Origin of the sequence: Sedimentibacter saalensis (assembly GCF_007830175.1) — a bacterium.
Lineage (GTDB): Bacteria > Bacillota > Clostridia > Tissierellales > Sedimentibacteraceae > Sedimentibacter > Sedimentibacter saalensis.
In genome coordinates this window covers 57,672-115,342 of sequence record NZ_VLKH01000012.1, presented here as the reverse complement: position 1 = coordinate 115,342, position 57,671 = coordinate 57,672, and the positions used below count along the sequence as shown (strand labels likewise).

Sequence of the window (57,671 nt, the reverse complement as noted above, 5' to 3'; positions counted from 1 at the left end):
CAGTAATCACAGAAAATGAAAGAGCAATAAATCTTTATAAGAAATGTGGCTTTGAAATTGAAGGTACGAGAAAGGCATCAACATTAAAAAATGGCAGGTATTACGATGAGTTTTATATGTCAAAAATTTTAGAAGGATAATGTTACATATGGTCAAGGAGAACCGTCCCCTGTGACCACCCAGTGACCTTTGGGAGGTTGATAAAGATGAAGTTCATTAAGGATTTATACGAAAGATTGTTATTCATGTTTGATTATCCATATATATCAAAGGAGCTTTTAGATGAAATAAAAGGTCCTATATTGCTTCACATAAGTGATACACCTGTAGATATTTATGGTTATATTTTTAGAATAATTGAAATTTTAAAGCCTCAATATATTGTACACACAGGGGATATGGCTGATAATATTAAGCTGGAGATCTATAAGTATAAAATGGACAGCTACTGTAAAGGTGTTGCAAAGCTTATAGACGGTGTTGAGAAGAATAAATTCTCAAAAATCTATTATGTATTGGGTAACCATGATGATTATGAAACCGTTAGCAATTTGACTGATAGAGGAATAATTCTCAATGATGGTATCTTGACTATAGAAGGTTACACCTTCTCTGTCAGTCATTATTATAAGGAAAATTTAAATGATGTGGATTTTAATCTTTACGGACACAGTTTTGAACCTAGTCATTATAAAAAAGGTGCAACTGTAGGTCTCAATGGATTATTGAACATCAATATAATCGATTTGTCTAATAAAAGGGTATTTCAGTTAGATTATCCTTCAGGTACAGATACATCAAGAGGAATGAAATTAAAAAGAATTGGTTTATAGCAGAAAGGGGAGATATTCATGCTGTTATTTAGGATGGGACCGCGTTATTTGTTTATTAGAACAGAAAATGTTGATGAAATCACAAGATTTTTAGAGTTAAAACTGAGTGGTGAAGAAACAGATTTCCAAAAAGGGTTTGAGAATGCAACCGAAAATTGTACTTTATGTTTCATAACAGATATAAATATTGAAAAAACCTGTATAGAGGATGCCAAAAAAATTGTGCTGATTCGCGATGTTGCTTCAGTAATATTATCTACAATTATTAACAGTCATGCATGTAATCTTTTACAAAGGGTGGACATGGGTCCTTCATCAATAGTTATGCGTATAGCAGGTAATGAACAAAAATTAATTGATCAGCTAAAGATTGTTTTTGATGGTAAGGAGGTTGATTGGATAGACGGCATTAGGATAGGAGAAAAAGATGATACTATCTTAGCTTTTACCAATAAGTCAATCAGCGATACAATTTCGTCATCTGATTTCCTTATTACAAAACTATTAATACCGCATCCGATCACTGAAGTTCATGGAAGACTTAGAGTAGAAGGACTGAGGTATATTACTCAAAACTTAAATGACAGTCAGTGGTATGAGCTTAGAATTAATATTTATGATTCTTATGGAAAATATAAGGAACATTATGACAGACTCATGTTTATAATGTCCAAACTGGAAATAGGGATGATTTTAGGAGAAAGCTGGACTAAGGATCATGCTGTGCTTCTGTACTCAGTCTTGACATATCAGGTGAGGTTGTTTACATTTTTAACCCCGCAGGAAATTAAAATGATTTTAATGGCGCTGGAATATTCAGTTGATGGTAAGAGGTTGGTTGATTTTGACGTATACTATAATAATCATAAATTATACTGGTATGATGTTATTAAAACTAAGGGAAGAAAAAGTAAGCCGGAAGAAGCGAAAGCATGCAGACAAAATTTGTATCAAAAGCTTAAGCCGGAGTATATTGAGACTTTAGAGCTTATGGAAAAATCCATTATTCAAAATTCAAAATAGTCAATGGGACGGTTCTCAATGGATAGGGAGAATTGTCCAAAATAATTAATTGAATATCCAAAAATGAGAAGAAAACAAATAGAAGCTTTTGATATAATCTATAGTTGTAAGGAGGTGAAGTTTTGTATTTTGAGTACGACAACAAAGAAATTGAATTCTTAAAAAGCCGCGACAAGCTGCTTGGGGAAGCAATTGATCATATTGGACATATATACAGAGCAGTTGACAATGACATGTTTTCGTCCATAGTCCATCACATTATCGGGCAACAAATATCCACCCGAGCTCAAGTTACAATATGGCAGAGGCTAATAGATAAAATTGGAGATATAAATGCTGACAATATATATTCTCTTGAATTAAATGAATTGCAAAAACTGGGTATGACATTCAAAAAAGCAGAGTATATCAAAGATTTTACAGATAAGGTAAGAAATAAAGAATTTGACATTAATATTCTCAATGATCTGTCAGATGAAGAGATTATCAAAAAACTTTCCTCTTTGAAAGGTATAGGTGTATGGACAGCAGAAATGATTATGATATTCTGTTTACAGCGACCTGATGTAGTAAGCTTTGGAGATTTGGCAATACATCGTGGCATGCGTATGCTATATCATCATAGAAATATCGATAGAAAAAAGTTTGAGAAATACAAAAAACGATATTCACCTTACGGTACGGTGGCAAGTCTGTATCTCTGGGCAATTGCAGGCGGTGCAATACCACAAATGCGGGATTATGCACCAAAAAAGAAAAAGGAGATGGCGAAATGACTAATGATGAAATGTGGAAAGCAGTATCTGAAAATGATGCGTCCTATGACGGTATCTTTTTTTACGCTGTAAAATCTACAGGAATTTATTGCCGTCCCTCCTGTAAATCAAAATTACCTAAACAAAATAATGTTTGTTTTTTTGATGCAGCAGAACAAGCACTAGCAGCTGGATTTCGTCCATGCAAGAGATGCAGAAGTGATATTTCAGACTATCAGCCGATGAAAGAAATTACAGGAAAGGCTAAACAGTTACTTGACGAATCTTTCTATAAAAGATGTGAACTAAATCATAAATTGCAGCAATTGGGAATATCTCACCACCGCATGGCTGAACTCTTTAAGGATGAATACGGTGTTACCATGTCTGAATATGTTGGTAATTTGCGCTTGGAGGAAGCAAAAAGACTGCTTTTACATACTGATGACGAAATCATTGAAATCTCATGTTCAGTAGGCTTTGACGGTTTGTCGTCGTTTTATCGCTTTTTCAAAAAAGGAACAGGAATATCACCTGCCAAGTACAGAAAGGAGCATCGAAAATGAACAAATACGCTTATTATTATTTTGAATTTGGAATTCTGAAAATCGGATATACTGATACTGAAATAATTTTTTTGAAGCGAGTGGATCAAATAGATGCTGACAATGTACCTTCAATTCTTTCTGACCTGGCTTTTAACCAGGTATGTGAGTATCTAAAGGGCAATCGTAAATCCTTTGATTTTCCGTATGAATTTCAAGGAACAGATTTTCAGAAAAAAGTTTGGCGTGCTCTTTGTGATATTCCGTATGGAGAAACCCGTTCATACAAACAGATTGCAGAAGCAGTGAACAGTCCAAAAGCTTGTCGTGCTGTAGGCATGGCTAACAATAAAAATCCAATTACAATTGCTGTTCCATGTCATCGTGTAATTGGAACAAACGGTAAACTAATCGGTTATGCAGGTGGTATTGACATGAAAAGGGCCTTGCTGGAACTGGAAAAAATAGAACTATGATAGGAGATTTTTATGAGCGATTTCACTAAAGAGGAGCTACAAAAAGCTATTCCAACAATTGCCTCTATGATAAGCAGGTCTGAGAAAGTACAGCCTAAATTTAAAGAAGGTACTCCTCAGGCAACACTTACCAGAAACAGGCTTAAGGCTCTCTACATATCAACATCATTAATAAAAAAGGAATTGAATAGCGATTTTTTATTTGAAAATATAACAAAAGAAGATTTAGAAAAAGCACTTCCGCCAATAACATCAACAATCAGCAAATGCGAAAAAGCACAGGAAAAGTTAAAAGAAGGAACTCCTCAATTGTCACTTACGAAGAATATGATAAAGTCACTGTATATATCATTATCATTGATAACAAAGGAATTGAATAAATTAGTAAGCGATTGACTCCAAGGTAATAGAATTATTGAAATCTAACGGATATGGAGTGCTGTTTTCAGCTAATAGTGATGAGGATGCGGTACGAGCTCATAGCAATAACCTTTAGAATATTTGTTGACTTAGATATTTTAAAGGTATATTGTTATGTTAGAAGTGAACTTACGTCATGCACTGACAAAAAGAATTTTCGAGATATATTCATTGCTTTGCAATCGTATGCATGAGTGTGCTGGATAATTTCAATTAACATTATAATGCAATTGTAAATAAAATTAAGGAGGAAGCAACGTTGAAGAAAATCCAGGAATGCTATAATAAAAAATATTATACGGAAAAAGTGTTACAATTTGGTGAAGGTAATTTTATACGTTCCTTTGTTGACTGGATGATCGATGAAATGAATAAGACAGAAAATTTCAACGGAAGTGCAGTTGTTATACAACCAAGAAATAATGACAGCATAAAGAAATTAAATGAACAAAACGGATTGTACACTTTATACTTAAATGGAATTAAAAACGGAGAAGCCATAAGTGAACATTCAATTATAAGTTCTATAAGCAGAGGAATAAATACATACAGCGACTATGACGAGTTTTTGAAAACAGCCGAAAACCCGGAATTAAGATTTGTTATTTCTAATACAACAGAAGCCGGAATTGCTTATGAAGAGAAGGACCATCTTGAAGACAGGCCACAAAGCAGCTTTCCAGGCAAGCTGACAGCACTTTTATATCATAGATACAAATTTTTTGGCGGAAATAAGAAGAGAGGATTTATTTTCCTTCCGTGCGAGCTAATAGACAAAAATGGTGAAAAGCTTAAGGAGATTATTCTGAAATTAGCGGGATTGTGGAATTTGGAAGAAGGATTCACTGAGTGGATCAATGAAAACAATACATTCTGCAATACTTTGGTTGACAGAATCGTGCCCGGATACCCAAAGGATAAAATAGAAAAAATCACTGAGGAATTAGGGTATGAAGATAATCTGTTGGTTGAAGGGGAACAATTCCATTTATGGGTTATTGAAGGACCACAATGGGTAAAGGAAGAATTTCCGGCTGATAAAGCAAGACTGAATGTGTTGTTTGTGGATGACCTTACACCTTACAGGACAAGAAAAGTTAGGATATTGAATGGAGCTCACACATCTATGATGCCTGTTGCTTATCTGTATGGAAAAGATACTGTAAGGGAAGCAGTGGAAGATAAAGTCACCGGCAAGTTTATTCATGATACAATCTATACTGAAATTATACCCACATTGGAACTGTCCGAGAAAGAGCTGAACGACTTTGCTCAGGCAGTGCTTGACAGATTTAAGAACCCATTTATAAATCATTATCTGATGAGTATATCCCTGAACTCCATGTCTAAATTTAAAACAAGAGTTTTGCCGTCTATTTTGCAATATCAAAAGACATATGACTGTCTTCCAAAGCGACTGGTATTTTCTCTTGCTGCGCTTATTTCCTTCTATAAAGGAGACAGAGATGGTGTCCAAATTGATTTGAAGGATGATGAGGAGACAATTGCTTTATTTAAAAGGCTGTGGGCAAATTATGATGGAACAAGACAAGGTCTGGAAAATCTGGTTGAAAAAGTATTGGGCTATGTGAAGAATTGGGAAATGGATTTAAACGAAGTAAACAATCTCAGTAGGCAAGTTACAGATTATTTAGAAGCAATATTGAAAAAAGGAATGCAGGAAGCAGTAAAAAATATCTGATTAACAATAAACCAATAATAAAATGAGGGGTAAAAGATGAAAAAATTTATGGATGAAAACTTTTTATTAGACAATGAAACTGCCATTAAGCTGTATCATGATTTTGCAAAAGAAATGCCAATTATCGATTATCATTGCCACTTAAGCTCCAAAGAGATTGCAGAAAACAAGCACTATAGAAATATTACGGAAATTTGGCTTGGGGGTGACCATTATAAATGGAAGGCCATGAGAAGCAACGGCATCGATGAAGAGTATATCACCGGTGGTGCTGAAGATAAGGATAAGTTTATGAAATGGGCAGAAACAGTTCCATACACTGTGGGAAATCCGCTGTATCATTGGACTCATCTTGAATTGCAAAGATATTTTGGAATAGATGAATTATTGAACAAAAAATCTGCAGAAAGCATCTGGGAGAAGTGTAATGAGAGGCTGCAAAAAGAAGAATTTACAGCACGAGAATTAATCAGAAGATCAAATGTAAAAGTGATTTGCACTACTGATGACCCTGCAGATACATTGGAATATCATAAAGCAATTGCAAAAGATAATACCTTTGATGTAAAAGTATTGCCCGCATTCAGACCTGACAAGGCAATAAATATTGAAAAGGATGGCTTTACAGCTTGGATAAATAATCTGGGAAATGTAGTCGGAAGAAAAATAGAGACGTTGGATGCTTTACTGGAATCATTAAAGGAACGTGTGTTATATTTTAATTCCATGGGCTGCAGAGCTTCTGACCATGCCTTGGATCCGGTTGTATTTGAAAATGGCAGCTATGAAGAAGTCAGCAATATCTTTGTTAAGGCATTAAACCAGAACAATCTGACTATATCAGATATACAAAAATATAAAACCTATGTATTGTTGTTCCTGGGAAGAGAATATGCAAGATTAGGCTGGGCTATGCAGCTTCATATTGGAGTAATTCGAAATGTCAACAGCAGGATGATGAGAAATCTTGGTCCTGATACAGGATTTGATACAATTGGAGACTATGCTTTTTCAGATGCTTTGGCCAAATTTTTAGATGCACTGGATACAACAAATGAGCTGCCAAAAACAATTCTTTATTGTGTAAATCCCAGAGATAATGAGGTCCTTGCCACAATGATAGGATCATTCCAGGGAGGGGGAATACCTGGAAAAATTCAATTTGGATCCGGCTGGTGGTTTAATGACCAAAAAGATGGCATGATTAGACAAATGACTGCCTTATCGAATATGGGGCTTTTAAGCAGATTTGTTGGAATGCTCACTGACTCAAGAAGCTTTTTATCCTATACAAGGCATGAGTATTTTAGAAGAATCTTATGTAATTTGTTGGGTGGATGGGTAGAAAAGGGAGAACTTCCAAACGATATGGATTTACTGGGTGGAATAGTAAGGGATATTTCTTATAACAACGCAAACAGATATTTTGAGTTTGATGTTCATTAATTTGGTAAAATTTAAAGATTGTCAGAAGGAGCACTATGAAAAAATTCATAAAAATCCATAATAAAGATAATGTGGCAGTTGCACTTACAGACTTAAAGGCCGGGGAAAAAATAAAAATCCATGAAAGGACCATACAGGTTAAGACTGATGTTCCCAAGGGACACAAACTGGCCATTCAAAAAATAAGTAAAGGTGAAGACGTAATTAAATATGGATTACCCATAGGATATGCATTTGTCCACATAGATGAAGGTGATTTTGTCCATGTGCATAATACTAAGACAAAATTGAGCAGAAAAATGGAATATATTTATAATCAGAAATTGGCTGACCTAGATATAATAAATGACAACTTGTCTTTCATGGGATATAAAAGAAAAAACGGCAGCGTTGGCATAAGAAATGAATTATGGATTATTCCTACGGTAGGATGTGTAAACGGCATTGGGCAAAAAATTGCAGACACATTTAAGACAACTTTAGATTCACGTTTGATTGACCATATTGAGGTCTACAAGCATAACTATGGCTGCTCACAATTAGGAGAAGATCATGAAAACACAAAGAGAATTTTAGGTGATTTAGTAAAGCATCCTAATTGTGGCGGAGCACTGGTGCTGGGACTTGGCTGTGAAAATAATCAGGTAGCAGCATTCAAGGAGCATCTTGGCAGCACAGATGAAAAAAGAGTTAAGTTCTTAGTGGCGCAAGAAGTGGAAGACGAGGTAGAAGAAGGAGTTCGTCTTTTAGGAGAAATATTTAAGACAATGAAGGATGATGTTCGCGAAGAGGTACCTTTTTCTGAACTAAAGGTTGGGTTAAAATGTGGAGGATCTGACGGTCTCTCGGGTATTACAGCAAATCCATTGGTGGGGAATTTTTCTGATTATTTAATTGCTCAGGGAGGAACAAGCGTACTAACGGAGGTTCCTGAAATGTTTGGAGCCGAAACCATATTGATGGAAAGGGCAATGAATGAAGAAGTTTTTGGAAAAATAGTACACTTAATTAATGAATTTAAAGAGTATTTTCTTGCCAATAACCAGCCTGTGTATGAGAATCCGTCTCCAGGAAATAAAAACGGCGGTATTACCACGTTAGAGGACAAATCGCTTGGTTGCACGCAGAAAGCAGGCCATTCTAAAGTTACAGATGTACTGAAGTATGGAGAGATAATTAGTGAAAAAGGATTGAACCTTCTGAGTGCTCCCGGCAATGATTTAGTAGCTTCAACGGCCTTAGCTGCATCAGGCTGCCATTTGGTTTTGTTTACAACGGGCAGAGGGACGCCATTTGGTACTTTGGTTCCAACCATAAAAATATCTTCAAATTCAGAAATTTATAACAGAAAGAAAAACTGGATAGATTTTAATGCAGGGGTACTTGTAGAAGACAAATCAATGGAAGAGGTACTGGAAGATTTTATCAGATATATCATTGACGTTGCCAGCGGCAAGCTTGTAAATAATGAAAAAAACCAGTTTAGAGAAATAGCAATTTTTAAAACAGGAGTAACATTATAATTTTTTATTTTAAATTCCATTGACATCTGAAATCTGATATAGTAGTATGGTAGTAATGAAATTATTGGTTTGGATGTGAGCATATGGAATTAGAAATAATAAAGCCAAAAGACGGTACATCAGTCGGTGACTATGTATATGAAATCATAAAGAGAAACATTATTAACCTTAACATGGCTCCTGGCAGTCGGGTCAGTGAAAAGGAGATTTCTGACATCCTGAATGTCAGCAGGACGCCAGTCAGAGAAGCTTTTATTAAATTAGGAAAAGAAGGTTTGCTTTACGCTCTTCCTCAGAGAGGAACCTATATATCCTATATTGATTTAAGTATTGTTGAAGATGCAAGATTTATAAGAGAAAGTATAGAGAAGTCAGTACTTAAGATTGCTGTAGAAAGTTTTCCGGAGGAGTTACTAAATGTCCTTCAGGATAATATCAACAAACAACAAAGACTGGTAGAGCAGAAATTATTCTATGAGTTTCTTATGACGGATGATAAGTTTCATAAAACAATATTTGCTGGTTGCAATAAGGAAAGAACATGGTCTTTCATAGAACATATAAATGCTGAATACAAGCGTGTTCGTATGCTTTCATTTATTGCTGATACTAATTGGAAAACAGTTATTGAACAGCATAAGCAAATAATGGAGAGCATCAGGAATCATGAGGATCAGACGGCACAGGATGTTATAAGCAATCATATAACAAAGCTGAAATTTGAACAGGTTGAATTAAAGAAAAAATATCCTCAATACTTTAAGGAGTAATTTTATCGGAGGTTCTTCAAATTAAATACATAAGGTATTGACATTATCTTAACTGGTATGGTAGTATATTTTATAGGAAAACCATTTCTAAAGACATTTTTATAGAAATTTCCTGAACATTGATACACTAGAGAAGTTTTAGGAATTTTCTAAAATGTAAATATAATATTGTGTAAAAAAATTGGAGGGTGAAAAATGAAAAAAGGTTTTAAAGTAGTAGTATTAAGCCTTGTGTTAGTATTATTTGCTGCAACGCTAGCTGGTTGCGGAATGAAATCACCAACACCAGCTGAACAGCCAGCACCTGCAGAAACACCGGCACCTGCAGAAGCACCGTCAAAAGACCCAGTGGTTACTCTTGTTTATGCAGAGGTTAATCCATTAGATACTATCGTTGGTAAAATGGCTACTTTCTACAAGGAAAAAGTTGAAGAACTTTCCGAAGGAACAATTGTCATTGATATTCAAGCCAGTGGTGTTTTAGGTTCGGAAAACGATGTACTTGACACAATGCTGGGCGGCGGTGATACAATTGATATGTCACGTATATCAGCATTTGCTCTTACACCTTATGGCGGAGAAAAATCAAAACTTCTTTCTATTCCTTTTACATTTGTAAATCGTGAACATTTCTGGAATTTTGCAACATCTGATTTAGCACCTGAATTCCTTTTGGAACCACACGAAAATGGCAGTGGCGTAAGAGGTTTGTTCTATGGAGAAGAAGGTTTCCGTCATTTCTTTACAGTTGATCCTATCAGCGGTATAGAGGATTTAAAGGGTATGAAAATCAGAGTATCAAATGACCCTGTTATGAATGGTATGGTAGAAGGACTTGGTGCTTCACCTACAGTTGTATCTTTCGGTGAACTATATTCTGCACTTCAAACTGGTGTAGTTGACGGTGCTGAACAGCCTATAGCAAATTACAAATCCAATGGATTCCAGGAAGTTGCACCAAACTTAATTCTTGATGGTCATACACTTGGTGCGATCCAGGTAATCATTACAGATAAGGCTTGGGACGGCCTTACAGAAAAACAACAAAATGCTCTTGTAGAAGCAGGCAAGCTTGCATCTGAATACAACAGACAGATTTCTGAAGAAGCTGAAAACAAAGTGCTTGAAGAGTTAAAGGCAGATGGTATAAATGTTGTAGAAGTTAAGGATATAACTCCTTGGCAAGAAGCAGTTAAAGGTGTAATTGAATCTGCAACAGCAAACAATAAAGAACTTTATCAAAAAATTGTTGATATGAAATAAGATAAATTGATTTATTAATCATTAAAGAGGGCACGGAGGCTATAGCCTTTGTGTCCAATTTATTAGGGAGGTATGTATGCCAAGAATTTTTAATACAATTGACAGAATTAAACCGGCATATGATATGGTTTATAAGGTGGTCCTGCTCTTATGCAAGTTATTATTAATAGTAGACATCCTTATTACCACAATGGCTGTTGCTGGTAGATATATTTCTTTCATTCCGGATCCATCATGGAGTGAGGAAATAGTTTTAACTTGTATGGCATATATGGCTGTTCTTTCTGCGGCTTTAGCCATCAGAAGGAATGCACATATTCGTATGACAGCATTTGATAGATATTTGCCTAAAAAATTAGTAATCACTTTGGATATTATTTCGGATTTTGCTGTTTTAGCTCTTGCTGTGGTAATGATAGTAGTTGGGTGGAAATATTCTGTACAAATTGGTTCGAAGGGATCTTATGTAAGCATGCCAAGCCTTTCTAGATTTTGGATGTATTTTCCTGTCCCGTTGGCAGGTATAGCAATGGTTATTTTTGAAATAGAGGCTATATATAATCATTTAAAAAGATATTTTGTAATAGAGGAGGATATATGATGAGTGCTGAAAGTATGGCAATATTAATTTTGATTAGTAGTTTTTTCATAATGGTATTTTTAAGATTTCCTATTGCTTATGCAGTAGCTCTTTCATCTTTGTTCACTTTATTATACCAAGGACTACCGCTTACTACCATTGTTCAGCAGATGGTAAAGGGGATTAGTTCTTTCAGTCTTATGGCAGTACCTTTTTTTATTACAATGGGTGTTCTCATGGGATCTGGTGGTATCTCTGAAAAACTGATTGCGCTGGCGAATGCATGTGTTGGCTGGATGCGAGGAGGCTTGGCGATGGTAAACATCGTTGCATCGTATTTCTTTGGAGGTATTTCAGGTTCGGCAGCTGCAGATACTGCATCTCTTGGCAGTATATTAATTCCCATGATGGTAGAACAAGGCTACGATGATGACTTTTCAACGGCAGTTACTATTACTTCATCCTGTGAAGGGCTTTTAGTTCCGCCAAGTCATAACATGGTTATTTATGCCACTACAGCGGGTGGTGTTTCCATAGGGAGTCTTTTCCTGGCAGGATATTTACCTGGCGCATTGCTGGCAGTTTCATTAATGGTAGGCTCGTATATCATTTCTGTTAAAAGAAACTATCCAAAAGGCAATAAATTCAGCATGATGTATTTAATAAGACAATTGGGTACTTCCTTTTGGGCGCTTGCCTCCGTTCTAATAGTTGTAGTAGGTGTGGTTGGGGGTGTTTTTACAGCTACAGAATCAGCAGCTATTGCAGTTGTTTACAGTTTGATTGTTAGTGTATTTATTTATAAAGGTCTTAATTGGAAGGGTGTTTGGAGAGCATTGGAAAGTTGTGTGGATACACTTTCTATTGTCCTAATATTGATTGCAACTTCAAGTATTTTTGGATATTTACTCACTCGTTTACACGTTCCGCAGTTAGCAGCAAATGCGATTATTAGCATTTCCAATAATCCGATTGTTTTAGCATTGCTTTTAAACATTATCCTCTTAGTGCTTGGATGCATTATGGACATGGCTCCAATCATATTGATAGCTACCCCAATATTGCTGCCTATAGCAACATCTATTGGTATTGATCCTGTTCAGTTTGGTATTATGATAGTCTTGAACTGTGGTATTGGTCTTTTAACACCACCTGTTGGAGCTGTTTTATTTATTGGTTCTGCAGTTTCAAAAGTACCCATGGAGCGCGTTGTAAAAGCCACAATGCCATTTTATATATGCATGATTATTACACTCATACTCATTACCTTTGTTCCAGGAATTAGTTTATGGCTTCCATCTCTATTTAGGTAAACAAAAAATGAAATATAAATTTATTTATGAAACAAAGGCTTTTGACCTCTGGAAGTTATCTATGTATGGTGTCTATGGTTCAATGGTAGGGATACTTAATATTATATTTACTGTTGCAATGGTACTTTTGACAACAAAGTTTTGGGGAGAAGTAAATATATTTATAAAAATACTTTTAGTTATGGCAGTCAGTTTATTTACGATTATTCAACCTGCAGCAGTCTATATGAGAGCCAAAAGTCATGTAGCAACAGTCCCGTATGATATGGAGATTGGGTTTGATGACAATGGTATTTATATAAAAACTAAAAATGAAAATTCAGAGTTAAAGTGGAATACTATAAAAGGTGTTTTTAAAAAACAGAATATGATTGTAATACTTACAACCAATAAACATGGTTTCATAATAAAAGATAATATGCTGGGAACAGAAAAAGAAGATTTTTATAAATATGTAGTTTCAAAAATAAACAAATAAATATTTGTTACAAAGATTAATTTGTATTACTGTTTGCTTTATAATTTTCAATAAAACTATGGTGGTGATGACAAGGATGAAAATGACATTAAGATGGTTTGGTAGTAAATATGATACCGTAACCTTGAAGCAAATAAGACAGATTCCTGGCTGTGTAGGTGTTATTACAACTCTTTACGATACAAAGCCCGGAGAGGTATGGACGAGAGAAAAAATCAGAGCAATGAAGGAAGAAGTTGAAGCAGAAGGACTTGAATTGAGCGGCATAGAGAGTGTAAATATACATGATGACATTAAAATTGGTCTTTCCTCAAGGGAGCAATATATTGAGAATTATATTGAAACCCTTGAAAATCTCGGTAAAGAAGGCATTGATTTAGTATGCTATAATTTCATGCCCGTATTTGATTGGACGAGGACGGAACTTGCTAAAGAAAGACCTGATGGATCAACGGTTCTTTCTTATGATCAGGAGATTATAGATAAGATTGACCCTGCTAAAATGTTTGAAGAAATGGATGCCAATTCCAATGGATTTGTAATGCCAGGATGGGAACCGGAAAGGCTGGCAAGGGTAAAAGAACTGTTCGAGATGTACAAAAATGTTGATGAAGAAAAGTTATTCCAAAACCTTGTATATTTCTTAAATGCGATTATGCCCACCTGCGAAAAATATGGAATTAAGATGGCCATTCACATGGATGATCCAGCATGGTCAGTTTTTAATCTGCCAAGAATTATATCAAACAAGGAAAATATTCAAAGATTATTGGATGAAGTTCCCTCAGTCAACAATGGTCTTACATTATGCACGGGCTCTTTAGGCTCAAACCCTGAAAATGATATACCGGATATGATAAGAAGATTCAAGGGAAGAATACATTTTGGACATATGAGAAACATAATTCATTTAGCACCGGGTAAGTTTGATGAGGCAGCTCATCTGTCTTCAGATGGCTCTCTGGATATGTATGAAATCATGAAAGCATTTTATGATATTGGCATGGACGGACCTATCAGACCTGATCATGGCAGAATGATTTGGGGAGAAAAAGCGATGCCCGGTTATGGACTATATGACAGGGCTTTAGGTGCAGCCTATCTGAATGGATTATGGGAAGCAATCGAAAAGTCAAACAAGTAATCTGTCGGAGGTATGAAATGAAGCTTAATTTAGATGCTTTAAAACATAGAGATGATTGGGTAAGGGCCGGATTTAAGCTTCCGGAATTTAATATTGAACAGGTAAGGGAGAATACGAAAATGAATCCTGTTTGGATTCATTTTGGGGCAGGCAATATTTTTAGAGCATTTATGGCAAATGTTCAGCAGAATTTACTGAATGCTGGCAAAAGTGACAAGGGGATTGTTGTCGTTGGTGGAGAAAGCATAGAAACAATATATCAAAGTCATGATAATTTGACAGTCCTTGTTACACTGAAGGTTGACGGCACCATAGAAAAGACGGTCATTGCAAGTATTGCAGAATCGCTGGTTTTAGATGAAAAAAATGATACAAACTGGAGCAGATTAAAAGAAATCTTTGCAAACCCCAGTCTGCAAATGGTAAGTTTTACTATCACTGAAAAGGGTTATAAGTTAAAGGGCGTCAAGGATGAATATTTATCTGATGTAGTTGAGGACCTTGAAAATGGACCTCAAAGCCCAGCAAGTTATTTTGGACAGGTAACAGCGTTGATTTATGAAAGATATGTGCACGGCGGACTGCCAATAGCACTGGTCAGCATGGACAATATGTCTCACAACGGAACAAGACTGCATGAGGCAGTCAGCGCATTTGCTGAAAGTTGGGCAGCAAAGGGTTTAGTTGATAAAGGTTTTAAAGACTATATAAATAACTCCGAATCAGTTTCTTTTCCATGGTCTATGATTGATAAGATAACACCCAGGCCTGATCCAAGTGTAAGGAAGATGCTGAAGGATGATGGATTTGAAGATGTGGAGGACGTAATCACATCGAAAAACAGCTATGTATCGCCATTTGTAAATGCAGAAGAATCAGAGTATCTGATAATAGAGGATATTTTTCCAAATGGCAGGCCGAATCTTGAAGAAGGCGGTGTGATTTTTACAGATAGAGAGACCGTTGACAAGGTGGAAAAAATGAAGGTTTGTACTTGTCTTAATCCTCTTCATACCACCCTTGCAATATTCGGTTGCTTATTAGGATATCATAAAATTTCAAAGGAGATGGAAGATACTGATCTTAAGAACTTAGTAGAAAAAATTGGGTATAATGAAGGTTTTCCGGTAGTCGTTAATCCAAAAATAATTGATCCGAAAAAATTCATTGATGAAGTATTACAGGTTAGGTTTCCAAACCCATTTATGCCGGATACACCTCAAAGAATTGCCACAGATACATCTCAGAAGCTGGGAATTCGTTTTGGCGAAACAATAAAAGCTTATATGGCAAGGAAAGATCTAAACGTTACGGATTTAGAGCTTATTCCCCTTGTGTTTGCCGGATGGTGCAGATATCTGATGGGTATTGATGACAATGGAGATAAAATGGAGTTAAGTTCTGATCCGCTTCTGCAAGAAGTAGTGCCTTGTGTGGCAGATATTGCTCTTGGAGATAAAGGACCATTTCATGACCAGCTTAAGCCAATCCTGTCAAATGCAAATATATTTGGCGTAAATCTTTATGAGGCACGACTGGGAGAAAAAGTGGAAGAATATTTTGCAGAATTGGTATCAGAAAAAGGTGCAGTCAGAAAAATGCTTAGGGGAATCAATCATGAATGAGCCTTTTGTTTTTGCAGAAGATTGTAATTTTGAAACAGTATCTGAAGGAGTAAAAAGAAAGATATTAGCGTATGGAGATCAACTTATGGCTGTGGAAGTACATTTTCAAAAAGATGCTGTGGGGCAATTACATAGCCATCCTCATACTCAGCTTTCCTATGTCCTGGAAGGTGAGTTTGAGTTTGAAATCGATGGAATTAAAAACATCGTGAAGAAAGGTGATACGTTGTATAAGATGCCTAACTTGGTTCACGGCTGTAAATGTACAAAAGAGGGGGTTCTCTTAGACATATTCACTCCCTACAGAGAGGATTTTATCAATAAAAAATAGTAGCTTTAACAGTTAACTGTGAGTTGGGGGAATAAAGCATGAAAAACAAGTCATTTTACACACAGCTTAACAAAGAACAAAGATATATTTTGAATTGCTGTTTTTTCGTCTTTGCGATTAATGGAATATATGCCATGAGTCTGGGGTCACTGCTTCCTTTAATCAGCGCTGAATATGGACTGAAGGATACGGTAAGCGGTGCATTGTTATCTGCTCACCAGGTAGGCAATTTAATTTCCGGGTTTATTGCAGGGATATTACCGTTATACTTAGGCAGAAAAAAATCAATTATGTTTTTATGCAGTTTTGTAGTCATGGGATTTTCTATTATGATTTTAACGGGTAATCCAATTTTATTAATTTTGGGATTTTTATTTACAGGACTCAGCCGAGGCAGCATATCAAACTTTAATAATTCAGTTGTTAATGAGCTGTCTGACAGCAGCCCGGTGGCACTCAATATTTTGCATAGTATTTTTGCAGTTGGTGCTTTGATTTCTCCCTTCCTGGTAATCTTATGCACATACATTTCCAATGAACAGGGATGGAAAATTGCTGCCGGTGTTATGGTGTTTCTTTGTTTGATTTCTATATTTTTATTTTCAAGGATGAAAATTGATAATGCAGAGAAAGAGGCTAAAAAAGTAAAGGTTTCATATGGGTTTTTGAAAAATGCGGATTTCTTGATCAGCTGTGGTATATTGTTTTTTTATTTATGTGCAGAAGCAGCTATTAACGGATGGATGGTTAAATATTTCATTGATTCACATATTATGACCATACAATATGCCCAAATGCTTGCTTCCTTGTTGTGGTTGGTCATTCTTGTTGGAAGATTAACTTGTGCATTTTTAGGGGATAGAATATCGAAGAAAACACTTTTGTTACTAACTAGTTTTGGAACAGCTGCCTTTTATTTATTATTGCTTTCTACAAACAACTTAAAGATAATAACTTTCGCCATAATGGGATTAGGATTTTCAATGGCAGGTATTTATGCTACAACAGTTTCTACAGTTGGAAATATCATTAAACTGTATCCTATAGCAATGGGTGTCTTGCTTGTGCTGGGGGGCATGGGTGCTATAATTATGCCTGTTCTTACTGGTGCCATATCAGATGCTTACGGCATTGCAGCCGGTATGGGTGCTATTGTAGTTGCAAATGTTTTAATGATACTATGTGTAATTTTATACGCTTTAAGGTCAAAGGCCCATGCTGAAGCTGATAAAGCATATGTAATAAATTAAAAAATGGATGAAGAAAGGGGAAAAAATGGAAGTTAGATATGGCATAAGCCCAATAGAAGGCAAGGGACTGGATACAAAGGGTCTGAGAGATAATTTTTTAATCGATGATTTGTTCAGAAATGGAGAACTTAAGTTACTTTACAGTCATATTGACAGAATAATCGTGGGGAGTGCGGTACCTGTTGATTCATTGGAATTGCCAGCGGGTAAGGAACTGGGAACAAGCTTTTTTTTAGAAAGAAGAGAGCTTGGAATCATTAATATTGGATCTAAAGGATATGTGACATTGGATGGCGTAAAATATGAAATGAATAATAAGGATGGGCTGTATGTAGGCAAGGGAGTCAGGGAAGTTTGTTTTGAGAGTGATAATAGCAATAATCCTGCAAAATTTTATTTGAACAGCGCTCCTGCTCATAAGGAATATCCTACGGTAAAAATTGACATGAAGTATATAACACCGCAGCATCTGGGAAGTCTGGCTTCATCAAACGAAAGAAAATTATATCAATACATTCATCCTAATGTATGTGATAGCTGTCAATTAGTGATGGGACTTACGAAGCTTGAGCCAAACAATGTATGGAATACTTTCCCGTGTCATACTCATGAAAGAAGAATGGAAGTTTATTTATATTTTGATATGGATGAAGAAGGGCTGGTTTTTCATTTAATGGGTGAAGCTGATGAAACAAGGCACATTGTCATGAGGAATGAACAAGCAGTCATATCACCGAGCTGGTCTATACATTCAGGTGTAGGCAATAAAAATTACACATTTATATGGGGAATGGTTGGAGAAAATATCGAGTTTACAGATATGGACCACATAGATAATATTAAAATAAAATAAAGGAGATCAATTATGGATGAAATGTTCAGTGAATTAGATAAATTTAATATGGACATGTTTTCCTTGAAAAATAAGGTTGCTGTTATAACCGGCGGCAATAAGGGGCTGGGTCTGGCCTATGCAGTTGCACTGGCAAAGGCAGGTGCCGACATCTTTTTACCATGTCGTTCCAAAACAAACTGGGAAGAAATCGAGAGTTTAATTAAAAAGGAAAACAGAAGAATAGAATTCATGCAGGCAGATTTATCTGATAAAGACATGGCAAAGGCATCTATTGATAAATGTGTTGAAGTGTATGGGAAAATAGACATCCTTGTTAACAATGCAGGTACCATAAGAAGATCTCCCATCACAGAGTTTAAGGATGCAGATTGGGAAGAGGTTATTGATATAAACCTCAATTCAATATATTACCTATCTCAAACAGCAGTAAAATATATGATTGAGCAAGGCGGAGGAAAAATAATCAACATAGCATCAATGCTGTCATTTCAGGGAGGAAAGTTTGTTCCGTCATATACTGCCAGTAAACATGGTATAGCCGGATTAACAAAAGCATTTGCAAACGAATTGGCTAACAGGAATATTCAGGTAAATGCAATAGCACCGGGATATATTAAGACAGATAACACAGCTCCCATAAGGCAGGACGAAAAGAGAAATATTGAAATACTATCAAGAATTCCAGCCGACAGATGGGGAGAAACCTCGGACTTAATGGGTACGGTTGTTTATTTGGCCAGTCCTGCTTCTGATTATGTAAATGGTCATATATTGGCAGTTGATGGAGGATGGCTTGTGAGATAGATTTTCTATATTTGTATTATAAAAAATCAGGGAGGATGAAAATGAGAAAATATGAGGTTCTGCAAAGAATTGAAAATGTTGGTGTTGTGGCTGTTGTAAGAGCAGAAAACAGCCAGCAGGCAAAGAATATAGCGTTGGCTTGTATGAACGGCGGAATAGATTCTATTGAAATTACATTTACAGTTCCGGGGGCTCAAAAGGTCATTGAGGCATTGACAGAAGAATTCGGTGATACGTTATTGGTTGGTGCAGGCACAGTCTTGGACAGCGAAACTGCCAGGATTGCAATATTGGCCGGTGCAAAATTTATTGTAAGCCCTGCATTTGATATTGATACTGCAAGATTGTGCAACAGATATCAAATACTTTATATGCCAGGCTGCGTATCATTGACTGAAATGATCAAGGCTATGGAAGCTGGTGCAGATGTTATCAAGGTATTCCCGGGCAGTCTCGTTGGTCCTGAGTATATAAAGGCAGTCAAAGGTCCTTTGCCTCAGGCAGTACTCATGCCTACAGGCGGAGTAAGTCTGGATAATGTGGATCAGTGGATTAAGAACGGATGTATAGCTGTAGGTGTTGGTGGTAATTTAACAAAGGGTTCCAGTGAGGAAATGACCAAATCAGCTAAAGAATTTGTTGACAAGGTAAAATCTGTAAGAGAACAGTAGGAGGATATATGAAAAAAGTAGTGACTTTGGGAGAAATAATGCTCAGGCTTTCAACTCCGGGGTATGAAAGATTTATACAAGCGGATTCCTTTGACGTTGTTTATGGAGGAGGAGAAGCTAATGTAGCAGTTTCACTGGCCAATTTTGGGTACGATGCATACTTTGTTTCTAAATTGCCTAAAAATGAAATAGGTCAGGCAGCAATAAATCATCTGAGAAGATTTGGAGTAAGCACAGATTATATAGTGAGAGGCGGCGAAAGAGTAGGCATATACTATTTAGAATCTGGAGCATCAATGAGACCCTCAAAGGTAGTTTATGATAGAGCTCACTCTTCAATTTCAGAGGCTGAAGCAAGTGATTTTGATTTTGATGCAATATTTAAAGATGCTGATTGGTTTCATTTTTCAGGCATAACTCCGGCTTTAAGTGAAAAGGCGGCTTACCTTACTGAAGAAGCATTAAAAGCTGCTAAGAAACATGGGGTTACAGTTTCTGTTGATTTGAATTACAGAAAAAATCTATGGTCATCTGAGAGAGCTAAGGAAGTGATGACTCATCTCATGCAGTACGTTGATGTTTGTATCGGCAATGAAGAGGATGCAGAAAAAGTTTTGGGATTTAAACCAGGTGAGACAGATGTGACTTCCGGAGAATTGGAACTGGCAGGTTATAGAAATATATTTGAGCAAATGAAGGAAAGGTTTGGATTTAAATATGTAATCAGCTCACTGAGAGAATCATATTCTGCTTCGGACAATGGCTGGTCAGCATGTGCATATGATGGCAATGAATTTTATCATTCCAGAAAATATGATATCAGGATTGTAGACAGAGTCGGCGGCGGTGATTCCTTCGCAGCCGGAGTAATATACGGCTTGCTTGAAGGTAAGGACTTTAAAGATGCTTTGGATTTTGGCGTAGCTGCTTCTGCTTTAAAACATACAATTAATGGAGATTTCAATATGGTCACTGTTTCTGAGGTCGAGAATTTATTAAAAGGCGATGCTTCAGGCAGAGTTCAAAGATAATAAACAATGCAGATCAACTCATATTTATATGGTTGGTCTGTTTTTATGGAAAAATAAATTTTACAGTTACATTTATTTGACTTAGCTTGAATTTTATATTAAAATTGAATTAATTAAATATAAATTTCAGGTGCCCATTAGGGAGAATAGGGAAGACGGTGAAAGTCCGTTACGTACCCAACACTGTGAAGATGAATCCTTTGCCGTACCACTGGCATATGCCGGGAAGGGGCAAAAGGATGCTTGAGTCTGAGTCAGGAGACCTGCCTGGAAAGAAAAAAGTCTTTCATTTACTGAAAGCATCGTGATGACGGAAAAGTCCCGACCATATAATATTATGGCGGGACTTTATTTTTTTTATTAATTGGAGGAGTGTAAATGAACAATGGATTTTGCAAAGATTTAAACATTAGGAACATGAGTGAAAAAGAACTGGAGCTGAGACTAAATGAAATCATATCAGGTATTAAAAAGCCTGATTTTAACTCAGCTAAAGAAATGCAGGAGAGACTTGATGGTAAGATAAAACCTACCAGGAGTCTTGGAGTGCTTGAGGATATTGCTGTTCAGCTGGCAGGAATACAACGAACTGCATATCCTGAAATCAAGGGAAAGGCAGTTTTATTAATGGCCGGAGACCATGGTGTTGTAAAGGAAGGGGTTAGCGCAGCTCCACAGGAAATAACTGCACAATTGTTCAACAGTTACTTAAGTGGAGGCGGCGGAATCAATGTGTTGACTAATCATGCAGGAGCAGACCTTGTATGTACCGATTTAGGTATATCTCGTCCTATTAGTCCACCAGAACTTATGGCTAACCGCATAAAAAACGGAACAGATAATATTGCAGAAGGCCCAGCCATGACAAGAGAAGAAGCTCTTAGAAGCTTATTGACTGGTGCTATGGTTGCATCAAATGCAATTGAGTCTGGAAAAAACATTTTAGCAACAGGAGAAGTTGGAATCGGAAATACAACTCCAAGTGCAGCTTTAATTACAGTTTTCACAGGCTGCAGTGTTGAAGAAGCTACAGGCAGCGGAACCGGTTTGAAAAATGATGCTTTAAAACATAAACATGAGGTAATAAAAAAAGCAATTAAGATAAATAATCCAAATCCTGATGATCCAATAGATGTATTGTCTAAAATAGGAGGATTAGAAATTGCTGCAATGGCAGGTGCAATTTTAGAAGCAGCAAAACAAAAAGTACCAACAATATTAGATGGCATCATTTCTTCTGCAGCAGCTCTTGTAGCTGCAAAATTAAATCCTTTTTCAATTGAATATATGATATCTTCTCATTCTTCAGAAGAAAAAGGTGAATTAATAGCTTTAAAACACATTGGTATAGAGCCAAGATTATTTTTAAACATGAGATTAGGAGAAGGCACAGGTGCAGCACTTATGTTTCCAATGGTTGAAGCAGCTTTAAAAATTGCTGATGAAATGGCTACATTTGAAACTTCGGGTGTAAGTACAGGAGATTTTTAACTCTTATAATGTGTGGTGATTTCTAATTTATTTATTGGGTATAATCACTATATCTTAATAAATTAAAATTAATGAGGAGAAATCACATGTCAAAAATAGATAAAGTCAGCAATAAAATAAAATTGTCACCGGAACAGCACCAAGAACTGATAAGCATATTAAAAGTGCGTTTTGAAAAAAATATGAACCGCCATAGGAACATTGACTGGTCAAAGGTGCAAGAAAAACTTGAAATTGATTCTGAAAATCTCTGGTCACTTTATGAAATGGAAAGAACCGGTGGTGAACCGGATGTAGTTGGTCATGATAAAAATACGGATGAATACATTTTTTATGATTGCTCAGCAGAAAGCCCAAAAGGCCGCAGAAGTATATGTTACGACCGTGAGGCACTTGAGTCAAGGAAAGAACATAAACCTGAAAATAATGCTGTTGATATGGCTGATGATATGGGTATTGAGCTGTTAGATGAAGAACAATACAGGGAGCTGCAGAAACTTGGCAGTTTTGATACTAAGACGTCAAGCTGGATCAGAACACCTGAAAATATCAGGAAACTCGGTGGAGCATTGTTTTGTGATCGCCGCTATGACACTGTCTTTGTCTATCACAATGGAGCAGAATCTTACTATGGTGTCAGGGGCTTTCGTGGCTCACTAAGGGTGTAAATCATAGGGGACGGTTCTCAGTGATCAATTAAAAGTCTAATTTTCTTTAGTAAATACCATTAAATATTTATTGATTAATGGTATTTTTTATTTTTAAAACTCGCAAGATTTCGTACATAACTTTTATTTATCTCCACTTTAATTATAACATATAAAAAAATATAAGTGTAGTCTGTTTGTTATTTTTTGATAATGCTATAATGGGGATTATTGCAGAAGCAAGAGGCAATAATACAATGAATAGCTAGCAAAATTAGTGTCAAAAAAATATTCACTCTAATAGTTTTATGAAAGACAATCAAAATATAAATAGTAAAGCCATAGGAGGTAGACATATGAGTTCATATGTTCTTGGGTTTAAGGATATTGACAAAACAAAAATCATGTCTGTTGGTGGTAAGGGAGCAAATCTAGGGGAACTTTCCAGGATTGAAGGCATACGCGTGCCCGAGGGTTTTTGTGTTTCTACTGAAGCATTTAAAAGAATCATTGGAGAAACGCCGTCTATTAAGGAACTGCTTGATCGGTTATCGCTTTTAAAATTAGAAGACAGGGATAAAATAAATAAAATCAGTGCTGAGATTCGAAGGCTCATAGAGGATGCTGTCATCCCAGAAGAAATTGAAGAAGAAATAACCAGCATTCTCTTAAGTTTTAGAGAAAAAAATGCATATGCAGTACGTTCAAGCGCAACGGCAGAGGATTTGCCCACAGCTTCCTTTGCAGGCCAGCAGGATACGTATCTTAACATTATGGGAAAGGATTCAATCATAAAGCATATCAGCAAATGCTGGGCTTCTCTGTTTACTGAGAGAGCAGTAATTTATCGCATTCAAAATGGCTTCGACCACAGCAAGGTCTATTTGTCTGTGGTTGTTCAGAAAATGGTATTCCCACAGGCTGCAGGAATTTTGTTTACTGCTGATCCTGTTACTTCTAACAGAAAGATTTTATCCATTGATGCCAGCTTCGGACTTGGTGAAGCCTTAGTCTCCGGGATAGTTAATGCTGACAACTACAAGGTACAAGATGGAAAAATTATTCATAAGAATATATCAAACAAGAAAATGGCTGTCTATTCCTCAAAGGATGGTGGTATTTTTGTACAGGAGACTACACCTGAGCAGCAGAACAAGCAAGCACTGACAGATGATCAGATATTACAGCTTGAAAATATTGGCAGGATAATAGAAGAACACTTTGATTACCCTCAGGACATTGAATGGTGTTTGGCTGATGAAACATTTTACATTATCCAGAGCCGACCAATCACAACATTGTATCCCATCCCGGAAGCAACGACAAACGAAAAACATGTCTATCTATCTGTCGGTCATCAGCAAATGATGACAGACCCTTTGAAGCCATTAGGAATGTCTTTGTTTTATTTAACATCTTTTGGACCAAAGTATAAAGCCGGTGGAAGGCTGTTCGTTGATGTTACGCAGATTTTGGCTTCGCCTGATACCAGAGATGCTTTATTAAACAGCATGGGTCAACACGATCCTCTTATGAAAGATGCACTTATGACCATAATAAAGCAAGACTTTACAAAGTCTCTAACAGATGAAAAGAAAGAGGTGAGTTCTGTTAATAACAATAAAGACAGATTGCCGGAAGATTTTCACTCGCAAGTTGATGATCCGAAAATTGTACAGGAGTTGATAAAAAACAGTCAATCATCTTTAGAAGAATTGAAACAAAACATCCATAATAAATCAGGTGTGGAATTAATTGATTTCATTCTGGAAGATATACCAAAATTAAAGAAAATTATATTTGACCCCAAAAGTTCAGCTGTGCTAATGACTGCATTAGATGCTTTAACATGGATCAATGAAAAAATGTATGATTGGCTAGGTGAAAAAAACGCAGCTGACATTCTTTCTCAATCTGTACCGAACAACATAACTGCAGAAATGGGTTTGTCTATATTGGATGTTGCAGATGTAATTCGTCCGTATCCGGAAATAATTGATTATTTAAAGCATGAAAAAGATAATGAATTTTTAGAGAAAATTGTTAAGTTTGATGGAGGGCAGAACGTAAGAGATGCTATTTATGATTTTCTTAGCAAGTATGGAATGAGGTGTGCCGGAGAAATTGATATTACCAATACCCGTTGGAACGAAAAACCTGCTATTTTACTACCAATGATTCTCAACAACATCAAAAACTTTGAGCCTGATGAAAGCAAGAGAAAATTCGAACAAGGAAGACACGATGCTCTTAAAAAAGAACAGGAATTATTAGATAGATTGAAGCAATTGCCGGATGGTGCGCAAAAAGTCAAAGAAACAAAACGAGTGATTGACATACTAAGAAATTTCACAGGATTTAGGGAATATCCAAAATACAGCATAGTCAGCCGCTACTTTGTCTACAAGCAGGCTTTAATGAAAGAAGCTGAACAACTGGTGATAAGCGGTGCTATTAATGATAAAGAAGACATATATTATCTCACTTTTGAAGAACTTCGCGAAGTTGTGGGCACAAACAAACTGGATTACCAAATTATTATAAACAGAAAAGAAGAGTACAAATTATATGAAAAATTAACTCCTCCCCGAGTTATAACCTCCGATGGTGAAATAGTTGCCGGCGAATATAAACGGGAAAATATTCCGGATGATGCTATTGCAGGTCTATCAGTTTCTTCCGGAGTTATAGAGGGAAGAGCACGTGTTATTTTAAACATGGAAGATGCAAATCTGGTAGAAGGAGATATATTAGTTACCAGATTTACTGACCCTAGCTGGACACCGTTGTTTGTAGCAGTAAAGGGCTTGGTCACTGAAGTTGGCGGACTTATGACACATGGAGCAGTTATAGCACGGGAGTATGGATTGCCGGCAGTTGTGGGAGTTGAAAATGCAACCAAACTCATAAAAGACGGACAGCACATTCGCTTAAACGGAACAGTAGGATATATTGAAATACTATAATTCATAGTCTCTATCCTAAAGACTATGAATTATCACATAGGAAATGAGGCTAATAATTAAGTATACTGACTTTGAATAGCCGCTCATTATAATTAATGAGTGGCTATTTCTATGAACTCATTCGTGTTAATGAATAGACAATAAGGTTATTTTCATTCATGATGATGTTGAACGGCGCATATGCTGAAACAAAAAGCGCCTGAGAAAGGAGTTATTATGCGAAAATTGTTTTTGTTTTTTATTCTAATATTAGCACTTTGTGCTTGCAGCAGTAAAGGCACTACAAAATCATCAACTGCTAAGCCGCAGGACGAACTTGGGAGCAATTCTTCCAATCCGAACAATGCAGCCAATCCTGCAAAACCAAGCGATTCAGCAGTCTATAACTGGCTTATTACAACATCTGATACCAAAAAAACAGCTTTGAATGTTCCTTCAACAGGTAAATCAATTGATATAACCGTTACTCTTTATTTTGTTGCGTGGAAAAACGGAGGAGAGGATATGTTTGGTGAATATGAAGGGCGTGCGCTGATTGCATTTGACGGAGACATGAGTAAGCTGTCTTCCGGAGGTATTTCATTCACCGGCGGGTTTATGGACGACAATATATGCGAAAATATATCTTTTGAGTTGTTACCGTATAATCAGGAGACTATTCAAGCAGATGGATCTGAAGACATTGATCTGGCACCGCTGGCAAAGTTTGTGGGACAGTCAGAATTTATAACTGATGAGTGTCTCATCAATCAACAAACATGGAAAGCTTTAGCAGATGGAGAGGTTAAGCTTGATATAAACAGCAGCTTTTCAGACGGAGAAAAATACCCACAAGGATTTATTCTTAAAGCAGACGAAAGCACAGTCTTTGTTTCTGTTCCCACATTTACTCAGACATACAATCTTGACTATTTTAAGGGAGAATTAATTAAGACTACTGATGAAATAGAACCTATGGAGTGGTTCAGGGACACTGTTATGACACGTATGGAAGAACGCCTTGCCATGAGTGAGTCACAAGGCGAATCATCAGCACCAGATGTAGCGGATGAAAGTCAAGAATTGCCTCAAGGAGGTTATTTTACAGATTCTGAAGGGCATGAAGGTTTTGATCTGGATGGTGATGGAAAGCTTGATATATGGTTTGATGATGAAGGAAATGTATGGAGTGATTTTGACAATGACGGAAATTTTGAACCTGCTCCGGAAGGTGAATTTAGCGAGGGCGCACTAAATTGACGAATGTAGATTAAGTAATATTTTGATTAAATTGTTACCCATTGAAACCCCAAAACATTTAAACTATTGCAGAATACTTATGATTTAATTGGAAATAATGTCTTTGGAGGTGTTCTACTATGATATCACGTAAATCGGTAATTACTTTCGGTATGGTTGCAATTCCCATTGGCATGTACACAACCACACAAGACAATGACATTCATTTCAATCAACTTCATAAGGAAGACAACAGCCGCATAAGGTACAAGAAAACCTGCGCCCATTGCGGCAAGGAGATCAATACAAAAGATATTGTAAAGGGATTTGAGTATGATGAGGACAAGTATGTTGTCATCACAGAGGAAGAAATAGAAAAAATCAAGACGGAAAAAGAAAAGTCTATTCAGATTCTGCACTTTGCACAATTAGATCAGATTTCCCCGGTATACTATGACAAAACATATCAAGCCGTACCGGAGGCCGGTGGCGAAAAAGCATTCGAGCTGCTTCGTTCTGCATTGATGGCTGAACAAAAAATTGCCATAGGTAAGACTGTCATGGGAACAAAAGACACACTGATGGCAATTATTCCTCGGGAGGACGGAATCCTGGTTTCTACAATGTTCTATGCAGATGACATCAAGGAAATTCAAAAACAATATACTAAGCCAGAAGTATCCGAGCAGGAGCTTAATATGGCAAAGATGCTGATCAATTCAATGGATACACCATTTGACCCTTCAAAATATACAGACGAATACCAGGCAAGACTTCGTTCTCTCATAGAGACAAAAATTTCCGGAAAAGAAATTGTTGCAGCAGAGCCAGGCAATACAGGCAAGGTAATCGACCTCATGGAAGCCCTGAAGGCCAGCGTTGAAAAAGCTAAGAAAGACAAGGAATCGGCTTGATAATGACTGCACATCTAAACGAATATAACGAAAAGAGAAATTTTGAGAGAACAATGGAGCCGGAAGGCAAAAAAGAAAATTCTGAAGAAGGCCTGAAATTTGTCATACAGCATCACATGGCCCGCAGAGATCACTATGATTTGCGTCTGGAATGGAACGGTGTTCTTTTGAGCTGGGCAGTTCCAAAGGGTCCTTCTTATGACACCCGCGATAAGAGGCTCGCTGTACATGTTGAAGACCATCCCCTGGAATACAGAAACTTTGAAGGTACTATTCCCAAGGGAGAATACGGCGGTGGAGTGGTCATGCTATGGGATGAAGGATTATGGGAACCTTACGGGAATGTTGAAGAAAACCTCAGAGAGGGAATGCTTAAGTTTGTTCTGAAAGGAAGACGGCTTAAGGGAAAGTGGGCTTTAGTAAGACTGAAAGCAAAAGAAGGGGATACTAAGGATAATTGGCTCTTTCTTAAGGAAAAAGATGAATATATAAAAACGGACGATGGAATATCCCAATATACAACCAGTGTCAGGACAGGACGCAGTATGTTGGAAATTGAAACAGGACAGGATGAAAAATTTACAAGAAATCCTTTCACAACAGCTGATGTACAGCTTGCCAAATTAGTGAAGACAGTTCCAGAGGGTGAGGATTGGCTTTATGAGATGAAATATGACGGCTATAGGATAGTTGCATTTGTAGAAGGCAACAGCGTCCGGCTGATGACCAGAAACAGCAATGATTATACGAAACGTTTTAATGATATTACTTCATCTCTTATTGACTGGGCTGCCGGAAGGGCAATGGTGCTGGATGGTGAAGCAGTAATAACAGACGAGTCAGGAAAGACTGATTTTCAGGCATTGCAAAACTACTTGAAAAATCGCAAGGCTAAAAGTCTCACATACATCGTGTTTGATCTACTTGCGTTGGATGGAGTGGATCTTCGAGGACTTTCCTTGATTGAAAGAAAAGAAATGCTTGAATCATTAATGAAAAATGCACCTGAAAATTTATACTACAGCCGTTATGTGAGAGGAAACGGAAAAGAAAGCTTTGCTGCTGTCTGTGAAGCAAGTATGGAGGGTATAGTTGGCAAAAAGGCTGATTCCGTCTACAGCGGAACAAGGAATGGTGACTGGATTAAACTTAAATGTGATAAAAGACAGGAATTCGTCATTGGAGGATATACTCTTACAGACAAAAAAGCATACGGGGTAAGTTCACTTCTCCTTGGTGTTTATGAGTGTGAGGAATTAGTCTATGCAGGTCGTGCAGGCACTGGCATAAGTGAGAGTGACATGAAAGTACTTGAAGAAAAGTTTATGAACTTAAAGATTGATGATACGCCCTTCAAGCTGGCTCCTAAAGCCAGAAAAGATGAAATGTTAACTTGGCTAAAACCTGAACTTGTGGCGGAAATAAAATTTGCTGAATGGACTGAAGAAAATCTATTGAGGCATGCAAGCTTCAAGGGGCTCAGGTCAGATAAAAATCCTAAGGACATAAAAAGAGAAAAAGCAGATGAAGATACACAGCTGCAATTTCAATCGCCTGTCACAGAAGTGGAGAAGACAGTAGAAGCAGACTCAAATAGCCTAATGGTTGAAGGAATAAAGATTACCAATCCCGACAAAATAATATTCGAAGACACGGAAATTACAAAAGCAGATGTGGTTCGGTACTACCAATTGGTTTCAGAGAGAATGCTTCCTTTTGTGAGACAAAGAATTCTAAGCATTGTTCGGTGTCCCAAAGGCGTATCACATACATGTTTCTATAAAAAGCATCCCGGGCCGGGCAGCAAAGGAATCATTACAATACCTATTTCAACAGGAAGCGGAGAAACTGAAGATTACTTTTATATTGAGAATCAATCCGGACTTATATCCGAAGTGCAAATGGGCACTTTGGAATTTCATACATGGGGAAGCCGTGTTGACGAGCTTGAAAAACCAGATGTAATGGTGTTTGATCTTGACCCGGATGAAGGGATGGAACTGAGCAGGGTCCGCCAGGGTGTAGAGGATATAAGAAGTATTCTTACTGAACTTTCGCTTAATTCATATCTTAAGACAAGCGGAGGCAAGGGATATCATGTGGTCGTCCCTTTAAAACCTTCTGTTAACTGGGATGTATTCCATGACTTTGCAAGAGGCGTTGCCGAAGTGATGGAGAAGAAGTGGCCCGAACGCTACACAAGCAATGTCAGAAAATCAAAACGTACAGGCAAAATATTTATCGACTGGATTCGAAACGGAAGAGGAGCTACAAGCATTGCTCCCTATTCTCTCAGAGCAAGAAAAGGCGGAAGAGTGTCCATGCCCATTGCCTGGCATGAACTTGACACCGTTGAACCGGATGGCATCAGCATGGTAGATGCACTTAAAAGAATTTCTGAAGATGACCCATGGAAAGATTTTTATCAAAATGACCAGATGCTTAAGTAAAGCAGGTTATTCTATAATGTTGTCATGTATCTGAACAAGCATCAATGAATGTATCGATTGACATTGTTAAAAAAATCACCTATAATATTGATAGATTAGTAAAAATAAGCAATGGAGTGTTAACATGTCAAGACCCAGGAAATGCAGAAGAGTATGTTGTCTTCCTGACAGCAGCCAATACGGACCTTTGGATTCAAACCTAAACAATGAAAACATCATTAATATGACACTTGATGAGTATGAAACTGTAAGACTCATTGATATAGAAGGATTTTCACAGGAAGAATGTGCAATTCGAATGAATGTAGCACGTACTACAGTACAGTGGGTATACAACGATGCAAGAAAGAAACTTGCTGACTCATTGGTTAACTGTAAAATTTTAAAGATTGAAGGCGGAGAATACATGCTGTGCAATGGTGAGGAAAATTTCTGCAACAAGGGCTATTGCAAAAAAAGATGCGAACAAGGTGTGGAAAATTAATATATTAAAACAATGATTGTTGGAACAGGAAGAAAAAGAAGTAGAAAATTTTAAGGAAACAGTATACCTTTCAAAATTGTAAGATAAGAATGTTAATTGTAAGAGAAATCGATATTTGGATTTCTCTGTTTTTATTATAATATATGCAGTTAGTGAATTAGAACAATGGAGATTAACAGAGTAACAACATTTGAAAAGGATAATTATGACACTTAGACCGCATATTTGTTTATGCAATAACCATATATTGTTATAATAATACTTGTATTAAAATATATTTAGAAAAGGTGATTAGATGGATATTATATTGATTATTAAATCAATACTGTTAGGTGTTGTTGAAGGACTGACAGAGTTCTTGCCTGTGTCATCCACGGGACACATTGTTATTTTTGAAAACATTATTAAATTTAAAGGAACTACACCAAGTTATGTTGAAATGTACACATATGTAATACAGCTTGGAGCCATACTTGCAGTTATAGTTCTTTACTGGAAAAAGATAAAAGACACTGTTGTTAACTTCTTTCCGCAGAAAGTTGGTTACGAAAAATCAGGATTTAAGTTTTGGTTTATGATATTCATTGCTTGCATTCCAGGAGGTATATTAGGAATTCTGCTGGATGACTTAGCGGAAGAATATCTGCTTTCTTCAATACCTGTAGCCATAACTTTGTTCCTTGGCGGCATATGGATGATTTATGCCGAGAATAAATTCAGGAAAGGCAGTGCAAAAAATAAAGAGTTAAGCGTTACTCCAAAACAGGCCTTGATAATAGGTTTGTTTCAATGCCTAGCCATAATACCTGGAATGTCTCGTTCAGCTTCAACAATTATTGGAGGATGGATAGCAGGACTTTCTACTGTTGCAGCAGCTGAGTTCTCTTTCTTTTTAGCAATACCTGTCATGGTCGGAATGAGTACATTAAAGATTGTAAAAATAGGGGGATTGTTTATATTAACTTCCTCTGAGATGATTTCTCTTGCGGCAGGGTTTATTGTTTCTTTTATTGTAGCCTTAATTGTAATCAATGGTTTCATTTCATACTTAAAGAAAAAGCCCATGAAGGTATTTGCTGTATACAGAATGATATTTGCTGTCATTGTATTGCTGGCAGGGTATTTAGGAGCTTTTTAGAAAAGGAATAAGAATTTCTGCTGGTCATTAAGTAATAATTCAGAAACTGTGAAGAAAGTTACAATTGAAAAACCTCCCATGATATAGAAAATCTAAGTCATGTTTGACACATTACATGTTTAAAGATATAATCTCGAGTATAGAAAATTTGGGAGGAATAAGCAAATGATATCTTCTACAGCGGTAAAAATTATAAATATATTACCAGGTAAATTTTCCTCGTTTATATCTAAAAAAGTTGTTGATAAATATCTTAAAAAATATGCAATCATAAACATAGAAGGAAGCGAAAACCTAAAGAACATAAAGACACCAACTATTTTTATATGTAATCATTTAAGCAATTCTGATGGATTAGTTTTAGAAAAGGCTTTAAAGGAGATTGACCCAACATTTGTTGCAGGTGTAAAGCTTTCAAGTAATTCTTTGACAAGCATTGGGATAAATGTAATAAAGACTACAAACATAAAACCTGATACTGCTGATAGAGAAGGTCTTAAGAAGATTATTAAGCTTGTTAAGCAAGGGGAAAGCATAGTGATTTTTCCGGAAGGAACAAGAAGCAGGGTTGGCAGTCTGATAGAAGCAAAGAAAGGAATCCTTCTCATATCAAAAATGACAGGTGCTCCTATTGTACCTATTGGATTATACGGGACAGAAAAATTGATGCCAATAAATAAAGAAGATATGGGCTCGGAAACATTTAATTATGCAGATGTCCATATCAATATCGGTAAACAATTTGAACTTCCCATGATAGAAACAGAGCAAAATAAAAAAGATTATGAAGATTTTGCCATAAAGTATGCAATGAAGAAAATAGCAGGATTGCTGCCTGAGAATTATAGAGGGGTATATAAATGAGCAGATTAAGTAAGCTGCTTGCTGTCCATTGGCTGTGCAAATCATACGAGGCTGTAGGTTGCTTATGGTCAGCATACAACACGGTTTACAATAGATGAATCTTAACCATAAAAAAACCTCCTATGATATATAATTTATCATAGGAGGTTTAATATCATAACTAATTTACAGACAATTTCATAGCGCTGTTTATTCAGATATACCAAAAGAATTAATTTTCTCTTCTATTCCGTCTCTTCTTATAGCACTTTTTTCTAAGTTGCGTGTATCTGTTCTAATAACGTCATAGAGGGCTGCACCAATCATTTCTCCTGCCTGTTGCAGTCTGTCCAAACTAATATTAATTTTGATTGTATCCTCTGGTTTATGATACCAAGGTTCCAAATTACCGTCTTCATCTCCCCAAATAAAGCATGCTGCAGGAATTCCTATTTCACCAAAATATCTGTGGTCTGATGATGAACCTTTACCTACCTCCAGAATGTTGTTGCCTAATCTCATTCCGGATGCCACTGCTGATTCTGTAACTAAGTTTGGCTGTCCGTTTGTTGTATCTGCATACAGTATGTTACAAGGGCCATGACTGGTTGCAATCATATCCATGTTAAAATTAGCAATGCTATTGTCCAGCTCATTCTTAGAAAGATGTTCAACATAGTAATAAGAACCGTCTAATCCTATTTCCTCTGCACCGCATGCTATGAATCTTATTTCTTTATCAGTTGGATATGATTTTAAGATTCTAGCAAATTCTATCAACATTGCTGTACCGGATGCATTGTCATTTGCTCCGGGAGCGTGTGGAACACTGTCATAATGAGCTGTTATGTATACTATGCCTGTATTTGCTTTTAGTGGTTTTCTTGTGGCAATTACATTTTGTGACTCTGTCATTAATTCTGCCTTTATTGTAACTGTAACATCAGAATTTTTCATTGCTTGTAAAATTACTTGCCCATCTTCCAGGGATATGGATATATATGGAATTGTGCTTTTGTATTCTCCTAAAGTAGGATTTACGTTTCCCGAAGCGTTATTATACATAAGGACACCTATAGCACCTGCTTCTACAGCGTTCTGTGCCTTGATAGCAAATGAAACACTTCCCCTTTGTACAAATGCAATTTTTCCTTTAACATCAGCAGGAAAATCAGTTGCAGCCGCTCCCAGACCACAGTCTACCAGTTTGCCTGTTATACCGTCCAGATCAGTATACCCTGAGCCAGTTGCTGTATTCACCATAAAAAGTTTATCCTTTAGAATGTCTACAGTCAATTCTGATACAACATTATTGATTTTAAAAGTTTGAACCTCAACGTCATATCCTAATTTTTCAAACTGTTTGCTGATATAATTTGCTGCTTGCCTCTCTTCTGCTGTTCCGGCTACCCTTGGACCAATTGTTTCACTTAAGTATTTAATGTGTTCAAGTGCTTTTCTGGAATCAATTCTAGCAAGCACTTTTTGGTCAAATGCTGTTGATGCATTTGTATTGACTGCGGCAAATGATGACATGGAAAATACCATCATAAAAACAAGGATCATAGAAAGTATTCTACAACTTTTTTTTACCATATGTTTTTCTCCTTATTATATTTTTTTATCAGCTGATTTATGAGAGTATAACATAGGCTTATTGTTAAAAATTATCGAAAATTCTATTTAATCAAATATTTTTTTAATACAAATTATACGGAGTTATGACAGTAATAATTATTGTATTAAACCAGAAAAATTTATGTTATAATATTAATAAAATTTTAGATGTTGTTTTAATTATAAATTTGGCAATGATTTTGGGAATAACACAATATTATAAAATGGAGGGTAACATGAAAATCAGAACTTTTAAAGTAGAACAGTGGATGAACGATTATGAAAATGATGCAATCTATAACCTTGGTGAAACTTGTATTGATTCAATGACCTTGGGAGAATTAATAGAACTTTCTGGCCAAAATCCGGATAAATATTTAGTCTCACTGAAAGACAAAAGAATGACTTACAGCCACATTTACGGCTCTCCGGAACTGTTAGACGGCATAGCAAGCTTGTATAAGAACATTGTACCCAGCCAGGTTATTCCTGCTCATGGTGCCGTTGGTGCAAATCATCAGGTTATAATGTCCATGATAGAACCAAAGGACAACATGATATCAGTAATGCCTACTTATCAGCAGCATTACTCCATTCCTGAATCAATTGGAGCTGAAGTAAGAATTCTCCAGCTGACACCGGAAAATAATTTTCTTCCTGATCTGAAACTTTTGAAAAGTCTGGTTGATGAAAACACAAAGATGATCACAATAAACAATCCTGACAATCCAACAGGTTCATGGATTACGGATGATGTTATGATGGGGATAGTTGAAATAGCAAGAAGTGTCAATGCATACATTTTGTCTGATGAAGTATACAGAGGAATTTCTGAAGATGGAAGTTACATGACTTCAATTGCTGATATATATGAAAAGGGAATTTCAGTTGGCAGCATGTCTAAGATATTCTCCCTTGCAGGGCTCAGAATGGGATGGATTGTATCAAGAAGTGAAGAAGTAATAGAAGCTTGCCGTAAACGAAGAGATTACGATACAATAAGCTGCGGTGTCTTGGATGATTTGTTTGCAAGTATGGCTCTGGCAAATAAGGAAATGATATTTGAAAGAAACAGAAAAATATTAATCAAAAACAGGGAGATACTTGACCAGTGGGTGAATGAAACTCCGGAAGTAAGTTATATTAAACCTGTTGCAGGAACAACAGCTCTTGTATATTATAAGAAGGATATGCCATCATACGATTTGTGTGTGAGATTAATAAAAGAAAAAGGTGTTTTATTTACTCCAGGCTCATGTTTTGAAATGGAAGGCAGCGTAAGAATAGGTTATGCATTTGATTCCATGACGTTAAGAGAAGGTTTGGATAAGTTTACTGAATTTCTGAGAGAAATCTAGAAGCTAAAGAAACACTAATAACTGGAGTATAAAAGATTTTGTGAGGAATGTGATGCAAATAGAAAAAAATAATGATTTAGAAAAACTTAAATGCCCTGTTTCAGATAAATGCGGAGGCTGCCAGTTGCAGCATTTCAGCTATGAGAAGCAATTGCTGGAAAAGCAGGAACAAGTAAATGCTCTTTTGGAGAAGTTCTGCAAGGTGGAAGATATTATCGGAATGGAAAGTCCGTATTATTACCGAAATAAAGTCCATGCGGCATTTGATACAGACAAAAAGGGCAATGTCATATCAGGAGTATATGAGGCAGGGTCTCATAGGGTTGTTCCCATAGACAGCTGTTTAATAGAAGATCAGCGGGCAGATAATATTATTGTCACTATCCGAGGTATGCTTAAATCATTTAAGATAAGAACATACGATGAAGACAAAGGAATAGGACTGTTGAGGCATGTGATGGTAAGAACCGGTCATTTAAGCGGTGAAATAATGGTTGTACTGGTGCTTGCTTCTCATATATTTCCATCGAAAAATAATTTTATTAAAGCTCTTATGAAGAAACATCCGGAAATAACAACAATAGTCATGAATGTGAACAGCAAAAAGACAAGCATGGTTCTTGGAGAAAGAGAACAAGTGCTGTACGGCAAAGGGTTTATAGAGGATACTTTATGCGGCAAAGTTTTTAGAATTTCACCAAAATCATTTTACCAGATAAATGCTGTTCAGACAGAGGTTTTATACGGAAAGGCAATTGAGCTGGCGGATTTAAAAGGAAAAGAAACAATAATTGACGCATATTGCGGCATAGGAACCATAGGAATAATAGCCAGCAGCCATGTTAATAAGGTAATAGGCGTTGAGCTTAACCGTGATGCTGTAAAAGATGCAATAACAAATGCCAAAAGAAATAAAGTAAATAATATTTATTTCTACAATCAGGACGCAGGTGAATTCATGAACCAAATGGCTGCTAAAAAGCAGTCAGTAGATGTTGTGTTCCTTGATCCACCAAGATCAGGAAGCACAGAAGAGTTTATGAACTCAATGATTTTACTGAATCCTAAAAAAGTGGTTTATATTTCATGCAATCCGGCAACTCTTGAAAGAGACCTGGCATACCTTGTAAAAAGAGGCTACGAAGTAAGAAAAGCAATCCCCGTAGACATGTTCCCCGGAACGGAGCATGTGGAGTGTGTTGTGTTGATATGGAAGAAAACAATTTGGCAGAAATAAGGAGTTTGTAATGGACACAGAAGTTGAAAGGTTAGAGTTAAAGGCACCTCAAAAACCACAGGTTTTTGTAAACAGTATCACTTTTAACGATGGGACTGCGCGTCAGCTTACTCACGGCAGCATCGTAGTCTTTACTGGAGCTAATAATAGTGGTAAGAGTCAAGTTCTACGTGATATTGAATTGCGTATTAAGGATGCAAGAAGTCCTTCTGTTATTGTGTCAGAGTTGACAACGGATTACGTAGGCGAATTTGATGATGATTTTGTTGTCAACAAGTTTAAGCTTGATGACGACGGAAACTATTGGCTTGGAGGAAATGGTACTTACCCTCAAGGATGGAAATCACAGTGGAATAATCACTCGCTGAGCATCTTATTCACATTGTTTGTGAATCGACTGGATACAGAAGAACGGTTGATTGCTTCGAAGACGAAGCCGCTTTATAATGGTTCTCCGCAAGAACAGCACAATTCATTGCATACTGTTTATGAGTTTAATGCAATAGAAGATACAATTTCAAAATTATTCTATGAGGCGTTTGGGGAAGCGCTTATAGTAAACAGACGTGCAGGCACTAACGTTGCTTTACAAGTCGGCAAACGTCCCTCATGGGAAGGTCAAAGAGACGGCGAGGGCTCGTATTATGATGCTGTTAGAGCCCTACCTTTGCTTGATAAACAAGGTGATGGTATGCGTAGCTTTGCCAGCATTTTGCTTGATACTTTCACTTCGGATCACTCCGTTACCCTCATCGACGAACCCGAAGCGTTTTTACATCCACCACAAGCGCGAATTCTCGGCAAGATGTTAGCCAAGAATAATCCATGTGAACGCCAGCTATTTATTGCTACACACAGCGCGGATTTTATAAATGGATTATTAGACGCTGACAATAACAATGTTATCGTAATACGTATAAATCGTGATGACAACACAAATCACATGAATACTCTTGGAAACGATAAAATCAAGGAGCTCTGGAGTAACCCTTTGTTGCGGTATTCAAATATTTTGAATGGCCTTTTCCATGAAAAGATAGTAGTTTGCGAGAGTGATTATGATTGCTTGTTTTACCGTGCAATTCTTGACGCGATTTTTGAGAGTGATGGAAAAACGGCTCCGGATATTATGTTCACACATTGCGGAGGAAAAGACAGAATGAAAGATGTAGTCGCTGCGTTAAATGCTTTAAAAGTTCCCGTCGTCGCAATTCCTGATTTTGATATTGTAGATGATAGTGCCAAACTTAAGAGCCTAAGTTCTGCATTTGGGATTAACTGGAATAATGTCTCCGATAATATGAACAAGGTCTATGCCTGTATAAACGCAGAGAACGGGAAAATCCGATCTATGATTAAGAAAAATGGTTCTTCTGTTTTCACGGGTGAGGCACCAGCGGCATTTTGTGCTATTGATAGTTTTTTCCGTTCTGCTGGCTTGTTTATAGTTCCTATTGGTGATATCGAGAGCTTCGATAAAACTGTTAACAAAGATAAAAAAGATTGGGTATATGCAATACTGGAACGTGGTAATCTTAACAGTGAGAGTAATCTTGAAACCGCTCGAAAATTCGTAAAATCGATCGTCGACTACAAACCAAGCCATAGTGAATGAGAATCAGCAATAGCTTAGCATATGGAAATACCTATAGTAGGGTGAATATAAATTCAGTAGTCATCTATTAAGATTTTCTGGTATCTTTAAATAATTATGGTCAGCAACTACATCAAGTTATTACAATAGAACTACTGACATTATCTTAAACAGTGATACACCACTGGCACTCGATATGTACTCTAGAACCTTAAAACCATTGATATGTTTCATTTAACCATGAAAATACTTAGCAATGGATGATATGTTCTGCTTAACCTTGACATCAATAATGAGAACTCGGTACACGTTGAGACAGTTGTGTTTATAGAGAAGAAATGGTTGAAATCAATGGGTTTCGTAATTTTTTAATTTTTAATTCCCTTGGATGAAAGTTTGAGGGATTTTTGTATAGGGGGTTATACTATTTGGCGGAATAAATAATTTTGTAAAATTGTTAAATGGATTTAGTGTTTACCGTTAACAATAACACAAGGCAAAAAATATATACAATTTAGCTAATGACTTGCATATGGCAATGCAGCAATTATATAAAGAATGGAAAAGATGCACGCAAGGGAACAGTTATAGATGATGAATGTGTAAGCATGATAAATATAAATAAACCGACTATAGTAAAGGAAAAAACAAAGGATGACAAGAAGTATTACAGTTATATCAGCAAGAGCGAACATAACTAATCTAGCTGAAAATATTCAAACCAACAGAAAGAAAGTAGCACATACTGCAGGTTTTCAACTGACAATGAAGAACAGTATCAAGCTATTAGGCGATAAGCGGTTCAAATATTACGTAGTATCTGTAGGCAAGCTCGGATGTAATAGATGCTAAATAGACATATTGAAAAAATATTGGAGATTACATTATGAATAATGAGGGGGATGATTAGATAGCTATCGATACAATAAATGTGATTTAAATGGAAATAATTTAACTGAGTTTAAATGATGTTTTTCATTATGTACTATTAGTGTAATATAAACGTTAGTTAACTATTTATACAACGGTAGTCATCTGGTAACCTTTTTTTTGCTATCTGCCATTAACACTCCACACCGTGGAGACAATTGTGTTGATAGAGAAGAAATAGGTTGAAATCAAAGGGTTTTACTATTGTTTAATTAAATATTACTGTGCTTTATGTTCCCTTGGAAGGTGATTTCGAGGGAATTTTTGTATAGGTGGGTAAACAATTTGGCGGAAGTAAGGGGTTTCGCGGAATTGTATATAATGTTACTAATATGTTTTTTATAGGTTTATTATGTGCAATTTAGGAAATAATAAGAAGAAGCATTTACTAAACTATACATATTAGAAAGGAGAGAAAATCTTTATGGATTTTTTGTCTAATTTCAGAGAAGAATTTCTTTATAACTTCATAAATTATTCATTTGATAATAATACTCTAAAATTAAGACCAGTTTACATTAATGGAAAACTTTTAAATCAAAAATCAAAATTCATAAAGGTATCTGATATGCTACGCATTAGAAATACAAGGTTTCCGGATATTGATGAGATAATGGTAAAGTTTGATTTGAAAGGTAAAAGACCAGCTGAAATCAAGTTTAGAACATCACAATTTGAATATCATTCAGATAAGAAATATAAAGAGCAGTATAACGAATTTAAAATAAAAAACGGATGCATTATAGTAGCTAAACATGATTATTTACCTATAGGACTAGAGGATGATGTTATAGATGTTTTTGAACTGAATTTTGAAGAATTAAGATTATACGGCAAAAGTAATTATGATAAATTATTAAATTTACAGGTAAGAGAACATAGTATTCAAAAAATTTGGTTAATGGAGACTTCTAAAAATTTTTATGAAGGGGCAGACGGTGTGAAGCCAGCAATAGAAAGTCATATTTGGTGTCCCACTGAACAGCTTACATCACTAGATCTTGGTGTGAATGATATAGTAATTTTTATTAAAACCAAAGGTGCTTCTAAACAAAAGGTGCAAAAATTTTATATCCCAGAAAACTGGGTTTTAGATGAATTGTTCATAGCTAGAGTAAAAAAGCCAATTATGAATAGAAAGGAATATTGTCAAATCAATAATATATCTTATATGACTCCTTTATGGTATGATGAAACTTTGGAAGGGTATTCAAATCCTAGGGTTAAAAAAAGGAAAAATAATCCAACAAAAGGAGAATGGAGATGGAAAAGAGTTTTTGAATTTATGCCGTTATATTATTATAATAATTTAAATATTAAAATAAGTAATTTTTTAATAATTAACCGCGATTTCTGTGAAGCATTAAAAAGAACTTATGGGGCTGGTTATTCTACCGAAATAAGCAAACAAATTTATGAGAAAACTATTTTGGATATATTAAAAATAACAAATACAAGAGAGTATATAAGACCCTTTTAAGAAAGTGTCCAATACCAATTTTGATATGAGTTATAACAATAATTTCCTTTATCATCAAGGTAATACCTATACAGGTTATTATGGCTAATAATTTCTTTCAAGTAGTTCTCATTCACTTCATAACCTATTGCATTTCGCTCTAGCTTAAAAGCGGCTTTTAATGTGGTTCCTGAGCCACAAAATGGATCCAAGATGGTGTCTTCCTTAAGACTGAACATCCTAATTAACCGTTCAACTAATTCGGAAGGGAAAGGAGCAGGATGATTCGTTGTCTTACTATTAACTGGTTCGATGAACCAGATAGGTTTCAACCATATAGTAGCTTCGCTTTTTTTATCAATAACATCTCCTTTAAGTTTATATATTTCTCTAGGAGGAATATCTCTACGTTTTCCAGGCTTTCTAAATACAAGAATGTGTTCATTAGATAAATCCATATGTATATATGGAGGATAAACAAATTCACTATCAACATTACCAGGTATTATTTTTGAAGATTTATTGCTTGTCTTACTCCAAATAATATGTGAAAACAAGTCGTAATCAAATTCTTCAAAGATATTAATTATATTAGCTTGTAAAGGGTATGTTTTACATCTTGAGTCTTCTTCTTTTCCACCATATCCTGCTTTGGGTCTAATGTCACCAACTATAAAAATAGCTAATGAATCTTCTTTTAAGACTCTAATGCATTCAATTATATTATTCCTTAAATAATAAAGAAATTGCTTATATGTCATACCAAGTCCGATTTGATCTTGTTGTTCATAATCTCTAAGCATCCAATAAGGTGGGCTTGTCAAAATTAAATCTATTGAATTATTCGTAATTTCAATCATATCTGTACAAGAATTTTTTAAATAAATTGTTAAGTTCAAAATTATCTCCCCCTTAAACAAAGTTATGTACAAAAATAAAAAATAATACATAAAATTTTCATGCAAAAAATATTTTAATTAGGTGTTTTTAATCCTTTTGGAAGGTGGTTTCAAGGGAATTTTTGCATAGGGGAGGAAACAATTTGACGGAATTAAGGAGTTTCGCTAGATTGTTTTGGTTTTACGAATAAGTATGGCATGAAAAAATATAATAAATGTATGAATTCAGGTGACTAATTTGTCTAAATTATAATTTTATGCATGCAAGCGATTTCTATAATATTTATTAGAAAATTATGATATAATAAAAATAAATATTTCAAAGGTGCATATAAATTGTAAAGTATATTAAACTTTAGTATAAAAAATAAATGTTTCAGAAGTAGACCCCTAAATAAACTTTATATAAAACATATAAATCGGCGCTATGAGTTTTATTGTCTTTCAAAATTAACCTTTTTACCACTTGAAGAGCATTTAAATTCAGCTTTATTAATCTCATTAACTACTACCTTATTAAATTCATTTCTTGTCATATTATAATCCTCTCATTCAATTAAAATTTTAAAATAATATTCGTTGCTTTCTCTTCTTATATAACATATAAAAGCAAGTTCTTTTTAAAGAAATAAAAATTATATAAAACACATTATAAAATAACTTAAAAAATCGTGCCTATGATGGAAAAAATGACAATTATTTGTAAATTATTGTATAATGAAGTATAATTAAAAATGTAATTGATATTTGCAGGATTATATTATGAGATTATTACTGAAATTTTAAGAGCTTAATAACTCAAATGTTAATAAAACAAAGGAATCATAGACAGGAGGTATAAAAAAGTGCGTTACATGAATCAAAGTGATTTTATTCGTACATTTAAGATTATGGGGAAAAATAGTTTTGACTTTTTCCTTGGTTCTGGTGCATCTGTACAAGCAGGTATACCCACTGGCGGAAATCTTGTTTGGTATTTTAAACAACAGATTTTCTGTTCAAATACAAATACATCGTCTGAATTTATGAAGGATCTTCAATCTAAACAAGTCAGAATTAAATTGCAAAATTATTTTGACAGCACATTAGATAATCCTCCCCTATGGTCTCCTATTGAATATGCTTATTATTTTGAAAAATGTTTCCCCACAAGTATTGCTAGAGAAAAATTTATACAGGACTTGGTTAGAGACAGAAAGCCATCATTAGGACATCTCTGTTTAGGACATCTAATGATTAATGGGTTTGTACAGAGTGTATGGACAACAAATTTTGATTCATTGGTTGAAAACGGTATAAGTATGTTATCACCAACACAGTCTTTCAAAGTGCATAGTTCCGCTAATCAAGCTAATGCCACTATGACTGGAGATGAATCTTTTATAAAAATATATAAATTGCATGGAGATTATAGATACGATAAAATAAAAAATACTACACAAGAGTTGCAAAGTCTTGAAAACTTGATTAGTGATAAATTCGTAAGACAAATTAATGGAAAAGGAATAATTGTAATAGGCTATTCTGGTAGCGATGAGTCTATTATGTCAGAATTAGAGAACAATTTTGAATCATTAAAGTATGGATTGATATGGATGATTCAAAAAGGTGGAGAAATTAACGAACGTGTAAGAGAATTGATGGAAAAAATCTGTCAAGTTAATGAGTTGTCAGCAATTGTAGAAATAGATGGGTTTGATGAAATATTATATCAATGTTATCAAGCTGTAGAGATTTCCAATGAATTAATTGATGGACAATGGAAAAATTTTCACAAGAGAAAATTGCCTATTACCTTTATGGCAAAACACCCGGATCATTTTATCAAAACAAATACGTTTTTGGCTGAAGAAATACCTATGTGTATGTCCTTTCAGACAGACATTACATCTTGGAAAGAGCTTCGAAGAGTAAACGTAGGAAATAAAATTATTGCGGCATTATATTCTGGACGCATATATTGTTTAGAGAATGAGGAAGATATTAATAGTGTATTTAAGGGACATATACTTTCTAAAATAATAGAAGATAGTATTCCAGCTAAAGATTTATATCGTGATAATTCAATCTATATAGGAATGTTATATGATCTTATTTCAGATGTTTTATGTAGAAGAAAGAATATTAAACCATTTGACAAATTAAAATTTTACCTGTTGAATTCAAGAACAGAGTACATGGAAAACTATTGGAAGTATGATGCTTGTGAGATGTATATACATTATGAAAACTCTAAGTTTTATTTGTCATTGCTTCCTACGGTTTATATGGAACAAAAGGATGGATATAAAATTGAAGATACACAGAAGCAGACGTTAATTAATGACATAATGTCTAAATTATATAATAAACAATATAACGAAAAATTGTATTTATGGAATAATCTTTTAATTGTACAAAATAAAGAAATCATATTTGAAAAGAAGAAATTCATATTACGTTTTTCGAAGGTTTGCTTAAGTAGCAATGGACTAGATAGAAAATTATCATGGCCAAACATTGATTCGTATCAATTTGAAGAGCCTAAGATGTCATTTAATGTGGATAAGGATGATAAAAAAGTAACAATTAATCAGATAAAAGGGTTAATTGCTTATGCGCCAATAGATGTGTCATTTTCTAAAGGTATAATAAGAGCATCAATAAGAATCAGTATTATAGCACCAGATCAACAAGTTGATAAGTTAATATCTCATTTAAATAGATTGAAAAATAAGGGAACATTGAAAAATTCAAATGATGGATTCCTTCAGCCATATTCAGGTTTTGAATCAATTTATAGAAGAGGTTTGGATATTCCTGATAAAGATGATAAATTGAGATGTTTAATTTATGATGAAAAGAAAGCCTTAGCAATTTCTAGAAATGCTTTTGTAGCAATGCTAAAAAGAGGTATTGATAAAATCGCAACTAATTCTTTGGAAACTGATGTTTTAATTATATATATTCCAAATAAATTTAAGCGATTCCGTGAAGACATAGATGGAATTAATGATTTTAATCTACATGATGCTATTAAACTTTATGGAACGGATAAAGGTGTGAAAATTCAGTTTATAGAAGAAAAGTCAATTAACTATTATGATAATTGTAAGGTTATGTGGGGACTATCTACAAGCTTATATGCTAAAGCAAATGGAGTGTTGTGGCATCCAGCATTTTTTGAATCAGATACTGCATTTGTAGGAATTAGTTATGCGTATTCTCAGAAAAAAGGTATTTCAATAGGATGTAGTCAATTATTTGATTGTACTGGTACTGGAATTAGACTTATTATGAGAAAAATTGAAAATCCTCAATTTAAAGGACACAATCCATATATGAAATGCGATGAAGCAAGGGCAGTCATGAGCTCCTTACGCGAACAATACTATCGTTCTTCGCCAACGCAAAGACTTAGTCGAATTGTTGTTCACAAAACAACTCCTTTTACGAACGAAGAAATTAAGGGATTTACACAAGCACTAGAAGGCATTGATGATATAGAATTATTGCAAATTCAAGAATTGTCACCATGGCGAGCTATTCGCTTTGGAGAAAGAGCAACAGATGGGGCTGCTAATTTTGCAATTAAAAGAGGAACAACTATCAAGGTAACAGATGACTCTTTTTTGATTTGGACACATGGAACAATTCAGCATGAGGATTTAAAAGGTAAAATGAATTATTATAAAGGTGGCCGAGGTATTCCTTCACCATTGTTAGTTAGGCGCTATTATGGAAAAGCTTCAGGTGAAACTTTGGTTAATGAGATTCTGATGCTTACAAAAATGAATTGGAATAGTGGAGATAGTCTATATAAGGTATTACCGGTTACGTTAGATTTTGCAAAGGTACTATCTAGGATGTCGAAACAAGAAGAAGTTATTTATAACCAAGCATATGATTTTAGATATTTTATGTAGAACGTAAGAAAACATTTACTGTCTGAAGAACATGTTGATTTCTTTTTAAATAAACTTGGAATCAAGTTCATTGATTAAGTTATTTAGGAAAAAGGACTCTTGAATTTCTTTGTAATTCATGTCAGGAAACTCAAACTTAGAACTCATTGGTAATAGCCTTATCTCTTTAATTTTGGGGTTATTTTAGATGAGACTAGATAATTAATAAAAACAACTTGTAAAAGGACTCAATTTTGAGTTCTTTTTTATGTAAAATTAAATGTAAAATGAAAATGCATTACATTTTACATTTTAGATGTAAAATGCTTTACAAAAATTGAAAAATATGCTATTATTAAGATAGAAGGAGTGGTGAAAATGGAAATTAAACTACGTCTTAAAGAACTTGGTATTAAACTTTTGGAGTTTGCAAAAGAATTAGATATTTCAAGACCAACTCTTGACAATTACATTGCACTATATGAAAAGGATGAAGATTTACCTTCTGAAAAATATCAAATAATTTTTGAAAACTTATTTGATGATGGAATTGAAACAAAAGAAGAGTTTGAAAATGTCTTGGCTAGCTATCGCCATCTAATTCAGCGAGATAAGATTCTTGGTGTTAAAGAGTTAAGTGTTGAAAAAACTGATTTGTTAAGTGATTTAATAGGCTTAATAAAGAGAGATATTGAGTCTGAAGACTACTGTAAAGATATATATGCATTTATCAATATGCTTGTGCGTAGTTACAAAGATATTCCAACATATAGACGATTTTCTGACTACTTTCTCTATCTTAATGGGAAAAAAGATATTAATGATATCGTTGAAGAAGATAAAGCATTTTATGCTAATCTGTATGATTTAATGAAAAAAGACACTGAAAATAGGTTGGTTTATGACTCAGAGTTGTTTAGTTTGTTTGAGAATAGAGTTAATGAGATTTTAATCACGCAGAATGAACAAGAAGAAGATTTGACTGAAAAAATAATGAAAGAAAAGTTCGATGAATTGGTTAGAAAAGCTATAAAAGATAAGATTAAGCAAGGGTATGATGTTAAAGATATCGACCCAGAAACATTGTTTGATTCTATTGATTTATCGGATTTGTAGTTGTGTCTCGAAAGCACGAGATGCTATATATAGTATGCTGGATAATTGAATGCACTATATATTGACAAAGAGTGTGGGTTCATGTATTCTAAAGATAGGTAAGTCTAATGACTTAATATAAGAAGAAAAAGAAAAAGCCCTCAACTGTTGGTAGCAGTTAGGACTTCCACAAGCCTGTTAGCTTGATTTCTCGCAACTTCATTCTAGCAGATTAGTTAACTATATGCAACCGAAACGTTTGTTCGTTTTCGGGTAGTTGACTGTGATTTTCTTTGACTTCTTCCTAAATCAAAACAAAGGAGGAAGTTTTTTATGAGTGGATTTGTCTGAATTTTGAATAATCTTTAAGTCGATTATCAACTAAACATGATTATTCAAAGGAGATAAAATAATGAACAACAATAAGAAAACAAGTAAAGAAGTTAGTTCTTTAGCATCGAATATTTTAAAAGATAGTAACTCTTCAAAAATTCAAAAGACATTAGCTGGTTCTGCACTTTCACAATCAAATACTAAGAATCAAACAGGCAGTAAGATGGAAAGTGTTGCCTCAAAAGTACTACAAAGTGACAAATATAGTGATACAACAAAAACTTTAGCTGGCAGTATTTTAAGCCAGTCTAATAAAAAGAGGTGACAGATGCACAGTTATGATGTTTCAGGTCACCCTAAAGAAAAAGTCATATTTTTTATAGCAATCCTATCAGTGACAATGTCTGCTTGGCTTAATGATTCAGTAGACTTATTTGCACAGCTTTTAGAAAAACCAATATCAATAACAATCTCTTTGGCGACTACTTTTGGAATATTGTATTTTTTATTTTCAAAGTTTCTATGGAAGCATAAGTGGTTCGCCAAAATTTTCAAATATCCTAACTTGAACGGTAAATATTCTATTGTAGGCAAGTCCTTTAAGAAAACTACCGGTGAAACCTTTGATTGGGGGGGAATACTACTAATCAAACAAGATTGGGATAAAATTTTAGTTTCAATGAAATCAAAAGACTCGTCCTCAGAATCATTTAGTGTACAGGGGAAGATAACATATTATCCTATGAAAGGGTATGAGTTAAATTATTCATACGACAATACTCCTAACAACAATATAGCAGAACTTCATAAGCATGTTGGTAACTGTACAGTAAGTTTTAATGAAGATACTGAAACTGCAATTGGCAACTATTATAACGACATGAAAAATCGTGAAAACTACGGTAGTATGGAACTTAGGAGGATTAATGGCTAAAAATTATTCAAATAGATTATTAGAACTTAGAAGCAGAAAGAATGATATTAACATTCTTCAAGAAAGCTATGGATATAAAGGTTATACTATTGATAGCTATAAACAGTTTATTAAAATGGCTTCAGAATCAAATGATATTCAAAATTATTTCATTGAAGCAATGGCTCCAGTAGATGACATTTACACGAAAAATACTTATAAGGAAGCTGATAGAGTTAAAAATCAGCTTGATAAGATTAAAACTTCATCACTCAATTTTGAATATGAGTATCAAGGTTCAGTTTCTAACAATACTCACATCAAAGCACATAGTGATATTGATGTTTTAGTCATAATTGATAGGTACATTGCATTAGAACATCCTCTAGTGCCATCAAATCCTTATCAAGGTAATCCTATAGATGATTTGATGGAGTTGAGACTTACAAGTGAAAAACATCTGACATCTGCATTTCCACAAGCAGACGTTGACTGTAGTGGTGCTAAAGCTATAGGTTTGTCTGGTGGGTCTTTAAGAAGGAAAGTCGATGTAGTACCATCAAATTGGTTTAATACAGTTGATTATGATAGAACTAAATTAAAACACTACAGAGGGATTCAAGTTTTAGACAAGTATAAAAAAGAAAGAATACTAAACACTCCTTTTTATCACAATTTTCTGTTAGATATTAAGGATAGAAATACAAGTGGTAATTTCAAGCGTATTGTAAGGCTTTTAAAAACACTAAAAGCAGATTCAGACCAAGATATATCACTAAGTAGCTATGATATTGTTGCAATTGCTTATAATATGGAGACTTCTAAATACTATACTGGAGATAAGTATATTCTTCTATTAAAGAATGTGTATAGCTATTTAAATGATTTAGCTTTAATGCCATCTACAGCAAGAAACAATATTGATGTTCCAGATAAAAGTCGAAAGATTTTTAACGAAGCTAGCAAATATACAGGCTTAACCAGGTTAAAAGATGAAGTTGAAGAACTGCTAAAATCATTGATAACATCATACGGTTTAAGTGATTATTTAGTAGAGTACAAAGCTATAGCAGTGTAATTAACCAAATTCTAAACAAAAGAGACAGTTCTAAAAAAGCTGTCTCAATTTTTTATAAACTCTGTTTAATACCTTAAGTGCTATTACAGAATTACAACAAGTCTCTTGTTGCTTCTTTAGAATGATAGTATCAGCATCCACGAAAATCTCAATCGGGTCTTTTATATAGATTCCTAGTGTTCGTCTTAATTCTATCAGCATTACGATTCTTCTGAGCTAATCAATTTTCCTAACTATTCCTGTAGCTTTCATTTATTGCCCTCTTTTTCCTTATAAATGAATTCCTAATCAATACCAATTGCTAAAATATGATAAAATAGATGCGAAAACATTATAAGCAAGCATTTCATAGGAATACATGATATAATTCAAAAATAAAAACTCAGCGAAGTATTGGTATCATTGAGCTTGAGTTCAACAGAGAATGTGTCTGTGATAAACACTCAAGGCACGTTGAAGCTGTGATTCTGATGACACGTTGTGGTCAAAACGATAAATAAGACACTCTAAACACAATATGTTGTGGTTTTGAAGCAAAAAATGGGTAAAAATCAGGCTGAATAATGCCCGATTTTTGCTCTGGTTTTTAGGGGGAAATATAGATGACATAGCGTAATAAATGATAGAGATAGAGATTCAGGCATTTGCTCTGCGAGTGCAAAGGATTATAGAGGTTACGAGCAACCTCGTAGAAAGCGAGGTAAACCAAATGCTTTTTAGAAATGCAGGGCATAAAAAGAGATTTCAAAGTATCTGTAAATTCGGTCTGTTTCCGAAGCTATAAGAAAGCTACGGATATGCAGCCGCTATTTTTTTACTCTCTGCAGATGCGTTTGTTTGGAATGAGACAAAAAATTGTGTGTGTAGACAGCCAACTCATTCATTTTGAAGCTATCCGCATTCATGGTGTGGATTTAGATGGATATGTCATCTTTCATATGGCAAAGGAGCTTTACTCTGGAAAGGAACATATTATAATTTCTGAACTAAGTGATCCGGCGCTGATAAACGATAAGCTACTGAGACCTATCGTTAATTCCTTTTTAGTAAGTCGTTATGGAATCAATATCCTAATTATTGAAGGAAGTTCAGGAACAAAGCCAGAACAACAATTCCAACTATCATCAGTACCCAAAAGACACTGATTGCCGTAGAAATAATATTTACGGCACTACGGCTTTCGCTGCTCCGTACACAGATAACGGAAAGGCACAGAGCCACAAGAACAAAGACGATATTTGCTCCCGCCCAAATACTGCGTACTCCCTCTGAAAGAGTAATTTTGAGTAGCGTTGGGAGAAAGGTTGCTAGTGGCAGGGCACTAACAACCAGTGCTGCCACACTTAATTTTTGAAGTTTTTTATTTTCTATCATATTTACCTCATTTCTTTCTTTCCAAATTGGGTGACAGCCAGCACAAGAACCAGCACAAAGATCAGTATCGCGCAAGGCAGGAACGGTATCAGCGAAAATGCAGTATCGGGGGATGATGCTGTGAAATCATGCAGCGAACAGGACACCAGATAGCCGCTGTAACAATACGAATAAGCAATCCAGAACGGTGTGTTAGCCACCAAGACGCCGGGGATGACAAGGAGCAGGTTTAAACCCACAGAAAGCAATGGATTATCAAACAGAACCGTAATCGCCCACATGGTTGCCAAACAAGGCAGCGTGGTAAGGAACAACCCCGCGCACCATTTCAGAAGATAAAGCACTGGAAGCGTTTCAGTAATACCCATTGAGCTTGTTGCAATCAACCCGGCAATCATGAATACTACAAGGAAAACTACCATTTCCATGAAAAGATAAAACATAAGTACACAAAATTTTGCCAATGAGAGCATATAACGACTGATTGGCAGAGCCAGCATTTTTAACATCCCATTGTTTTGTGTTTCCCGTCCTGAAATCATCACGCAGACTACAATCATAGAAAATGGTAGCAGATAGTAGGCATAGACCAAAGCACTCTGAATGAACATGGCAGGCCAGGCATTGGTATATTCAGGCGTAAAATAGCTGCTCAAATTGGCGATTCCCGACGCCACCACCAACAATGGGGCAACGAAAATCAGGGGAATAATATTAGAGCGTTTCACTTTCATAAACTCAATTTTGAGCAATTCTAAAAAGTTCATCAGTTTACCTCCTTACTCATAGCGCAGGTTTTTTGCCATCCATAATCCTGCGCCAAGGAAAAGGACTGTTTCGATTATAGATACAATAGTAACTGCCATATCAGGCTGTGCGCTCATAGCTACTGCAGGCTTTAGCATTATAACAAAGGGATGAATAAGCAGCAGCCCCATATCTGATGTTGCCAAAGCCATGCCGCTTAAAAATCCGGCTATCCCTACTCCGAGGGGAGCCCACATATTTTCAAAGCGCGAGGAAACCAATAACATAAAGGACAGTACCGGCATGGAAGTAATAAACGAATACCCGGCGAAGGTTATCAGCGTCCCTAATTCAAACGCCCCTTGTGGCAAGTCTGTCATTCCAATTTGCGCCAGTGCCAGATTTTGCAGGGTGATAGCCACCAAAAACATCACGGTTATGATCAAAAATTTACAAAAGTACATAGCCGGAACGCTTATAGGAAGCATATATATTTTTTTGACTGCATTGCCCTTAAATTCCATGTTGTAGACTATACCGGCGGCTACTATGATGGCAAACATATTTAGTATCATAATCATGCCGTAAAGTTGGGTCAGCAGAACATCCATTGGATCTAACGGCAGGTTCAAAAGCGTGTCTTTTCGCACAAGGAAGTTGACAAAAGCGTATGCAGCACCCAAAATACCAACCGCTAACAATACGGGAATAGTGCCTGTCCGTTTCTCTTTTCGAAGCTCGATTGCAAGTGTCCTCATAGCTTTGCTCTCTGCTTTCTTGCTGTATTGTCCTTTTCAACCATTGAAAGGAACACATCCTCCAGATTGTCCGCAGCAAACCCGGACTGTAATGCGTTTTGACGTAAATCATCCAAGCTACCCTCAAACAATAAACGCCCGTGATTGAGAATACCAATGTCGTCCGCAATCAATTCAATTTCAGAGAGCATATGCGATGAAATTAAAATGGTGCAATCGTAAAGGTTGAGCAAGGATTTCACCAAATTACGGATTTCATGGATACCGGACGGATCAAGCCCATTTGTCGGTTCATCCAGAATAAGGATAGGCGGACGCCCCAACAACGCCCCGGCAAGGCCTAAACGCTGTTTCATACCCAACGAATACTTCTTTGCCAGACGGTCGCCAAACTCGGTAAGACCAACTAATTCCAAAGCGTCCTCTACCGAGCTTTTGGACAACCTCAAAATCCGGCGGATAATGTCAAGATTTTCCCGGCCTGTCAGGTTAGCATAAAACGAGGGCGATTCAATGAAAGAACCAATCTCTTTCAGTATTACCAGTCGATCATCTGGAAAGTGCTTCCCATCAATGGTAAAGCTGCCATTTGTAGGGACGGTCAGCCCCAACAACATTTTCATAGTAGTGGATTTTCCTGCTCCATTCGGGCCGATGAAACCGTAAATACTGCCTTTCCGAATGTGAAGTGAAACATCGTTAACGGAAGTGAAATTTTTGTATTTTTTCGTCAACTGTTCTGTTGTGATAATATAGTTCATATGAAACATCTCCTTTCGATACTCCTATGATGATACAACGCCATCCTGACATCTACATTCTCGCGTCCTTACTTTTACCTTACTTTTCAGCGAGGCGATACTTTAAACAAGCAATCTATGTTATAATAATTCTCAGATGGAGGTGATGCTGTGGACAATTCATTTTTTAAAACAAAAAAAATCATGCTGGTTGACGACGAGCCGGATTTGCTTAAAATGGTGACGGCCATCCTGACGGACGACGGGTTTGAAAATATCGTTATGGCTGCTTCTGTCCGAGAGGGCATTGCAGCTGCAAAAGAAGAAAAACCTGATTTGGTAATTCTGGATGTTATGCTGCCGGATGGGGATGGTTTTTTGCTCATGGAACAAATTCGCTCGTCTACTGATGTTCCGATTATTTTCCTTACAGCCAAAGACGAAGCTGCGGACAAGTTGGCAGGTTTAGGTCTCGGCGCAGATGATTACATTGCAAAACCATTTATGCCGAAGGAATTATTATTGCGCGTTTATGCAGTCTTGCGCCGTTGCTATAAAGAGGATGCCCCACTGTTGAAGTTGGACAGTTGTACAATTGATTTCAGTCGTGCAGAGGTAAGCAGGAGAGGTGAAGTCATTCCTTTAACAGCAAAAGAACATACTCTGCTTGAAACACTCGCCCGGAATGATGGAAAAATTGTCACTGTGGACGCGCTTTGCGAAGCTCTTTGGGGGGATAATCCTTTTGGGTATGAAAACAGTCTAAATGCCCATGTACGGCGCATAAGGGAAAAGATAGAAACAGACCCGTCAAAACCTGTTTCCCTTATTACGATCAAGGGATTAGGCTACAAATTGAATACAAGGAAGTGACGCTATGAAATCATTTGGAAAGTATATATCTAAGCACCTGGTATCTTTTGCAGGCTTTATTCTTGTGTTGCTGTTTATCAATATTATTGCCTTTGGATGGACTTTTCATAGTGTTATTAAAGAGGACTATGGGGCTATATCACCTAATAATATGTTGGAAGAAGTTGCCGCAGCGTCTACATTGGATGGACTATCAGATGAAGCCCGCAATAAATTGGAAAGCAATCATATTTGGGCTATTTTCCTCAATGTAGCAGGAGAAACCATGTGGTCTGTTAATGCTCCGGAAAACATTCCGGTGGATTATACCGTTACGGATGTTGCTAAATTTTCAAGGGGCTATCTTGAAGATTATCCTGTTTTTGTTTGGAATACCGATAGCGGGCTGCTGGTATTGGGCTATCCGAAAGACAGCTATACCAAACTTACAAGCAATTATTTTTCTATTCAAGCGATTAGAACTCTGCCGCTTTATTTTTCAGGAATGTTAGCGTTTGATCTGCTTCTGCTGTTTTTCTCTTATCATTTGTCGAAGCAGAAAATCATCAAGAGTACAGAGCCGATTATTTTATCCATTGAAACACTCTCCAATGGTAAACCAGTATCTCTTTCTATCGGCGGCGAATTATCGGAAGTGGCTGACAGTGTAAATAAAGCTTCTAAAATTTTAAGTAGGCAGAACGAAGCCCGCGCTAATTGGATTAGTGGAGTATCCCATGACATACGCACCCCACTCTCTATGATTATGGGGTATGCTGGACGCATTGCGACTGATGAAACCGTAAGCGACACCGTAAGGGAACAGGCTGAAATTGTACGAAAGCAAAGCGTTAAGATGAAAGAGCTGGTACAGGATTTGAATTTAGTATCGCAACTGGACTATGAAATGCAGCCGTTACACAAGGAGTCTGTTCGGTTATCAAAGCTACTGCGTTCCTATGTGGCAGAATTATTCAATACGGGTGTTTCCGATATTTATTCCATTAATATTAAAATCACTCCGGTTGCTGAAACAGCCGCAATAGACTGTGATTCCCGTTTAATCTCACGGGCTGTAAGCAATTTGGTACAGAATAGTATGAAACACAATCCGCAAGGCTGTAATGTCAAGCTGTCCCTTGATTGCTCGGATGCTTCCCTTATCCTTATTATCGCTGATAATGGTATTGGATTATCGTCTGAAAAGCTGCAAGAGTTAGAGGAAAAACCTCATTACATGAACAGCACTGATGAAAGGCTGGATTTGAGACATGGTTTAGGGCTACTGCTTGTCCGGCAGATTGTGGAAGCCCATGAGGGAACAATGCAGATAAAGAGTGTTGCTAATCATGGATTTACAACAACCCTGATCTTTCAAAAATGAGCAGCTTGTTATGGGAAAACCAAGAAAAAGTGCGTGAAAAGTGGGCAAAATTTGCCTACACTGCTTCTGATGATAAAGATTATCAGGTTGATTTTTACAATTAACAAACTGTGGCGTTAAAGGAAATTCCTATTCTGTGTATTAAGCGGTCATTATCAAGACAATTCGAAATGCAAATTGTTTATATAATCAATCCAAACGATAAACAGAGAATTTTAATAATATGTTGGAGGAATTAGAAAATGAATGATTGGTTTACAATGGATCAGATAGACAAAGAAACGTATATTATTAGTGAGTACCGTCATTGGGAGGAAACTCATTGCTATTTGCTTAACGGTTCTGAGCGTAGCCTCTTGATTGATACAGGACTTGGTATTTGCAATATTTACGACGAGGTAATCAAGTTGACTGACAGGCCGGTTACAGCTGTGGCAACGCATGTTCACTGGGATCATATTGGTGGTCATAAATATTTCCCCGATTTTTATGCTCATAAAGCTGAACTGAATTGGTTAAACGGAGAATTTCCACTTACTATGGGACAAATCAGGGAAATGGTTATAGATCGCTGTGACTTGCCGGAAGGTTATAATGTTGATACCTATGATTTCTTTCAGGGTACACCTACAAGAGTATTGAAAGATAAGGATGTTATTGATCTTGGTGATCGTTCCGTTCATATTCTGCATACGCCAGGTCACTCACCTGGACATATGAGCTTTTTTGAAAAAGAACGAAGATATCTGTTTACCGGTGATCTGGTTTATAAAGATACATTATTTGCCTATTATCCATCTACTAATCCAGAAGCCTATCTTACGTCTCTGAAAAAAGTTGCAGCACTTCCAGTAAAGAGAGTATTTCCTGCCCATCACACATTAGACATTCACCCCGAAATACTTGTTAGAATGAGGGATGCATTTGAACAACTGAAGATAGAGGGAAAATTACATCATGGAAGCGGAACATTTGTATATGGTGATTGGGCTGTGTGGCTTTAATCAAGTAAGTCAGATGTAGTCATTATCAAGACAATGCGAAGTACAAATTATTAATATAATTATTTACACATGCAGAAATTTAAAGAGGGATACAATATGAAAACAGTATATTTGATAGGCGGCACAATGGGAGTTGGAAAAATCACAGTTTGCCAATTAATGAAAGCTAAATTGCCTAACAGTGGGTTATGCATGAGCAGATTATTATTGACGAAATTCTTTCAATAATAGAAATTTCGGACTGCGTTGTAAAGCACTCAACTAACCCTTGAAGCGGTGATAATGATGACATAATATTTATGCACTTATTGCTTGATTACAACTTAAAATTGCATATTTTATGCATTTGATATGAAAAAATATGCAAAAATCCAGTTGATATGTTTTCGATAATGGCGCACGTGGAGATGGTATCGCTGATAGTAAAAAAAAATAAATCGTATTTTATAAAACACGCTATATTTTGTGCGCGTTTTTTACTGTGCGCCCAGCATGGGTGCAACTAGTCGGTGAAAGTCCGATACGAGGGTTGATATTAAATACTGAAAACCTACTTGAGAAAATTGTTGATAAGAGCATGAAAATTTGATAGGGTTGAAGAGACAGATTTGGCGGCTATGATATTATTATTGGATTTTTTTATTGACAATGCGACCATGTGGTCATATAATGGTTGTATAGCAATGTGACCATGTGGTCACAAAAGTATGAAAGGACGTAAAAATGCCAAACACAGCTTTTTTCAATTTGTCAGAGGACAAAAGAAACTTAATTATTTCAGTAGCGATTGATGAGTTTGCCTCAGCAAATTATGACACAGCCAGCATTAATCAAATATGCAAGAAGTCAAATATTGCTAAAGGAAGCTTCTACCAGTACTTTACGGACAAACTTGACCTTTATATCTATATAATGACTCTAGCAATTGAAGAAAAGGTTAATTTTTTCACTACAATTTTAGAAAATTTTAAAACATTAACACTGCTGGAGCAAATTCGCTTACTGTTCATCAAAGGTATTGAATTTGCTAAAAAAAATCCACAATATGCTGCCTTAGGTGAACAGTTTTTAAAAGAGAGCAATGAACATGCTAAGCAGGCAGTAATTAAAGAGGGAGAAAAAAGATCAGATATTATATTTGCTCAAATGATTGATTATGCAAAATTAAAAGGTGAAATTAACAGTGAGGTTGATACTCTGGCTTTAAGCATGATGTTGCAATCTCTTAATAAAACGGTAAATGAGTATATATTAAATAAATATGGCGTTACTAATCATATCAATTTTAGTGAAGATACTAATGAATTAGTTGATTCATTACTTAACATTATTTTTAACGGAATAAAGCCCATATAGAAATTAAGGAGGTTCTCATTATGAATAAAAAAATGGATTATATATTAGGAATTTTTTTTGCGGTAGCTA

Annotated in this window: 53 protein-coding genes and 1 riboswitch (2 of these 54 cut by a window edge); of the genes, 47 read left to right on the top strand and 6 right to left on the bottom strand. The window is 35.8% G+C overall.

Annotation, left to right across the window (positions count from 1 at the left end; all coding sequences use genetic code 11):
- From LY60_RS16115 to LY60_RS15960, 32 genes are all read left to right on the top strand, one after another.
- On the top strand, positions 1-140 hold the 3' portion of the coding sequence (locus tag LY60_RS16115; RefSeq protein WP_170226274.1) for a GNAT family N-acetyltransferase. 367 nt of this gene lie to the left of the window's left edge; only the last 140 of its 507 coding nucleotides appear in the window; its start codon lies off the left edge, out of view; the stop codon is at positions 138-140.
- 66 nt (positions 141-206) lie between these two features.
- Complete coding sequence (locus LY60_RS16110; protein WP_145086292.1) at positions 207-833, top strand: metallophosphoesterase; 627 nt, start codon at positions 207-209, stop codon at positions 831-833.
- 18 nt (positions 834-851) lie between these two features.
- Positions 852-1,856 carry a hypothetical protein gene (locus LY60_RS16105; protein ID WP_145086289.1) on the top strand — a complete coding sequence of 335 codons (1,005 nt, stop codon included), beginning with the start codon at positions 852-854 and terminating at the stop codon, positions 1,854-1,856.
- A gap of 122 nt (positions 1,857-1,978) precedes the next feature.
- A complete protein-coding gene (locus LY60_RS16100) occupies positions 1,979-2,632 on the top strand; it encodes a DNA-3-methyladenine glycosylase family protein (RefSeq protein WP_145086286.1) in 654 nt (217 codons plus the stop codon).
- A complete protein-coding gene (locus tag LY60_RS16095) occupies positions 2,629-3,177 on the top strand; it encodes a bifunctional transcriptional activator/DNA repair enzyme AdaA (RefSeq protein WP_145086283.1) in 549 nt (182 codons plus the stop codon). The genes LY60_RS16100 and LY60_RS16095 overlap by 4 nt, the downstream gene beginning before the upstream one ends.
- Positions 3,174-3,632 (top strand): methylated-DNA--[protein]-cysteine S-methyltransferase, encoded by a 459-nt coding sequence (locus LY60_RS16090; RefSeq protein WP_145086280.1) that lies wholly within the window; start codon positions 3,174-3,176, stop codon positions 3,630-3,632. The genes LY60_RS16095 and LY60_RS16090 overlap by 4 nt, the downstream gene beginning before the upstream one ends.
- A 12-nt stretch (positions 3,633-3,644) precedes the next feature.
- A complete protein-coding gene (locus LY60_RS16085; RefSeq protein ID WP_145086277.1) occupies positions 3,645-4,028 on the top strand; it encodes a hypothetical protein in 384 nt (127 codons plus the stop codon).
- A 283-nt stretch (positions 4,029-4,311) separates the two neighbouring features.
- Positions 4,312-5,754, top strand: coding sequence for a tagaturonate reductase (locus tag LY60_RS16080; RefSeq protein ID WP_145086274.1), 1,443 nt, complete (start codon positions 4,312-4,314; stop codon positions 5,752-5,754).
- 36 nt (positions 5,755-5,790) lie between these two features.
- Positions 5,791-7,200 (top strand): glucuronate isomerase, encoded by a 1,410-nt coding sequence (uxaC, locus tag LY60_RS16075; RefSeq protein ID WP_145086272.1) that lies wholly within the window; start codon positions 5,791-5,793, stop codon positions 7,198-7,200.
- 35 nt (positions 7,201-7,235) lie between these two features.
- Positions 7,236-8,723, top strand: coding sequence for a UxaA family hydrolase (locus tag LY60_RS16070; protein ID WP_145086269.1), 1,488 nt, complete (start codon positions 7,236-7,238; stop codon positions 8,721-8,723).
- Between the two features lie 83 nt (positions 8,724-8,806).
- A complete protein-coding gene (locus LY60_RS16065) occupies positions 8,807-9,493 on the top strand; it encodes a GntR family transcriptional regulator (RefSeq protein WP_145086266.1) in 687 nt (228 codons plus the stop codon).
- Between the two features lie 195 nt (positions 9,494-9,688).
- A complete protein-coding gene (locus LY60_RS16060; RefSeq protein WP_145086263.1) occupies positions 9,689-10,756 on the top strand; it encodes a TRAP transporter substrate-binding protein in 1,068 nt (355 codons plus the stop codon).
- A gap of 76 nt (positions 10,757-10,832) precedes the next feature.
- Positions 10,833-11,357 carry a TRAP transporter small permease gene (locus tag LY60_RS16055; protein ID WP_145086260.1) on the top strand — a complete coding sequence of 175 codons (525 nt, stop codon included), beginning with the start codon at positions 10,833-10,835 and terminating at the stop codon, positions 11,355-11,357.
- The gene (locus tag LY60_RS16050) at positions 11,357-12,649 is read left to right on the top strand and encodes a TRAP transporter large permease (protein WP_145086331.1); all 1,293 of its coding nucleotides are present in this window, start codon (positions 11,357-11,359) and stop codon (positions 12,647-12,649) included. Before LY60_RS16055 ends, LY60_RS16050 begins: the two co-directional genes overlap by 1 nt.
- 7 nt (positions 12,650-12,656) lie before the next feature.
- Positions 12,657-13,127: a YcxB family protein gene (locus LY60_RS16045; protein WP_145086257.1), complete on the top strand. Its 471-nt coding sequence runs from the start codon at positions 12,657-12,659 to the stop codon at positions 13,125-13,127.
- Positions 13,128-13,203: 76 nt separating this feature from the next.
- Positions 13,204-14,271 carry a mannonate dehydratase gene (gene uxuA, locus LY60_RS16040; protein ID WP_145086253.1) on the top strand — a complete coding sequence of 356 codons (1,068 nt, stop codon included), beginning with the start codon at positions 13,204-13,206 and terminating at the stop codon, positions 14,269-14,271.
- Positions 14,272-14,288: 17 nt separating this feature from the next.
- Complete coding sequence (locus LY60_RS16035; protein WP_145086250.1) at positions 14,289-15,896, top strand: mannitol dehydrogenase family protein; 1,608 nt, start codon at positions 14,289-14,291, stop codon at positions 15,894-15,896.
- Positions 15,889-16,227, top strand: a complete 339-nt coding sequence (locus tag LY60_RS16030) for a cupin domain-containing protein (RefSeq protein ID WP_145086247.1) — start codon at positions 15,889-15,891, stop codon at positions 16,225-16,227. The genes LY60_RS16035 and LY60_RS16030 overlap by 8 nt, the downstream gene beginning before the upstream one ends.
- A 38-nt stretch (positions 16,228-16,265) precedes the next feature.
- On the top strand, positions 16,266-17,477 hold the full coding sequence (locus tag LY60_RS16025) for an MFS transporter (protein WP_145086243.1): 1,212 nt from the start codon (positions 16,266-16,268) through the stop codon (positions 17,475-17,477).
- Between the two features lie 25 nt (positions 17,478-17,502).
- Positions 17,503-18,330 carry a 5-dehydro-4-deoxy-D-glucuronate isomerase gene (kduI, locus tag LY60_RS16020; protein WP_145086240.1) on the top strand — a complete coding sequence of 276 codons (828 nt, stop codon included), beginning with the start codon at positions 17,503-17,505 and terminating at the stop codon, positions 18,328-18,330.
- A 21-nt stretch (positions 18,331-18,351) separates the two neighbouring features.
- A complete protein-coding gene (kduD, locus tag LY60_RS16015; RefSeq protein WP_145086328.1) occupies positions 18,352-19,137 on the top strand; it encodes a 2-dehydro-3-deoxy-D-gluconate 5-dehydrogenase KduD in 786 nt (261 codons plus the stop codon).
- A 41-nt stretch (positions 19,138-19,178) separates the two neighbouring features.
- Complete coding sequence (locus LY60_RS16010) at positions 19,179-19,808, top strand: bifunctional 2-keto-4-hydroxyglutarate aldolase/2-keto-3-deoxy-6-phosphogluconate aldolase (protein ID WP_145086237.1); 630 nt, start codon at positions 19,179-19,181, stop codon at positions 19,806-19,808.
- Positions 19,809-19,816: 8 nt separating this feature from the next.
- Positions 19,817-20,839, top strand: a complete 1,023-nt coding sequence (locus LY60_RS16005) for a sugar kinase (protein ID WP_145086234.1) — start codon at positions 19,817-19,819, stop codon at positions 20,837-20,839.
- Positions 20,840-20,950: 111 nt separating this feature from the next.
- Positions 20,951-21,124, top strand: a riboswitch (cobalamin riboswitch).
- Positions 21,125-21,217: 93 nt separating this feature from the next.
- Positions 21,218-22,330 (top strand): nicotinate-nucleotide--dimethylbenzimidazole phosphoribosyltransferase, encoded by a 1,113-nt coding sequence (cobT, locus tag LY60_RS16000; protein WP_145086231.1) that lies wholly within the window; start codon positions 21,218-21,220, stop codon positions 22,328-22,330.
- An 86-nt stretch (positions 22,331-22,416) separates the two neighbouring features.
- A complete protein-coding gene (locus LY60_RS15995) occupies positions 22,417-22,998 on the top strand; it encodes a DUF4256 domain-containing protein (RefSeq protein WP_145086228.1) in 582 nt (193 codons plus the stop codon).
- A 335-nt stretch (positions 22,999-23,333) separates the two neighbouring features.
- A complete protein-coding gene (ppsA, locus tag LY60_RS15990; protein ID WP_145086225.1) occupies positions 23,334-25,943 on the top strand; it encodes a phosphoenolpyruvate synthase in 2,610 nt (869 codons plus the stop codon).
- A 216-nt stretch (positions 25,944-26,159) separates the two neighbouring features.
- Entirely contained in the window at positions 26,160-27,182 is a 1,023-nt protein-coding gene (locus LY60_RS15985) for an FG-GAP repeat domain-containing protein (RefSeq protein ID WP_145086222.1), read from the top strand.
- Positions 27,183-27,301: 119 nt separating this feature from the next.
- A complete protein-coding gene (gene ku, locus LY60_RS15980) occupies positions 27,302-28,075 on the top strand; it encodes a non-homologous end joining protein Ku (RefSeq protein WP_145086219.1) in 774 nt (257 codons plus the stop codon).
- A gap of 2 nt (positions 28,076-28,077) precedes the next feature.
- A complete protein-coding gene (gene ligD, locus LY60_RS15975) occupies positions 28,078-30,525 on the top strand; it encodes a DNA ligase D (RefSeq protein ID WP_145086216.1) in 2,448 nt (815 codons plus the stop codon).
- A 124-nt stretch (positions 30,526-30,649) separates the two neighbouring features.
- Positions 30,650-31,009 (top strand): DUF134 domain-containing protein, encoded by a 360-nt coding sequence (locus tag LY60_RS15970; RefSeq protein WP_145086213.1) that lies wholly within the window; start codon positions 30,650-30,652, stop codon positions 31,007-31,009.
- A gap of 295 nt (positions 31,010-31,304) precedes the next feature.
- Complete coding sequence (locus tag LY60_RS15965) at positions 31,305-32,147, top strand: undecaprenyl-diphosphate phosphatase (protein ID WP_145086210.1); 843 nt, start codon at positions 31,305-31,307, stop codon at positions 32,145-32,147.
- 165 nt (positions 32,148-32,312) lie between these two features.
- Positions 32,313-33,011: a lysophospholipid acyltransferase family protein gene (locus LY60_RS15960; protein WP_145086207.1), complete on the top strand. Its 699-nt coding sequence runs from the start codon at positions 32,313-32,315 to the stop codon at positions 33,009-33,011.
- Positions 33,012-33,200: 189 nt separating this feature from the next.
- On the opposite strand, the gene LY60_RS15955 is transcribed toward LY60_RS15960, so the two are convergent.
- A complete protein-coding gene (locus LY60_RS15955) occupies positions 33,201-34,586 on the bottom strand; it encodes a M20/M25/M40 family metallo-hydrolase (RefSeq protein ID WP_145086204.1) in 1,386 nt (461 codons plus the stop codon).
- 257 nt (positions 34,587-34,843) lie between these two features.
- Here LY60_RS15955 and LY60_RS15950 point away from each other — a divergent pair, with 257 nt between their 5' ends.
- The 5 genes from LY60_RS15950 to LY60_RS15930 all read left to right on the top strand — a co-directional run bounded on the left by LY60_RS15950 (position 34,844) and on the right by LY60_RS15930 (position 41,206).
- The gene (locus LY60_RS15950; RefSeq protein ID WP_145086201.1) at positions 34,844-35,965 is read left to right on the top strand and encodes an aminotransferase; all 1,122 of its coding nucleotides are present in this window, start codon (positions 34,844-34,846) and stop codon (positions 35,963-35,965) included.
- Positions 35,966-36,017: 52 nt separating this feature from the next.
- Positions 36,018-37,202, top strand: coding sequence for a 23S rRNA (uracil(1939)-C(5))-methyltransferase RlmD (gene rlmD / locus LY60_RS15945; RefSeq protein WP_145086198.1), 1,185 nt, complete (start codon positions 36,018-36,020; stop codon positions 37,200-37,202).
- 10 nt (positions 37,203-37,212) lie between these two features.
- A complete protein-coding gene (locus tag LY60_RS15940; RefSeq protein ID WP_145086195.1) occupies positions 37,213-38,817 on the top strand; it encodes an ATP-dependent nuclease in 1,605 nt (534 codons plus the stop codon).
- Between the two features lie 500 nt (positions 38,818-39,317).
- Complete coding sequence (locus LY60_RS15935) at positions 39,318-39,497, top strand: hypothetical protein (RefSeq protein WP_145086192.1); 180 nt, start codon at positions 39,318-39,320, stop codon at positions 39,495-39,497.
- A 653-nt stretch (positions 39,498-40,150) separates the two neighbouring features.
- Complete coding sequence (locus LY60_RS15930; RefSeq protein WP_145086189.1) at positions 40,151-41,206, top strand: hypothetical protein; 1,056 nt, start codon at positions 40,151-40,153, stop codon at positions 41,204-41,206.
- On the opposite strand, the gene LY60_RS15925 is transcribed toward LY60_RS15930, so the two are convergent.
- Complete coding sequence (locus LY60_RS15925) at positions 41,203-42,084, bottom strand: DNA-methyltransferase (RefSeq protein ID WP_170226272.1); 882 nt, start codon at positions 42,082-42,084, stop codon at positions 41,203-41,205. The two genes, LY60_RS15930 and LY60_RS15925, sit on opposite strands and share 4 nt — an antisense overlap.
- A gap of 854 nt (positions 42,085-42,938) precedes the next feature.
- Here LY60_RS15925 and LY60_RS15920 point away from each other — a divergent pair.
- From LY60_RS15920 to LY60_RS15900, 5 genes are all read left to right on the top strand, one after another.
- Positions 42,939-45,989, top strand: coding sequence for an SIR2 family protein (locus tag LY60_RS15920; RefSeq protein WP_145086182.1), 3,051 nt, complete (start codon positions 42,939-42,941; stop codon positions 45,987-45,989).
- A 357-nt stretch (positions 45,990-46,346) separates the two neighbouring features.
- Positions 46,347-47,084, top strand: a complete 738-nt coding sequence (locus LY60_RS15915; protein WP_145086179.1) for a hypothetical protein — start codon at positions 46,347-46,349, stop codon at positions 47,082-47,084.
- A 391-nt stretch (positions 47,085-47,475) separates the two neighbouring features.
- Positions 47,476-47,721 (top strand): hypothetical protein, encoded by a 246-nt coding sequence (locus LY60_RS15910; protein WP_145086176.1) that lies wholly within the window; start codon positions 47,476-47,478, stop codon positions 47,719-47,721.
- A gap of 3 nt (positions 47,722-47,724) precedes the next feature.
- Complete coding sequence (locus LY60_RS15905; protein WP_145086173.1) at positions 47,725-48,330, top strand: Cap15 family cyclic dinucleotide receptor domain-containing protein; 606 nt, start codon at positions 47,725-47,727, stop codon at positions 48,328-48,330.
- Positions 48,323-49,387 (top strand): nucleotidyltransferase-like protein, encoded by a 1,065-nt coding sequence (locus tag LY60_RS15900; protein ID WP_145086170.1) that lies wholly within the window; start codon positions 48,323-48,325, stop codon positions 49,385-49,387. The genes LY60_RS15905 and LY60_RS15900 overlap by 8 nt, the downstream gene beginning before the upstream one ends.
- A 1,074-nt stretch (positions 49,388-50,461) precedes the next feature.
- On the opposite strand, the gene LY60_RS15885 is transcribed toward LY60_RS15900, so the two are convergent.
- From LY60_RS15885 to LY60_RS15870, 4 genes are read right to left on the bottom strand one after another with little or no spacing between them, the layout of a single operon-like run.
- Complete coding sequence (locus LY60_RS15885; protein WP_145086325.1) at positions 50,462-50,758, bottom strand: hypothetical protein; 297 nt, start codon at positions 50,756-50,758, stop codon at positions 50,462-50,464.
- A gap of 5 nt (positions 50,759-50,763) precedes the next feature.
- Positions 50,764-51,528 carry an ABC transporter permease gene (locus tag LY60_RS15880; protein WP_145086167.1) on the bottom strand — a complete coding sequence of 255 codons (765 nt, stop codon included), beginning with the start codon at positions 51,526-51,528 and terminating at the stop codon, positions 50,764-50,766.
- 12 nt (positions 51,529-51,540) lie between these two features.
- On the bottom strand, positions 51,541-52,266 hold the full coding sequence (locus LY60_RS15875) for an ABC transporter permease (RefSeq protein ID WP_145086163.1): 726 nt from the start codon (positions 52,264-52,266) through the stop codon (positions 51,541-51,543).
- Positions 52,263-53,027 carry an ABC transporter ATP-binding protein gene (locus LY60_RS15870; RefSeq protein ID WP_145086160.1) on the bottom strand — a complete coding sequence of 255 codons (765 nt, stop codon included), beginning with the start codon at positions 53,025-53,027 and terminating at the stop codon, positions 52,263-52,265. The genes LY60_RS15875 and LY60_RS15870 overlap by 4 nt, the downstream gene beginning before the upstream one ends.
- A 150-nt stretch (positions 53,028-53,177) precedes the next feature.
- On the opposite strand from LY60_RS15870, the gene LY60_RS15865 reads away from it, so the two are divergent.
- The 5 genes from LY60_RS15865 to LY60_RS15840 all read left to right on the top strand — a co-directional run.
- Entirely contained in the window at positions 53,178-53,879 is a 702-nt protein-coding gene (locus LY60_RS15865; RefSeq protein ID WP_145086157.1) for a response regulator transcription factor, read from the top strand.
- Positions 53,880-53,883: 4 nt separating this feature from the next.
- Positions 53,884-55,242: a sensor histidine kinase gene (locus tag LY60_RS15860; protein ID WP_145086155.1), complete on the top strand. Its 1,359-nt coding sequence runs from the start codon at positions 53,884-53,886 to the stop codon at positions 55,240-55,242.
- 242 nt (positions 55,243-55,484) lie between these two features.
- A complete protein-coding gene (locus LY60_RS15855) occupies positions 55,485-56,246 on the top strand; it encodes an MBL fold metallo-hydrolase (RefSeq protein WP_145086152.1) in 762 nt (253 codons plus the stop codon).
- A gap of 723 nt (positions 56,247-56,969) precedes the next feature.
- Positions 56,970-57,602, top strand: a complete 633-nt coding sequence (locus LY60_RS15845; RefSeq protein ID WP_145086150.1) for a TetR/AcrR family transcriptional regulator — start codon at positions 56,970-56,972, stop codon at positions 57,600-57,602.
- Between the two features lie 20 nt (positions 57,603-57,622).
- Positions 57,623-57,671: the 5' portion of a hypothetical protein gene (locus tag LY60_RS15840; protein ID WP_145086147.1), read on the top strand. It continues 515 nt past the right edge of the window; the window shows 49 of its 564 coding nt (coding positions 1-49); its start codon is at positions 57,623-57,625; its stop codon lies off the right edge, out of view.

Bases quoted from the DNA above. Each gene is read 5' to 3' on its own strand.
- ku (WP_145086219.1), top strand. From the start codon at position 27,302: ATGATATCACGTAAATCGGTAATTACTTTCGGTATGGTTGCAATTCCC.
- LY60_RS16060 (WP_145086263.1), top strand. From the start codon at position 9,689: ATGAAAAAAGGTTTTAAAGTAGTAGTATTAAGCCTTGTGTTAGTATTA.
- LY60_RS15915 (WP_145086179.1), top strand. From the start codon at position 46,347: ATGGAAATTAAACTACGTCTTAAAGAACTTGGTATTAAACTTTTGGAG.
- LY60_RS15900 (WP_145086170.1), top strand. From the start codon at position 48,323: ATGGCTAAAAATTATTCAAATAGATTATTAGAACTTAGAAGCAGAAAG.
- kduD (WP_145086328.1), top strand. From the start codon at position 18,352: ATGTTCAGTGAATTAGATAAATTTAATATGGACATGTTTTCCTTGAAA.
- LY60_RS15935 (WP_145086192.1), top strand. From the start codon at position 39,318: ATGACTTGCATATGGCAATGCAGCAATTATATAAAGAATGGAAAAGAT.
- rlmD (WP_145086198.1), top strand. From the start codon at position 36,018: ATGCAAATAGAAAAAAATAATGATTTAGAAAAACTTAAATGCCCTGTT.
- LY60_RS15950 (WP_145086201.1), top strand. From the start codon at position 34,844: ATGAAAATCAGAACTTTTAAAGTAGAACAGTGGATGAACGATTATGAA.
- LY60_RS16025 (WP_145086243.1), top strand. From the start codon at position 16,266: ATGAAAAACAAGTCATTTTACACACAGCTTAACAAAGAACAAAGATAT.
- LY60_RS16030 (WP_145086247.1), top strand. From the start codon at position 15,889: ATGAATGAGCCTTTTGTTTTTGCAGAAGATTGTAATTTTGAAACAGTA.
- LY60_RS15860 (WP_145086155.1), top strand. From the start codon at position 53,884: ATGAAATCATTTGGAAAGTATATATCTAAGCACCTGGTATCTTTTGCA.
- LY60_RS16045 (WP_145086257.1), top strand. From the start codon at position 12,657: ATGAAATATAAATTTATTTATGAAACAAAGGCTTTTGACCTCTGGAAG.
- LY60_RS15965 (WP_145086210.1), top strand. From the start codon at position 31,305: ATGGATATTATATTGATTATTAAATCAATACTGTTAGGTGTTGTTGAA.
- LY60_RS16090 (WP_145086280.1), top strand. From the start codon at position 3,174: ATGAACAAATACGCTTATTATTATTTTGAATTTGGAATTCTGAAAATC.
- LY60_RS15910 (WP_145086176.1), top strand. From the start codon at position 47,476: ATGAACAACAATAAGAAAACAAGTAAAGAAGTTAGTTCTTTAGCATCG.
- LY60_RS15985 (WP_145086222.1), top strand. From the start codon at position 26,160: ATGCGAAAATTGTTTTTGTTTTTTATTCTAATATTAGCACTTTGTGCT.
- LY60_RS15880 (WP_145086167.1), bottom strand. From the start codon at position 51,528: ATGAACTTTTTAGAATTGCTCAAAATTGAGTTTATGAAAGTGAAACGC.
- LY60_RS16005 (WP_145086234.1), top strand. From the start codon at position 19,817: ATGAAAAAAGTAGTGACTTTGGGAGAAATAATGCTCAGGCTTTCAACT.
- LY60_RS15995 (WP_145086228.1), top strand. From the start codon at position 22,417: ATGTCAAAAATAGATAAAGTCAGCAATAAAATAAAATTGTCACCGGAA.
- LY60_RS15870 (WP_145086160.1), bottom strand. From the start codon at position 53,027: ATGAACTATATTATCACAACAGAACAGTTGACGAAAAAATACAAAAAT.
- LY60_RS15920 (WP_145086182.1), top strand. From the start codon at position 42,939: ATGAATCAAAGTGATTTTATTCGTACATTTAAGATTATGGGGAAAAAT.
- uxaC (WP_145086272.1), top strand. From the start codon at position 5,791: ATGAAAAAATTTATGGATGAAAACTTTTTATTAGACAATGAAACTGCC.
- LY60_RS15845 (WP_145086150.1), top strand. From the start codon at position 56,970: ATGCCAAACACAGCTTTTTTCAATTTGTCAGAGGACAAAAGAAACTTA.
- LY60_RS16050 (WP_145086331.1), top strand. From the start codon at position 11,357: ATGAGTGCTGAAAGTATGGCAATATTAATTTTGATTAGTAGTTTTTTC.
- kduI (WP_145086240.1), top strand. From the start codon at position 17,503: ATGGAAGTTAGATATGGCATAAGCCCAATAGAAGGCAAGGGACTGGAT.
- LY60_RS15970 (WP_145086213.1), top strand. From the start codon at position 30,650: ATGTCAAGACCCAGGAAATGCAGAAGAGTATGTTGTCTTCCTGACAGC.
- LY60_RS15955 (WP_145086204.1), bottom strand. From the start codon at position 34,586: ATGGTAAAAAAAAGTTGTAGAATACTTTCTATGATCCTTGTTTTTATG.
- LY60_RS15930 (WP_145086189.1), top strand. From the start codon at position 40,151: ATGGATTTTTTGTCTAATTTCAGAGAAGAATTTCTTTATAACTTCATA.
- LY60_RS16110 (WP_145086292.1), top strand. From the start codon at position 207: ATGAAGTTCATTAAGGATTTATACGAAAGATTGTTATTCATGTTTGAT.
- LY60_RS15940 (WP_145086195.1), top strand. From the start codon at position 37,213: ATGGACACAGAAGTTGAAAGGTTAGAGTTAAAGGCACCTCAAAAACCA.
- ppsA (WP_145086225.1), top strand. From the start codon at position 23,334: ATGAGTTCATATGTTCTTGGGTTTAAGGATATTGACAAAACAAAAATC.
- LY60_RS16105 (WP_145086289.1), top strand. From the start codon at position 852: ATGCTGTTATTTAGGATGGGACCGCGTTATTTGTTTATTAGAACAGAA.
- LY60_RS15855 (WP_145086152.1), top strand. From the start codon at position 55,485: ATGAATGATTGGTTTACAATGGATCAGATAGACAAAGAAACGTATATT.
- LY60_RS15905 (WP_145086173.1), top strand. From the start codon at position 47,725: ATGCACAGTTATGATGTTTCAGGTCACCCTAAAGAAAAAGTCATATTT.
- LY60_RS16085 (WP_145086277.1), top strand. From the start codon at position 3,645: ATGAGCGATTTCACTAAAGAGGAGCTACAAAAAGCTATTCCAACAATT.
- cobT (WP_145086231.1), top strand. From the start codon at position 21,218: ATGAACAATGGATTTTGCAAAGATTTAAACATTAGGAACATGAGTGAA.
- LY60_RS16070 (WP_145086269.1), top strand. From the start codon at position 7,236: ATGAAAAAATTCATAAAAATCCATAATAAAGATAATGTGGCAGTTGCA.
- LY60_RS16010 (WP_145086237.1), top strand. From the start codon at position 19,179: ATGAGAAAATATGAGGTTCTGCAAAGAATTGAAAATGTTGGTGTTGTG.
- LY60_RS15960 (WP_145086207.1), top strand. From the start codon at position 32,313: ATGATATCTTCTACAGCGGTAAAAATTATAAATATATTACCAGGTAAA.
- LY60_RS16065 (WP_145086266.1), top strand. From the start codon at position 8,807: ATGGAATTAGAAATAATAAAGCCAAAAGACGGTACATCAGTCGGTGAC.
- LY60_RS15875 (WP_145086163.1), bottom strand. From the start codon at position 52,266: ATGAGGACACTTGCAATCGAGCTTCGAAAAGAGAAACGGACAGGCACT.
- ligD (WP_145086216.1), top strand. From the start codon at position 28,078: ATGACTGCACATCTAAACGAATATAACGAAAAGAGAAATTTTGAGAGA.
- uxuA (WP_145086253.1), top strand. From the start codon at position 13,204: ATGAAAATGACATTAAGATGGTTTGGTAGTAAATATGATACCGTAACC.
- LY60_RS16055 (WP_145086260.1), top strand. From the start codon at position 10,833: ATGCCAAGAATTTTTAATACAATTGACAGAATTAAACCGGCATATGAT.
- LY60_RS16035 (WP_145086250.1), top strand. From the start codon at position 14,289: ATGAAGCTTAATTTAGATGCTTTAAAACATAGAGATGATTGGGTAAGG.
- LY60_RS16095 (WP_145086283.1), top strand. From the start codon at position 2,629: ATGACTAATGATGAAATGTGGAAAGCAGTATCTGAAAATGATGCGTCC.